General features: G+C 64.2%; 53 protein-coding genes (1 of these 53 running past the window's edge). 32 read left to right on the top strand and 21 right to left on the bottom strand.

What is annotated here, in order from left to right:
- On the bottom strand, nt 1-879 hold the 5' portion of the coding sequence (locus tag ABID59_RS29375) for an ABC transporter substrate-binding protein (RefSeq protein WP_354085667.1). 414 nt of this gene lie to the left of the window's left edge; only the first 879 of its 1293 coding nucleotides appear in the window; its start codon is at nt 877-879; the stop codon falls past the left edge of the window.
- A 308-nt stretch (nt 880-1187) separates the two neighbouring features.
- Between ABID59_RS29375 and ABID59_RS29370 the strand changes: the two genes are divergently transcribed.
- Complete coding sequence (locus ABID59_RS29370; RefSeq protein WP_246229705.1) at nt 1188-2213, top strand: LacI family DNA-binding transcriptional regulator; 1026 nt, start codon at nt 1188-1190, stop codon at nt 2211-2213.
- A gap of 69 nt (nt 2214-2282) precedes the next feature.
- On the opposite strand, the gene ABID59_RS29365 is transcribed toward ABID59_RS29370, so the two are convergent.
- Nucleotides 2283-2780, bottom strand: a complete 498-nt coding sequence (locus ABID59_RS29365) for a cupin domain-containing protein (protein WP_354032511.1) — start codon at nt 2778-2780, stop codon at nt 2283-2285.
- Nucleotides 2781-2931: 151 nt separating this feature from the next.
- On the opposite strand from ABID59_RS29365, the gene ABID59_RS29360 reads away from it, so the two are divergent.
- Nucleotides 2932-3423 carry an adenylate/guanylate cyclase domain-containing protein gene (locus ABID59_RS29360; RefSeq protein WP_354032510.1) on the top strand — a complete coding sequence of 164 codons (492 nt, stop codon included), beginning with the start codon at nt 2932-2934 and terminating at the stop codon, nt 3421-3423.
- Between the two features lie 13 nt (nt 3424-3436).
- The gene (locus ABID59_RS29355) at nt 3437-4657 is read left to right on the top strand and encodes an ABC transporter substrate-binding protein (RefSeq protein WP_354085666.1); all 1221 of its coding nucleotides are present in this window, start codon (nt 3437-3439) and stop codon (nt 4655-4657) included.
- 58 nt (nt 4658-4715) lie between these two features.
- Here ABID59_RS29355 and ABID59_RS29350 read toward each other — a convergent pair whose 3' ends face one another.
- From ABID59_RS29350 to ABID59_RS29340, 3 genes are all read right to left on the bottom strand, one after another.
- Nucleotides 4716-5705, bottom strand: a complete 990-nt coding sequence (locus ABID59_RS29350; RefSeq protein WP_354085665.1) for an AraC family transcriptional regulator — start codon at nt 5703-5705, stop codon at nt 4716-4718.
- A 177-nt stretch (nt 5706-5882) separates the two neighbouring features.
- A complete protein-coding gene (locus tag ABID59_RS29345; protein ID WP_354085701.1) occupies nt 5883-7259 on the bottom strand; it encodes a SagB/ThcOx family dehydrogenase in 1377 nt (458 codons plus the stop codon).
- Nucleotides 7260-7352: 93 nt separating this feature from the next.
- Nucleotides 7353-9593 (bottom strand): TOMM precursor leader peptide-binding protein, encoded by a 2241-nt coding sequence (locus ABID59_RS29340; RefSeq protein ID WP_354085664.1) that lies wholly within the window; start codon nt 9591-9593, stop codon nt 7353-7355.
- A 924-nt stretch (nt 9594-10517) separates the two neighbouring features.
- On the opposite strand from ABID59_RS29340, the gene ABID59_RS29335 reads away from it, so the two are divergent.
- Nucleotides 10518-11387: a VOC family protein gene (locus ABID59_RS29335; RefSeq protein WP_354085663.1), complete on the top strand. Its 870-nt coding sequence runs from the start codon at nt 10518-10520 to the stop codon at nt 11385-11387.
- A 160-nt stretch (nt 11388-11547) separates the two neighbouring features.
- A complete protein-coding gene (locus ABID59_RS29330) occupies nt 11548-11796 on the top strand; it encodes a hypothetical protein (protein WP_354085662.1) in 249 nt (82 codons plus the stop codon).
- Between the two features lie 8 nt (nt 11797-11804).
- Here the strand turns inward: ABID59_RS29330 and ABID59_RS29325 are convergent, their stop codons facing one another.
- Nucleotides 11805-12947 (bottom strand): helix-turn-helix transcriptional regulator, encoded by a 1143-nt coding sequence (locus ABID59_RS29325; RefSeq protein WP_354085661.1) that lies wholly within the window; start codon nt 12945-12947, stop codon nt 11805-11807.
- Nucleotides 12948-13418: 471 nt separating this feature from the next.
- Here ABID59_RS29325 and ABID59_RS29320 point away from each other — a divergent pair, with 471 nt between their 5' ends.
- Genes ABID59_RS29320 through ABID59_RS29310 form a run of 3 tightly spaced genes read left to right on the top strand, consistent with a single transcriptional unit; the run spans nt 13419 to nt 16083 of the window.
- Nucleotides 13419-14078, top strand: a complete 660-nt coding sequence (locus tag ABID59_RS29320) for an FABP family protein (protein WP_354085660.1) — start codon at nt 13419-13421, stop codon at nt 14076-14078.
- 22 nt (nt 14079-14100) lie between these two features.
- Entirely contained in the window at nt 14101-14805 is a 705-nt protein-coding gene (locus tag ABID59_RS29315; RefSeq protein WP_148749929.1) for a RibD family protein, read from the top strand.
- Between the two features lie 9 nt (nt 14806-14814).
- Nucleotides 14815-16083, top strand: a complete 1269-nt coding sequence (locus ABID59_RS29310; protein WP_354085659.1) for a flavin monoamine oxidase family protein — start codon at nt 14815-14817, stop codon at nt 16081-16083.
- 35 nt (nt 16084-16118) lie between these two features.
- On the opposite strand, the gene ABID59_RS29305 is transcribed toward ABID59_RS29310, so the two are convergent.
- The 6 genes from ABID59_RS29305 to ABID59_RS29280 form a co-directional block, all read right to left on the bottom strand.
- Nucleotides 16119-16436 (bottom strand): hypothetical protein, encoded by a 318-nt coding sequence (locus tag ABID59_RS29305; protein WP_354085658.1) that lies wholly within the window; start codon nt 16434-16436, stop codon nt 16119-16121.
- Between the two features lie 110 nt (nt 16437-16546).
- The gene (locus tag ABID59_RS29300; protein ID WP_354085657.1) at nt 16547-17122 is read right to left on the bottom strand and encodes a cysteine hydrolase family protein; all 576 of its coding nucleotides are present in this window, start codon (nt 17120-17122) and stop codon (nt 16547-16549) included.
- A 331-nt stretch (nt 17123-17453) separates the two neighbouring features.
- Nucleotides 17454-18032, bottom strand: a complete 579-nt coding sequence (locus tag ABID59_RS29295) for a hypothetical protein (RefSeq protein ID WP_148749990.1) — start codon at nt 18030-18032, stop codon at nt 17454-17456.
- A 214-nt stretch (nt 18033-18246) separates the two neighbouring features.
- Nucleotides 18247-19560, bottom strand: a complete 1314-nt coding sequence (locus tag ABID59_RS29290) for a tetratricopeptide repeat protein (protein WP_354085656.1) — start codon at nt 19558-19560, stop codon at nt 18247-18249.
- A 15-nt stretch (nt 19561-19575) separates the two neighbouring features.
- A complete protein-coding gene (locus ABID59_RS29285; RefSeq protein ID WP_148749934.1) occupies nt 19576-20598 on the bottom strand; it encodes an aldo/keto reductase in 1023 nt (340 codons plus the stop codon).
- 163 nt (nt 20599-20761) lie between these two features.
- Nucleotides 20762-21187, bottom strand: a complete 426-nt coding sequence (locus tag ABID59_RS29280) for a PaaI family thioesterase (protein ID WP_354032498.1) — start codon at nt 21185-21187, stop codon at nt 20762-20764.
- A 72-nt stretch (nt 21188-21259) separates the two neighbouring features.
- Between ABID59_RS29280 and ABID59_RS29275 the strand changes: the two genes are divergently transcribed.
- Both ABID59_RS29275 and ABID59_RS29270 read left to right on the top strand, forming a co-directional pair.
- The gene (locus tag ABID59_RS29275) at nt 21260-21886 is read left to right on the top strand and encodes an NUDIX hydrolase (protein ID WP_187434698.1); all 627 of its coding nucleotides are present in this window, start codon (nt 21260-21262) and stop codon (nt 21884-21886) included.
- 69 nt (nt 21887-21955) lie between these two features.
- Nucleotides 21956-23176 (top strand): hypothetical protein, encoded by a 1221-nt coding sequence (locus ABID59_RS29270; RefSeq protein WP_354032497.1) that lies wholly within the window; start codon nt 21956-21958, stop codon nt 23174-23176.
- Nucleotides 23177-23307: 131 nt separating this feature from the next.
- Here ABID59_RS29270 and ABID59_RS29265 read toward each other — a convergent pair whose 3' ends face one another.
- Nucleotides 23308-23610, bottom strand: coding sequence for a hypothetical protein (locus ABID59_RS29265; RefSeq protein ID WP_354085700.1), 303 nt, complete (start codon nt 23608-23610; stop codon nt 23308-23310).
- 194 nt (nt 23611-23804) lie between these two features.
- Here ABID59_RS29265 and ABID59_RS29260 point away from each other — a divergent pair, with 194 nt between their 5' ends.
- The 5 genes from ABID59_RS29260 to ABID59_RS29240 all read left to right on the top strand — a co-directional run bounded on the left by ABID59_RS29260 (nt 23805) and on the right by ABID59_RS29240 (nt 28890).
- Nucleotides 23805-24284 carry a hypothetical protein gene (locus tag ABID59_RS29260; RefSeq protein WP_354032496.1) on the top strand — a complete coding sequence of 160 codons (480 nt, stop codon included), beginning with the start codon at nt 23805-23807 and terminating at the stop codon, nt 24282-24284.
- A gap of 186 nt (nt 24285-24470) precedes the next feature.
- Nucleotides 24471-25418 (top strand): TAXI family TRAP transporter solute-binding subunit, encoded by a 948-nt coding sequence (locus ABID59_RS29255; RefSeq protein ID WP_354032495.1) that lies wholly within the window; start codon nt 24471-24473, stop codon nt 25416-25418.
- 162 nt (nt 25419-25580) lie between these two features.
- Entirely contained in the window at nt 25581-27692 is a 2112-nt protein-coding gene (locus ABID59_RS29250; protein ID WP_354085655.1) for a TRAP transporter permease, read from the top strand.
- Nucleotides 27653-28072, top strand: coding sequence for a DUF1850 domain-containing protein (locus ABID59_RS29245; protein ID WP_354085654.1), 420 nt, complete (start codon nt 27653-27655; stop codon nt 28070-28072). The genes ABID59_RS29250 and ABID59_RS29245 overlap by 40 nt, the downstream gene beginning before the upstream one ends.
- Before the next feature lie 11 nt (nt 28073-28083).
- A complete protein-coding gene (locus tag ABID59_RS29240; protein WP_354085653.1) occupies nt 28084-28890 on the top strand; it encodes an SDR family NAD(P)-dependent oxidoreductase in 807 nt (268 codons plus the stop codon).
- Between the two features lie 179 nt (nt 28891-29069).
- On the opposite strand, the gene ABID59_RS29235 is transcribed toward ABID59_RS29240, so the two are convergent.
- Nucleotides 29070-30647, bottom strand: coding sequence for a cation:proton antiporter (locus ABID59_RS29235; protein ID WP_354085652.1), 1578 nt, complete (start codon nt 30645-30647; stop codon nt 29070-29072).
- Nucleotides 30648-30717: 70 nt separating this feature from the next.
- On the opposite strand from ABID59_RS29235, the gene ABID59_RS29230 reads away from it, so the two are divergent.
- From ABID59_RS29230 to ABID59_RS29215, 4 genes are all read left to right on the top strand, one after another.
- Nucleotides 30718-31482, top strand: a complete 765-nt coding sequence (locus ABID59_RS29230) for a tetratricopeptide repeat protein (RefSeq protein ID WP_354085651.1) — start codon at nt 30718-30720, stop codon at nt 31480-31482.
- Nucleotides 31483-31550: 68 nt separating this feature from the next.
- Nucleotides 31551-32924 carry a tetratricopeptide repeat protein gene (locus ABID59_RS29225; RefSeq protein ID WP_354085650.1) on the top strand — a complete coding sequence of 458 codons (1374 nt, stop codon included), beginning with the start codon at nt 31551-31553 and terminating at the stop codon, nt 32922-32924.
- Between the two features lie 155 nt (nt 32925-33079).
- Nucleotides 33080-35002, top strand: coding sequence for a propionyl-CoA synthetase (locus ABID59_RS29220; protein WP_148749944.1), 1923 nt, complete (start codon nt 33080-33082; stop codon nt 35000-35002).
- A 64-nt stretch (nt 35003-35066) separates the two neighbouring features.
- Nucleotides 35067-35336, top strand: coding sequence for a hypothetical protein (locus ABID59_RS29215; protein ID WP_148749945.1), 270 nt, complete (start codon nt 35067-35069; stop codon nt 35334-35336).
- A 118-nt stretch (nt 35337-35454) separates the two neighbouring features.
- Here the strand turns inward: ABID59_RS29215 and ABID59_RS29210 are convergent, their stop codons facing one another.
- Nucleotides 35455-36150, bottom strand: coding sequence for a DUF1013 domain-containing protein (locus ABID59_RS29210; protein ID WP_187434702.1), 696 nt, complete (start codon nt 36148-36150; stop codon nt 35455-35457).
- 264 nt (nt 36151-36414) lie between these two features.
- On the opposite strand from ABID59_RS29210, the gene ispH reads away from it, so the two are divergent.
- Genes ispH through rnhA form a run of 3 tightly spaced genes read left to right on the top strand, consistent with a single transcriptional unit; the run spans nt 36415 to nt 38834 of the window.
- Nucleotides 36415-37383, top strand: a complete 969-nt coding sequence (gene ispH, locus ABID59_RS29205; RefSeq protein WP_148749947.1) for a 4-hydroxy-3-methylbut-2-enyl diphosphate reductase — start codon at nt 36415-36417, stop codon at nt 37381-37383.
- Nucleotides 37384-37389: 6 nt separating this feature from the next.
- The gene (locus ABID59_RS29200; protein ID WP_148749948.1) at nt 37390-38373 is read left to right on the top strand and encodes a homoserine kinase; all 984 of its coding nucleotides are present in this window, start codon (nt 37390-37392) and stop codon (nt 38371-38373) included.
- Nucleotides 38370-38834, top strand: a complete 465-nt coding sequence (gene rnhA, locus ABID59_RS29195; protein ID WP_097662137.1) for a ribonuclease HI — start codon at nt 38370-38372, stop codon at nt 38832-38834. Before ABID59_RS29200 ends, rnhA begins: the two co-directional genes overlap by 4 nt.
- A 174-nt stretch (nt 38835-39008) precedes the next feature.
- On the opposite strand, the gene ABID59_RS29190 is transcribed toward rnhA, so the two are convergent.
- The 5 genes from ABID59_RS29190 to ABID59_RS29170 form a co-directional block, all read right to left on the bottom strand.
- Nucleotides 39009-39494, bottom strand: coding sequence for a peroxiredoxin (locus ABID59_RS29190; RefSeq protein ID WP_148749950.1), 486 nt, complete (start codon nt 39492-39494; stop codon nt 39009-39011).
- A 205-nt stretch (nt 39495-39699) separates the two neighbouring features.
- Nucleotides 39700-41385 carry a long-chain fatty acid--CoA ligase gene (locus ABID59_RS29185; RefSeq protein ID WP_354085649.1) on the bottom strand — a complete coding sequence of 562 codons (1686 nt, stop codon included), beginning with the start codon at nt 41383-41385 and terminating at the stop codon, nt 39700-39702.
- 195 nt (nt 41386-41580) lie between these two features.
- Entirely contained in the window at nt 41581-43077 is a 1497-nt protein-coding gene (locus tag ABID59_RS29180) for a D-alanyl-D-alanine carboxypeptidase family protein (RefSeq protein ID WP_354085648.1), read from the bottom strand.
- Nucleotides 43078-43265: 188 nt separating this feature from the next.
- Entirely contained in the window at nt 43266-45074 is a 1809-nt protein-coding gene (locus ABID59_RS29175; RefSeq protein WP_148749953.1) for a glucan ABC transporter ATP-binding protein/ permease, read from the bottom strand.
- A 90-nt stretch (nt 45075-45164) separates the two neighbouring features.
- Nucleotides 45165-46205 carry an ABC transporter substrate-binding protein gene (locus tag ABID59_RS29170; protein ID WP_354085647.1) on the bottom strand — a complete coding sequence of 347 codons (1041 nt, stop codon included), beginning with the start codon at nt 46203-46205 and terminating at the stop codon, nt 45165-45167.
- 227 nt (nt 46206-46432) lie between these two features.
- Here ABID59_RS29170 and ABID59_RS29165 point away from each other — a divergent pair, with 227 nt between their 5' ends.
- The 7 genes from ABID59_RS29165 to ABID59_RS29135 all read left to right on the top strand — a co-directional run bounded on the left by ABID59_RS29165 (nt 46433) and on the right by ABID59_RS29135 (nt 52001).
- Entirely contained in the window at nt 46433-46810 is a 378-nt protein-coding gene (locus ABID59_RS29165) for a hypothetical protein (RefSeq protein WP_354085646.1), read from the top strand.
- Between the two features lie 102 nt (nt 46811-46912).
- Entirely contained in the window at nt 46913-47317 is a 405-nt protein-coding gene (hisE, locus tag ABID59_RS29160; RefSeq protein WP_354085645.1) for a phosphoribosyl-ATP diphosphatase, read from the top strand.
- A gap of 56 nt (nt 47318-47373) precedes the next feature.
- Entirely contained in the window at nt 47374-47955 is a 582-nt protein-coding gene (locus ABID59_RS29155) for a YqaA family protein (RefSeq protein ID WP_148749956.1), read from the top strand.
- 81 nt (nt 47956-48036) lie between these two features.
- Nucleotides 48037-48558 carry a hypothetical protein gene (locus tag ABID59_RS29150; protein ID WP_354085644.1) on the top strand — a complete coding sequence of 174 codons (522 nt, stop codon included), beginning with the start codon at nt 48037-48039 and terminating at the stop codon, nt 48556-48558.
- A 27-nt stretch (nt 48559-48585) separates the two neighbouring features.
- Nucleotides 48586-49986 carry an aspartate ammonia-lyase gene (locus ABID59_RS29145; protein WP_148749958.1) on the top strand — a complete coding sequence of 467 codons (1401 nt, stop codon included), beginning with the start codon at nt 48586-48588 and terminating at the stop codon, nt 49984-49986.
- A 261-nt stretch (nt 49987-50247) separates the two neighbouring features.
- Nucleotides 50248-51216 carry an NAD(P)H-dependent flavin oxidoreductase gene (locus ABID59_RS29140; protein WP_148749959.1) on the top strand — a complete coding sequence of 323 codons (969 nt, stop codon included), beginning with the start codon at nt 50248-50250 and terminating at the stop codon, nt 51214-51216.
- An 11-nt stretch (nt 51217-51227) separates the two neighbouring features.
- Nucleotides 51228-52001: a thioesterase family protein gene (locus tag ABID59_RS29135; RefSeq protein ID WP_354032479.1), complete on the top strand. Its 774-nt coding sequence runs from the start codon at nt 51228-51230 to the stop codon at nt 51999-52001.
- 342 nt (nt 52002-52343) lie between these two features.
- Here the strand turns inward: ABID59_RS29135 and ABID59_RS29130 are convergent, their stop codons facing one another.
- Nucleotides 52344-53906: an AMP-binding protein gene (locus ABID59_RS29130; RefSeq protein ID WP_354085643.1), complete on the bottom strand. Its 1563-nt coding sequence runs from the start codon at nt 53904-53906 to the stop codon at nt 52344-52346.
- Between the two features lie 124 nt (nt 53907-54030).
- Here ABID59_RS29130 and ABID59_RS29125 point away from each other — a divergent pair, with 124 nt between their 5' ends.
- The 3 genes from ABID59_RS29125 to ABID59_RS29115 all read left to right on the top strand — a co-directional run bounded on the left by ABID59_RS29125 (nt 54031) and on the right by ABID59_RS29115 (nt 56248).
- Entirely contained in the window at nt 54031-54996 is a 966-nt protein-coding gene (locus ABID59_RS29125) for an NAD(P)H-dependent flavin oxidoreductase (RefSeq protein WP_354085642.1), read from the top strand.
- 123 nt (nt 54997-55119) lie between these two features.
- Nucleotides 55120-55368 (top strand): hypothetical protein, encoded by a 249-nt coding sequence (locus tag ABID59_RS29120; protein WP_354032476.1) that lies wholly within the window; start codon nt 55120-55122, stop codon nt 55366-55368.
- Nucleotides 55369-55501: 133 nt separating this feature from the next.
- The gene (locus ABID59_RS29115) at nt 55502-56248 is read left to right on the top strand and encodes a hypothetical protein (RefSeq protein ID WP_354085641.1); all 747 of its coding nucleotides are present in this window, start codon (nt 55502-55504) and stop codon (nt 56246-56248) included.
- Nucleotides 56249-56328 lie beyond the last annotated feature (80 nt).

Genomic DNA, 56328 nt, shown 5'->3' with positions numbered 1-56328 from the left:
CCCGCAGGGATTGGGGACTGCCACCCAGTCGAAGGCATCGCCGACGGTCTTGGCGAACTGACTAATCTGCCACGATCCGGACAGATACATCACGACCTGCGCATTCTTGAATTCGTCGTTGGCGCCGCGATAGGCCGTGCCGGAGACCGAGCCCCACAGCTCCTTCGACATCACGCCGGACTTATGCCAGTCGTAGACCAGCTGCGCCGCGCGCTTGAAGCCTACGTCGACGACATCGGGCTCGCCATTCGCCCCGAACACCTGCGTGCCTTGCGAGACCGCCAGTGCATAGAAACGATGGCCCGAGCGGTCGAGCGCCAGCGGGAACGGCGCCTGGACCTTGTCCGCCACCTGCTTCGCCGCCTTCGCCCAGTCCTCCCAGGTCGACTTCTCGCCCGGCATCGCGACCCCGGCCTGCTCGAACAGGGTCTTGTTGACGAACGGACCGGTGACGGTGAGCTGGGTCATGAAGCCCGGGATTGCCTTGGTATCGCCGGCCGGGCGCATCCATTCGAGGAAAGGGCCGAAGTTCGTTTCCCAGTAGCCGGGGTCCTTGAGAAAGGGGCGCATGTCGAGGGCGAAGCGCGACAGGCCGCCCATGTCGACGACGCGCGCCATGTCCGGGCCCTGGCCGGAGGCCAGCTGCACCGGCAAGGTCTCGTTGATGGCCTTGAAGGGCACCTGATCGAGGACGATTTCGATGTCGTTGTTCTGCTCGTGGAATCGCTTGAGCAGGTCAGCCATCACCTCGCCCTCGTTGCCGTCCGAATACCAGGTCATGCGCAGCGTGGTGGTCTCGGCCGCGACCGGCCCGCCGAATGCAGTGGCGGCCAGCAGGGACAGTGCAAAGGACGCGATGACGGGCGTGGCGGCACGCATGGTCGAATCTCCTCTCCGCTCGCTGACCCGATGCGGGTCCGCGCGAGATCTGGCGCATGGGTCCGTTCTCGGACGGATCCTCAGCGCTGGCGTTTCCTTCAATATCGGCACCTGCTCAGGCGGATGCCTTACTCACGAATTGGGGCGCGTTATCCACAGACTGGGCAGCAGGTGGATAAACCGACATCCCCTTCCGCAAGAGCAAAAACATCTTTGGCAAACGTTTGCCAATCTGTCAATCTTCGTTTTGACGGCCTCCTTGCTTTCGGGGGGACGCCCGGGGGGAACCTCGACAGCGGACACTGCGGATGACTATGAAAAGACAGTCGGATCAGACCCTGGGGAGGCCGATGCGGGAAGACGTCTCACTTGCCACCGTTGCGGCCCGCGCCGGCGTTTCGGTTTCGACCGTATCGCGGATCGTCAACGGCCAGACCCGACGCGCCTCCCCGGCCACGGTGGCGCGGGTCCGCGACGCGATCGAGGCGGTCGGCTACCGGCCAAATCCGGTCGGACGCGCGCTCCAGCGCGGCCAAAGTCAGCTCGTGGCGATGATCGCGGCCAATCTCGACAATCCGGCGATGGCTACCATCGCAAGTTCGACCGAAACCGCGCTGCGCGAAGCCGGCTACGTGATGATCCTCTGCGACACGCACGACCGCGCCGAACTTCAGGACGAGTATCTCTTTGCGATGCGGGCCCAGATGGTGCGCGGCTATGTCCTCGTCGCGGCGGTGCCTAGCCCCGGATTAAGCGAACTTTCCACCTCGGGCGCGCCGACAGTGTTCGTGAATCGTCGAAATCCGAGCGGCAGCGGCCCGTTCGTCGGTATCGACGACGCCGCAGCGGGTGCCGCCGTCGCCGACTATTTCGCCGATCTCGGTCGGCGCGTCCCGGCCGTTGTTTTTCCACGGCTGAGCTCGTCCGCATCGCGGGACCGTGTATCGGGCTTCCTCGCCAGACTACGCGAGCGCGGATGGTCCGACGAGGCGATCGTCCGGGCCGACGGGGAGGGACGATCGCACCTCCAGGTCGGCTACGATGCCGGCGCGCGAATTTTCGACGGCCGCGACAGGCCGGACGCCATTCTCTGTGTGAGCGACCAGATTGCCTACGGCGTGAATCGTCGCGCGCTCGAATGCGGCCTGAAAATCCCTGGCGATTGCGAACTGGTCAGCATCGACGGCACGCCACTCAACAAGTGGGTCGCGCCCTGGCTGAAGTCGATCGAAATTCCCTACGCCGTCTACGGGGCGGAGATCGTCTCGGGCTTGCAATTGATCTGGCGAGGCGAACCCTTTGGCGAACGCCTGCTGCCCTGCAAGTTCGGCTGACACACAACCGTTCGCGGGGGAGATCTGGCTGCATCTGCGAGCGGCGCGGTCGTGCCGCCTTTCGTCCGCTCAATCAGCCGGCGGATGGATAACGACACCGTACTGCTCGGCAATTGCAGCAATGGTCTCGATTGCCGGCTTATGTCCGCTCCGTTTTCCCAGCTCGTCGAAGGCGGCGAACATCCGATCGAGACCGGCGCCTGGCATCGCGAACACCAGGAGGCGCGCCGTATCGGTGCCCACATTGCGATAGCCGTGACGCCGATGGCGCGGGGCAAAGAGAAATGCGCCGGTGCCGAGACGCAACGGATCGGTCGCGCCTTCGACTTCAACCAGCACTTCGCCACTCAGCACATAGAATGCTTCGTCCTCACGGGTATGCGTGTGCGCCGGCGCGCCGCGGCCCGGCGGCACGATCGATTCCCATACCGAGAATTGCTGACCGGTATCGCTCGCCATTGCCTTGTAGCTGTGAGTCACACCGAGCACGTCGAGCGTAGGTCCGGTGCCCGGCGCCCGAAAGAGCGGGCTCAATTGCGAAAAATCGTAGCTTGCATCGCTGTTCATGGCAGTTCCCTCCGCGATCGGGTTGCGATGCGTTGTCGTCAAGTGGCAGTGAACCCGCCTGACGCGGCAACGTTCCTCGCACAAAGGATGTGATGCGCCTGCTGAGGTTGCGCGATGGTGGAACCGGCCTTGCCCCTTGCTGGAGCACCACTTGTCGCAGCTGCAGCACCTACCAAATGAACGGAGGTGGTCGCACCTGCGCGTCGGTATCCATACTGGGCCGGTCATTTCCGGTGTCGTCGGCAACCGAAGGATCACCTTCGATATCTGGGGCGATGCGGTTAACACCGCGTGGTTCATGGGAGCGTTCGGAGTCGCGGGGCGGATCAACGTCTCGGAAACTGTGGCCGGACACGGCCATGGGCTATTCGAACTCGAGTCGCGCGGTCCGATCGAAGCCAAGCACGAACGCGCGCACGAAATGTTCTTTCTCAATGGCTTGAAGAAGGAATATTCGCCGTCCCAACGCTGCTGGTTGCTGAGCGCAGGCTTGCCGAAGATCGGGAAGATTTCCCAACGCGCTGTGGGCATGGCTCCTTGGACTGCGCTTGTCCGCTCTGATCCAATCCGGTCGACACTTTCGCGCGGGCTGCGTGATGAGCTCGGTCCTCAGCCAGCGAAGGAGCAAGTTCCGCTCCAGTGACGAGGTTGCAGCGATGAGCAGGAGCTTGCGCACGAATGCTGCCAGAGCGGCAATCCTCGCTGCCGGACTTTTCGTCACGGCTCCTTTGCTCGCGAGTGATCGTCAGCACGGTCAAGGCGCAAGCGATACCGAGATCAGGATCGGCCAGACGATGCCCTATAGCGGCCCGCTTTCGGCATCCTCCGTGATCGGCAAGGTACAGGCAGCCTATTTCCGCATGATCAACCATCATGGCGGCGTCAATGGACGCAAGATCAATTTGATTTCCTACGACGATGCGGCGACGCCGTCCAAGACCGTCGAGCAGGTCCGCAGGCTCATAGAGAACGACGAAGTGTTGTTCACATTCCAGACGCTTGGCAATGCCTCGAACATCGCGGTCCAGAAATATCTCAACGACCGCAAGATCCCCCAGCTTTTCGTGGCCGGGCGGTCGACGCGTTTCGAGGATCCGGTCAACTTCCCCTGGACGACGGGATTTGCTCCCAATCTGCGCACGGAGATTCGCATCTACGCGCGCTTCATCCTGGATAACTATCCGAATGCCCGAATCGGCCTGCTCTATCAGAACGATGAGAGCGGCAGGGATTATCTGACCGGGTTGAAGGAAGCGCTCGGCACAAGAGCAGCCGAACTCATCGTCAGTGACGTTTCATACGATGTGTCGGACCCGACCGTCGACTCGCAGGTCGTGCGCCTCAAGGCGGCCGGTGTCGACGTCCTCGTCAACATGGCTGCATCGAAATTCGCCGCCCAGGTCATCAGAAAGATGGCAGAGCTCGATTGGAAGCCCGTTCACCTCCTTGGCGTCGGCTCGTCCTCGATCGACGCGGTCCTGAGCCCCGCGGGCATCGAGAACGCAAAGGGCATCATCTCGGCGAGCTCGTTCAAGGAGGCCGATGATCCGAGCTGGCGTGATGACGAAGGCATGAAGCGATGGAGCGTCTTCATGGACGGCTATTATCCGGGAGGCGACCGGAAAAGCATCTTCACGGTCTACGGCTATAGTGCCGCCGAGCTGCTGGTGCAGGTCTTGAAGCAATGCGGCGACAATCTCTCGCGCGAGAATGTCATGGCGCAAGCGACGAGCCTGAAAAACGTGAAGCTTGATCTGCTGCTCCCGGGGCTCTCCGTCAACACCGCCCCGACCGACTATCGTGTGGTCAAGGAGTTCCGAATGATGCGTTTCACGGGCGATCGATGGGAGGCGTTCGGACCGATCGTCACTGATTGATCCGCGCGGCTGCGAGCGATCGCGGTTCGCGCGATGTCCCGGCGATTGCCGCAGTACTTCATGCGTCGCTTTCGCGACGAGCCCGCTCTCTTGCGTCTGATGGGGTCATGCAGAAGCGGCGGCGGAAGGTGCGCGTGAAATAGGAGAGGTCGCCGAAGCCAACCTTGAAAGCGACGTCGCTGATGGCGCGATTGGAAAAACGGGGATCGCTCAGCATCCGGTTGGCTTGGACTAACCGTTGTTCAAGGACATATTCCGTGAACGTGGTGCCTTCGCTCTCGAACAGCTTCTGAATGTAGCGCGGCGTGACGCTATGGTGCAAAGCGACATAGGTGATCGACAGCTCGCGCCGGCCGAGATTTTCGACAATGTTCGACATGATTGCTCGCAGCCTTGCCGAGCGTATCCCACGTCCTTCAACGAGAATTGCCGCGTCCTGTGTGGCGCCGAGTGCGGATGCGAGCAGGTCGTGGATATGCGTGACAGCCAGGCGCTGTAACTCGGGGTCGCAAAGCTTGTCAGCTTCGTTGACAATGCCGAGATAGCTCGTGAGCAGCCGCAGCGCTTCGCTGTGCTTCGAAATCGGACGGACGATCATTGAACCCGCCTCGACGACCATCGGCGATATGGCGTCGCGCGGCACCGAGAGGGTCAGAAAGCGACCTCCCGAATGCAAGGTGCAAATGCTTGGTTCGGTCGCCGACATCAGCAACGCTTCCCCTACTCCTATGGTGGCTTCGCGGCCTCGTTGCGAGATGATGCCCACGCCGTTCGTGACCACGGCAAAGATGAGATTGTCGGCGGATTTGGTTGCGAGCTCGCGCGTCATGCGGTAGTGCGAGTCCGACCTGTGGCCGGCAGCCACTCCCAATCCCGGAAGCGAGCGCAACGTCACGCCAGCGCGAAACGGAGTGTCGTTAATCGGCTCGATGTCGAATTTTGCGATCGTGCGGCCATAGATCTCGCGCCACATCGCCAGACGCCGATGAACCGGAAAGGCGTCGGTCGAAATGTGCAAGGGCGCGAACGGGACTGGCGCGTCGGTCATGGCCCTGTTTGTTACATAAGATCGAGCGGGGAGCGAGCCTTCCGAAAGGGCCGTCGGGTATTGAGGCGTCACCACCCAGTGTTGCAGGATAGCACCACGCCGCTGGGGAATGACTGCGAGTACGCAGGGGTCCAGACGTCATTCGCTCCAGACCAAGCCGAGCCTCCGCCGGGGCTGCTAGCTTGGGATTGCCGCCTTCCTCCCACGCCCGAGCGCAAACTGCCCGACCGGCCCCTCGACATAAAATTCCAGCCCCGTCATTTTTGCGAACAGATCGATATTGCCGGTGCCGATGGCGCAGCCGCCGAGGCCCATGTCGGTGGCGGCCAGATAGAACGTCTGGATCAGGCAGCCGACGTCTTTCAGGATCAGCGAATAGGCGATCGAAGAGTATTTCCGGGAGATCCGGCCGAAGCGCGCGGCGATCGTGATCAGGATCTGCGGCGGACCGGATGCTCCCATGGCAAATTCGGCGGCCATCGAAAGCGCCTGGAGTTGATTGGCGGAGGCGTCGATTGCGACCAGTGCGTGGCCGCCGGCGTCATAGTGATAAAGCCCGGGCGCAAGCCCCTCGCAGTTCGAGACCGTCAGGTACAGCTCCAGCTCATAGGCGCTGCCTGCGCCCGGATACGGTCTCGAGCTGTAGGTGACCTCCGGGCCGCCGTCGACATCGGCGCCGCTCTTCCATTCCGACAGCACGCGGGCGGTGGCGTCGAGAAACCGCGCGAGCTCGGCGAGCGTGACGGGATGCTGATCGTCGAAATCCCGTGTCGAGTGGCGCGCGCGTAGCAGTTTTGCGAAGGGCGACGCGGGCTCCGGCGTGGCGAATTTGCCGAGGGAGATTTTCTTGCCGCGCCAGGGCGGGCGCACGGCAGGCAGCGGCGGAATAGCCCCCGCATGCGCGTACGTGCCGCCAACCGGATTGGCGTGCCGGCCCTCCGTGCTCCGCGCGTGAAACACGAGGTCGTGGAAATCCCAGAGAGCGAGGTTGCTGTCGTCTTCGTTCGCTCGAAGGCCGTCTCTGTCTTTCGCATCGCGCTTGATCAGCATCTCGCTGTCGAGCAGCAGTCCGAGCAGATCGAGGTTCAGCAAGGCCGTCTGCTTGCGAAGCTTGCTGATCATTTGCGGTTGCGACAGGGCAGCCAGCGTGGCGGCGATGGCGGGATCGCAAATCCGGAACAGCGCGCCGGCGCGCGGCGATTCCAGCACCATCTCGTTGCCGCGCCGGCGCAGGTAGGCGAAGCGCGACAACACGATCGTGTCGGCGCTCGATAGCTTGGCGCGTTGCGGCCAGTATCCGGCGGTCTGGGGCTCGATGACCACCAAATCTTGCGCGTCACGGGGAGAGAACAGGCGATAGTCGAGCAGCCCATGCTGCGCCAACCGCCGCACCAGAGCATGAAGCTGCCGCGCGAGGGTGCTCTTGCCGGCAAGGGAGGTGAGCGGCAGGCCGGTGGCCAGATGCCCCGCGCGCGCGATTGCCGCGGCGCTGAATTGTCCGAGGCTGACCGAATAATCGCCCGAGACCGCGGCAATGCTTCCGTCGGCCTGCATGTGAAGCGAGAAGCGGCCGTTCAGCCGGGCGGCGATGATGGGCGCGATTGTCCTGCTCGGCTTTTTCAGGGGAACGCGCAACGAGACCAGCCTTCAGGTGTGTGGCAGAAACGGAGTGAGCTCGCTTTCCAGCCGCGGGCGGTCCAGCAGCCCAAGCTTCACCGGGACGTCGTAAAGCCGGCCGGGCCCGAAGCGGCGATAGAAATGCCGCAAGCCCGGAACGAGCACCCTGACGACGGGGACCTCGACATCGGGCCGCGTCTGGTCGAGCACGAGAAAATCATATCCTGCGCGGCCCGCGATCTCCACGCAGGCATTGACCTGGTCGCGCGTGTTGTCGTGAACTGTGATCCCAGGCGCCGGCGGGAGCAGCGGATTGTCGCTGGGGGTCAGGAACGGATAATCGTCCAGCCGCAGCGGCGTGACACCGTCAAGCGACGGCTTCTCGCCGCTTCCGCCGCTCATCATCCCGATCGACATGAACTGGGTCAGCTCGGTGAGCGAACGCAGCAGGGCGATGCGGCGATCGAAATGCGAGCCGGACCCGAACTCGATGTTCTCGTGTCCGTTCTGCATCCAGTGCATGATCGCAACATAGGAGGGAATGCCGAGATCGCTGGTGATGTCGAGCACCCAGAGCCGGCGGCCCGCATCGGCAAACTGGCTCTGGAGATCCCGCACATAGGAATCCTCGAATTGCGAGAGATCGAGTTCGGCACGCTGCACGCGGTTGTACCACCAGATCGCGTACGCATCGCGTTCGACCAGTTCGAGGAAACCTTGAACGATGGCCTCCTCGCGGGTGTTGCCGGCAGCGCATCCGTTCGAATCGGTGTGGAAGCCGCCATAGAAGAAATACAAAAGACCGGTCGGAAGATATTTGAAACGCTTGTCGCGCAACGACCAGACCGGCGACCACTCGGTTTTGGTCGCGGGATCGAACGGCTCGGGAACCGGATGCGAATCGTCCGGCAGCGGGACATGCCGGTTTTGAAATTGCATATCGCTGAAGAACTGGACGTCGTTGGGAAGGAGCGCGTCACCGGGAGCGAAATCGGCAAAGCGGCGCGTCGTCCTGATCTCGTCGCCCTGGAAGATGCCGGAATAGCGCTCGATCGCCTCCATCAGTGCACTGGCCTCGCCCTGCTCGGCCGTGGAGCCCTTGCCGAAGCTGCCGCCGCTCAGGCCGGACCTGAGCTGGTCGACGTTCCAGGCCGGCGCGGAGAAATTGTGGTGCGCAAAAAAATTGGTGTTCATCGGCAGGTCGACCTCGATCCGCTCGAGCCGCGACACCACGCCGGTCAGTGGGCTGACGTGCTTGCGGAACCGCGCCACGGTCGCTCGCGACGTCACGGTGCGGTATCCGCCGCTGGTCATGACCAGCTTTCTGCCCTCGGCAAGCTCGATCGGCGCTGCTGTTCGTCGCGGATTCCTGAGCTTCCTGCTGCCGCAGGTCGCGCATTGCGGGCGCTTCGCGACGTAGTGCTTGGCGATGGCCGCCCCGGTCAAATCGAAGCTTGCGATGTGATTGGTGAGATCGGTGCGAAATCCGGAGGCGATCGCCTTCGCGATTTCAATAGCAGCGAAATGGATCGCGGTCTCGCCCACGGTGTCGCTGACCAGCGGCGATATAGCCACCGCTTGCGCCGCGCCGCGGTCCAGAAATCCCTTGATCTCGCGATTGCGGATCATGCGATCATGCAGGCAGGTCCAGCAGGCGCTCTCGCCCGGCTTGAACACGGGCCCCACCAGCGGAAACGCGCCGGACGGCTGGACCAGCAGCCAGGGCGTCCCGTCGGCGACGCGCTGGCCGTTCAGTTCGGCGAGCTGCCGTTCGAGGTAGTCGTTCACAAGCGTGATGATGAGCCTGGGCGATCGCCTGGTGATGTGAACCCCGAGCTTGCCCAACGCTGCGCTCAGTTCGCTCGCGCCTTTGACGTCGATTGATTCGACCCGCACAGGCCAATTGCGCAGGTTCTCTTCGGCGACCTCCGGAGGCAGGCCGAGGCTTGCCCAATATCCGGCGACGGCGCCTGCGTGCGATGCTCCGTTGACGACGTAGCGGCGCTCCAGCAGCCGCCTGATTGCTTCCTCGATCCCGGTGACGGGAAAACTCTTCGAGAGCTGGCGGATGATCTCCGGCGCCGTCTTGCCGTTCTTTCCGATTGCGCTTGCCACGGCGCAATAGAGATCGCCGTGCAGGAAGAACTTGCGGTTCTCGGAATAGAGACAGACCGCATTGGGAGGAAGCAGATAGGCGGTGAAGTTTGGTGCGAATCGCAAAATGTCCTTGCGGGTCTGCTTCGCAGCGTTGCTCTTTCGCTTGACTGTCATCGGGTCAGCACGCGGATCCTGTTCCCGTCATGTCCGATTGCCGGCGCACAACGGAGCTTGAAGCGGCCCGACTTGTGCGCCGAATTCGACCGGCCTGCTTCGAACAAGTTGGAACACACTCGCTCGCCATCGGCAAGCTGAGGAGCCGGGCGAAACGAATCCTGTGGCGACAACAGCAAATTGGCCGGGGTCGTTAGCGAACCCGGCCAATGAAATCGCGACCTGTCGATGTCCGGTCAAGAAGCGCCAGCGCCTAGCACCAGCGGCAGCGGCCCCATGATGCGCAGCATCCTGTGCATGCCACCGGCGCAACAACGGCGCAGCCAATGCCAACGCCACAACCGACGCCGCAGCGACAGGCTCTGCAGCCTGCGCAGCCTCGGCAGCCACCGCAACCTCTGCAACCACCGCATCCTCTGCAGCCGCCGCATCCGCGCGCAAGCAGCACGCCGCTGAGAGTCTTCTCGTCACTAGCGAGATGGAAGGTGGCGAGATTGACGTCGGCGAGCTCTTCCTCGCTGAGCGCAGAGAACTGGCCAGGCGAAAAATTCACTCGTTGTTGAGGCTCGTCCGCCGGCACTGCGGACGCCATCGCGCTTCCCGCCATCGAAAAGGTCAGTCCGGCAAATCCGAGCGCCGGTACTGCAGCTTTGGTCATTCGCTTCTTTTTCGAAGCTTGCTTCGCTCGCTGCACGGCTGCATCCTCCATGGTCGGAAGAACGATCCTCTACAATCATCCTACGCCGAGCAATCAAAGCGGGCAAGATTCGCGTGAACACGAAATGTAATGGCGCTGGTTCAGATTGCATTCATCTTCATGAATGGCATTGCCACAAATTCCTGTCCAAATTCCTGTCGATGATACTGGGCTGCGGCGCATGATGCAGTGCGCAACCGTCTGTCCGCGCGAACGGGGACACTAGCTTGGTCGATCAACTCGGACGCTTTGTTTGGCATGAGCTTCTGACGACGGATATGCCGTCGGCGGCTGCTTTTTACGCCGGGGTGGTCGGCTGGGCTGTGAAAGATGTGTCGAGCCCGGAACTGGCTTACACGCTGCTGGCTGCAGGCGACGCTCCGGTCGTCGGGCTGATGGATCTCCCCGAAGAAGGGGTGCGAATGGGAGCAACACCGAGATGGCTCGGCTACGTCGCCGTCGATGACATGGATGCGCGGGTCGCGCAGATCCGCCGGCTTGGAGGCGCGATCCTCGTCGCGCCGACCGACAGCAACATCGGCCGCATTGCGGTGGTCGCCGATCCGCAAGGAGCGACGTTTGCGCTGGTCACCGGGCTGACATATGGCCAATCGCAGCAGAGTGGGTTGGACCAGCCCGGGCGCGTGGGCTGGCACGAGTTGCTGGCTGAAGACCGAAGCAAGGTCTTTCCGTTTTACGGCAAGCTTCTCGGCTGGCAACAGGCCTCCACTGAGGCCGACCCGGCAAGCGTGTACGAATTGTTTTCGGCGGCCGGGCAGACGATCGGCGGCATGCTCACCAAGCTTCCGAGCGTACCGCAGGCGTGTTGGCTTCATTACTTCAATGTCGACGACGTCGGGGTGGCGGCCCGGCGGGTCGATGCCGGCGGGGGCCGGGTTCTTCAGGAGCCGATCGAGTTGCCCGATGGTTGCTGGATCGTGCGATGTGTCGATCCCCAGGGCGCCCTGTTTGCGCTGCAGGGGGCGTGGGATCAGAAGGGCATCGCCCGATCCTCCGCCCCGGAGGTCACCTGGTCCGCCAAATGGGGTGACATTGCTTCACAGGGCCGGATGGTGCTTCACAAGACGAAGCGCTAGGACGAGACGCTTCGCGGGTCATCGACCTGGTTGTTTCAGGCGCACTTGGCGGGACCGGAGCCCTGCTTTTCGGATCGCGCCCGCTTCCTGGCACTCCGCTTGCTCAGCCAGGGCCAAAGCCAGGCCTCAACTGGGGGGCCGTTTCAGGTTGAGGCAAGCGATGCAGGAAGTGTCCCGTTCTGGTGCAGCTGGAGAGCTCCGGCTTGATGCGTTGATCGCCGATTTGTGGTGGCGTGTCCGGCTGCTCAACACCGACATTCTCGAGGAAGAGGCCCGGGTCGGGGTGTTCGACGCGCAGCAGCCGACCTATCCGCAGCGCGCGGCGAACCTACGCGCGCGCCGCGACAATCTGGTCTCGACGATCGGCATGCTCGAGCAGCGCGCCAAATCGACGTCCGAAGCGGCTTGAGAGCCGCCTCATACCGGAAATATCAGTGATCTCGCGAGCCTGACCAGGTCGACCTGGCGGCGGCAGCCTGTCTTTTCGAACACATGAAGCAAATGGCTCTTCACGGTGGCGACGGACACGCCGAGCAGTCCTGAGATCGCGTCGCGGGTATGGCCCTCGCAGATGAGCTCGAAGATGCGAATCTCGGCTGGCGTCAAATCGTAGAGCTGGTTGAGAGCGACGTGAGACATCTGCGGCGGTCCGGAGGCTGACGCCACGAACAGGGCGGCGGCAGCGCGCTGGATCAGGCCGGCGCGCATGTGACCGCGTCGCAGCGGCAGAACGTGGATGACGAGCGGGTCGCCGCTTCCGCGAAGGATCGGGATGCCAATGCCCTTCTGGCCAAGTGCCGCCTCGTCCTTCGCGGCCTGCACGATGGCCGATTGCAATGAAGTGGTCGTCGTCGCCGACTGAACCGCGATGCGGCCATGTCGCGTCAAGATCGGATCGCCGGCCGCGAGCATCGCGGTAGCGGCGGCGTTGGTGTGAACGATCTGCGACTCCTCGTCCACCAGGACGACACCGACCGTCAGGGTCTCCACGGTCTCGGAGAATGCCGCGGCTTCGACCGTCTTCATGTCGAACAGATTGCTGATGGTCACGGCGCGGCGGATGTGAGGTGCGAGCAAGCGTAATCCGTTGAGCTGCGCATCGCCGATGGCGCCGGCGGACTCGTGCTGGCTGAAGATCGCGTTGCCGACCATCGTCCCGTCGCGCACGAGGCCGACGGCGACGGCGTCGAACAGGCCCTTGGGCAAGGCCCATTCACGATAGTAGCGATTGCTGGAAATGATGTCCTGCCGGACGGCCTGGGATTGAACGATGGGTTCTCCGAGCGGGTATTGCTGAATGCGCTCGGCGCCGCCCCAGAGCTCGATGATGTCGGGCCCATAGCCGATCGCATTTTGAGACATCTGGGTCAGGTCGGACCCGGAGACGGCATTGACGACGGCCTTCATGTTGGTGAGGCTGGCCACTGAAAGCGCGCCGGTGGCGAATCCGAACTCGGTGCATACCTCGTCCAGAACTCCGGCCCACCGTTCAGGTGCGATCACACAGTCATAGACAGCACCGATGAGATCCGAGAATTTCTCGACTGAAACCCGCTGCATTCCAAACTACTCACTTGAATATCACCGGCGTCAAAATCACCGACGTCGCTTGAAAATCGCTCCCGAGCCGATCGATCCGCCAATGGCGAATGTCTCAGCTGTTGGCTCATGGTCTTACCACCGCGATTCCGCGGCGCAAAAGGGGTACTCCGAGCACAAACTCTTGTGACGCCTTTTGGCCGGATGCCGTGGCTTTCGTGAATGCCGGGAGATCTGCGCTCGACGGCGGAGATCCTATCCTCGGTCTGTGGGATGTCCTGAGTAAAACTTCGGCAGATGTCGCGCTGCGTATGCAGACTAAATCGAGTTGCAGCAGTGGATGATGCAAAAGTCCTTCCTGAAGATGCCATTGAATGATGGCGGGCAAATGACTCAAGGGCTCGCAACGCGCCGGTCCCCTTCCGGTTCCATTCCGCTCGATTCACGCCGCCCTTGTGCTATTGCTGTCCTGCGCAACGGTGCGAGGTTTTCATGCTCCCCATTCCCGCCGATATTTTCACCGAGCCCGAGGACGTCTCGTCCGACAGCCTTGCCAATCTCGGGCCGCTCCGCCGGCTCGCCGGCACCTGGCAGGCGGACAAGGGCATCGATATCAATCCGAAGGCGGAGGGGCCGGAGCGGCGGACCTTCATCGAGCATATCCGGATGGACCCGATCGATCCGCAGGCCAACGGGCCACAGCTGTTCTACGGGCTGCGCTATCACATTCACATCAACACGCCCGAGGAAGACATCACCTTCCACGACCAGGTCGGCTACTGGCTCTGGGAGCCCGCGACCGGGTTGATCATGCAGACGCTTGCGATCCCGCGCGGGCAGGTGCTGCTGGCCTCCGGCCAGGCCAAGCCGGATGATAAAAAGATCTCCGTCACAGCGAAGCGCGGCGACACCGCTTACGGGATCTGCTCGACCGACTTCCTGGAACAAGCCTTCCGCACCGATAGTTACCGCTGCGACATCAGCTTCAACGACGATGGTAGCTGGAGCTACGAGATCCAGACCGAGTTGTTCGTCCGCGGGGCGCCGTTCAACCATCATGATAGTAATACGCTTCTGCTGGTCGCGCCGCCAAAACTCAATCCGCTCGCGGTGATCGTGAACAATCGCGCCAAGGATGGTAAGCCGGCCTGACGAGCGGGCACGGAGAATTTGCATGAAGCCTTACGTCATTTGCCTGATGCACGCGAGCCTCGACGGCCGCACCCATCCCAGCCGCTGGCGCCCGAAGGGCGCCGGCACCGACTGGTTCGAGAAGATCCATGACGAGCTCGGCGGCGATGCCTGGGTGATCGGCCGCGTCACCGGCTCCGAGTTCGCCAAGGGCAAGCCCTATCCCGGGACGGCGCGCGAAATACTCCCGCGCGAAAACTGGTTGGCGCGGCGCGATGCGGAAACCTATGGCGTGGTGCTCGACGCGCACGGCAAGATCGGCTGGGGCCGCTCTGACATCGGCGGCGATCCGATCGTCGTGGTGCTGACCGAGAGCGTACCGGATTCGCATCTCGCCGGCCTGCGTGGCGAGGGCGTGTCTTATATCTTCGCCGGAAAGTCCGAGATCGACCTCGCATTGGCCATCGAGATTCTCAATCGCGAGCTGGGCGTCAAGCGCCTGCTGGTGGAGGGCGGCGGCGTCGCCAATGGCGCGTTCCTCCGCGCCGGCCTGATCGACGAATTCAACCTGATCCTCAGCCCCGCGATCGATGGTGCCAGGGGTGCACCCTTCGTGTTCGATTCGACGGACGCCGACAGCGACAAGCGCGCGCCGCTCGCCGCGATGACGCTGGAGAGCACGCGGCAGCTCGGCGGCGGCGTGCTGCTGCTGCGCTACCTGATCCAGAACGACGCCGCGCGCCAATAAGCAACGGCAATGTCGAACAAGTCAGAGCATATCGTCATCGTCGGCGCGGGCGCGGCCGGCTTGATGGCCGCGCGCGAGCTTGCGCGGGTGGGGAAACGCGTCACAATTCTGGAGGCGCGCGACCGTTGCGGCGGACGCATCCATCCGCTGCCGGCGTCGGCGTTCGGCTATCCCGCCGATGGCGGCGCCGAGTTCGTCCATGGCGAAGCGCCGGTCACGCGCGGTCTGCTGAGCGAGGCGGGGCTGTCGCTGCAGGCCATCGAAGGCACGCAATGGAGCTTTGACGGCACAAAACTCTCGCGTGAAGGCCGGGACAATCCGCATGAGGCCGAGCTTCATGCCGCGCTGAGGGACCTGAAGGACGACCTCACCGTCGCCGAGTTCCTGCACCGACATTTTGCAGGCGATCAATATGCGCGGATGCGGCACACGATCGAACGGATGGTCGAAGGCTACGACGCCGCCGAACCCGAGCGCGCCTCGACGCTGGCCTTGCGTGCGGAGTGGATGGACGGCGGGCACCATTCGCAGGGGCGCGTCGTCGGCGGCTACGGCGCGTTGATTGCGTTTCTGGCGGCCGAATGCTGCAGGCATGGCGTTGTGATCCACCTCAATTGCGCGGTGGTGGCGATCGAAGAGGGCACCACCGTTGCGGTCCGTTGCGCGGGCGGCGAGGCGTTCACCTGTGACAAGGTGATCCTCACCGTACCGCTACCGCTGTTGCGCGAGATCGCGCTGCCGCAAGCCGCGCGCGAAAAGGCGGCCGCGGCGGCCGACATCGGCTTCGGCAATGTCATCAAGATCCTGCTGCGCTTCACACGGCCATGGTGGCGCGACAGGGCGGCGGATCTCGCCGATCTCACCTTTCTGCTGTCGGACGAGACGATCCCGGTGTGGTGGACGCAGAATCCATCCGAACTTCCCGTGCTGACTGGCTGGTTCGGCGGGCCGCGCACCGCCGCGCTGGCCGGACTCAATCGACGGGGCTTGATCGACGCCGGTATCGACTCGCTCGCCGCGATCTTTGGACTTTCACGCAATGATCTCGTAGGCGACCTCGTGGCGGCGGAAGCCGCCAACTGGGCGCGCGATCCCTTTGCGCGCGGCGCCTATTCCTGGGCGACGCCGCAGACGCGGACGGCGCAGGAGAGTCTCGCGCGCGCCGACGGGGTGGTGTTGTTCTCCGGCGAGGCGCTCTATCGTGGCCGCGATATGGGCACGGTGGAGGCGGCACTTGCGAGCGGCTTGGAGACGGCTGGCCTCATCCTGCAGCGTTGAGAAAGAAGGCCCGCATCTCTGCGGGCCTCCTGGTCTCACCAGCGATTGGCGCCGAAGCCAAACGTCACGCTGGGGCCGCCACCACCATAATAGCCGTAGGGTCCGCCGCCGTAATAACCTTGGTGTCGCGGATAGTAGCCGTAGCTGCGATAGTGCGGCCGATAGTAGCCGTGATGATTAGGGTGCCAGCGATGATGGCGATGGCCGTAATGGCCGTGCCTGTGCTGCGCGCTGATGTCGGTCGATTGGCTGACTTGCGCGTACGGCTTGGCCTTGCCGCCGCTTGCCGCGTTGGCTGCGGACGCGGTGAGCGCAGCCGCACCGATGGCCATCGCGACAAAAAGATACTTCATGTCATCACTCCAGTTGAGATGTCGAGTGACAACAGATGGGCGTTTGTTGCGTTCCGGCGAGTGCGGGCGTCGAAACGACGCAGACGATCAACGCGCAATCGCGCTGAGATTTATTGTCGCACCGCTGCGAGCGAGCTGATCACGTCGTTCGTGGTCACGATGCGGGCAAATTCACCGTTCAGGTTCGACAGCGTCATCGCGTGGATGGATTCGGCCGAGTGCGTGTCGCCGTCGGGGCCAACGCGATCGAATGTCCAGGTCGCGTCGCGCACGAGGGCCGCTTCGAAGCCGAGATTGCCGGCCATGCGCGTCGTCGTTTCGACGCAATGATTGGTGGTGGCGCCGCAGATCACGAGCGTGGCGATGTCGCTCGCGCGCAGGCGCTTCTCGAGGTCGGTGCCGATGAAGGCGCTGTTGACGCGCTTGACGATCACAGGCTCGCCGGCTTGCTCGCGCGCCTCGTCCTTGACGGCGTAGCCGGTGCGTGAGGGCAAAAACGTCGAGTTCGGCTTGGTGCCTCGGTGGCGGATGTGGAAGATCGGCGCGCCGCTGGCCCTGAACGCCGCGAGCAGATCAACAATGCGCGCCACCGCATCCGGATTGTTGCGCCGCTTGCCCGCTGCCTCCCATTCGTCGAATGCGCGCTGGACGTCGACGACGATGAGGGCGGGGAGGAGATGAGGCATGGCGTGCGGATTCCGGAGCTTGTTTGCCGGGTCAAATATGTCGGGCGATCGGGAAAGAGCACAATGCCAATCTTCCCTCGTTTCGCGACGCTTCTCGTGCCCCGGACGCAGCGCAGCGTCTCTTCGACGGTGCGCTGCAGAGCCGGGGCCCATGTTTCCACGAGGACTCTTTGCAGCCTGGGTCCCGGCTCTGCGGAGCAGCGCTACGCGCTGCACCGCGTCCGGGACACGAGAGTGGATTGCGCGGGCAGCGCCCCCTCATGGATGCGGATCGGGAAAGCCATGCCGCTCGGACAGGGCAGCGAGAATAGCGTCTTTCTCGGCGATGCCGCTACTTGAACGGATCCTGGATCGACGGCGAGGACTGCCTGATGCGGCGCACGCTCACTGGCTTGCCGTCGGAGACGAACAGCAGCTCATATTTGCGGCCCTCGTTGTCGGTGGCAGAGCAGGTGACGTCGTTGACCTTCTTCGCAGCGAAATTGCCGGTCTGGCGGCAGGTGCCGGTGGAGGTCTGCTCCGCCGGCACCGGCAGGCCGTCGACCTTCGGCCGGGTCTTGGAGTTGAGCAGCATGCGGTCGATCGGCAGCTCATAGGAATTGTCGTCGGCCCGCTTCCCGTTCTCGCCGGAGAACGACACGACGTGGTTCTCGTCGGAGGGATCGTCGACGGCGACCGCGAAATTGACCCGGCCCTTGTCGTCATGGGCGAATGCCACGGTCTTGCAGGCAAAGGCGCGCCCGGCAACCCTGAGCGTTTTGCAATGGCCCGACATCAGCGCCAGCATGTCGATGAAATTATTCAGCCGGATCGGCGGATTGTTCACCGGGATCGTGCTGGAAGATCCGGCAAAACAAGGGCTTGCGAGGGAGAGGAGGAGTGCAGCCAGAACCGGCCGGCTGAGGCGCATCGTCAGGATCATGTGCCAGGGGGCCACGGACGGGCGAAAGTTCCGCCCAATCACCATCGAATCGCAAATTGGTTGCGATCCCGTTTGCACCGCCAAGCGTTCGATAAAGCCCGTCTGGAATACCACCGCGCCACCCATCGGCGATTCGCCCCAATCGCTCCAACCCGTCCCGGCAGGCACTTGCCGCCAGGCCGGTGTTTTTTTCGTGGCAGAACTAGGCCGTCGCCGCCTGCCAGCGCCTATCGCGCAAGGACGGCCGGCGATGCAGGCGGGCGCCGAGCAGGCTGCGGGCACGCGGCAGCTCGCCGCTGCGCATCAGGGCGACAAGGAAAGTGTCCTCGATCAGCTCGCGCTGGGCATGGCTGCCGCCGATGCGCACGACCTCAGTGAGGACAGGCGCGAGCTCGCGCACGCAAACCGCGTAATTCTCGTCCGCGAACGCCGCGAGCGCGCGGCAGATCGCCGGCACCACGGGGCCGGCGGGCAGCTTGCCATCGGCAAGGCGTTGCTCGATCACGCCAAGGCGCGCGGAAAGCGCCTCACGATTTTGCGTCGCGGCCGCGAACAGCGCCATATGAACGTCGGCGAAGGGCAGGCTCGATTTCGGGAAGAGTTTTTGAGCCGTGGCGTCGGCCTCGACCCAGAGCGCCCTTGGCACGGCGTGGCCGTAGGCCGACAGGCGCCAGAGCAGCGAGGCGCCGTCGGTGATGACGTTGAGCGGCGGCGCCTGCGTGGCGGAGGGCTGCAGCACGTCGTCATAGATTTTGAGCGCGCGGGCCGCATCGCCGTGCTCCAGCGCGCCGAGCGCCTGATGCCAGAGGATATGGCCGTGCAGGATGCCGGCGCGGTCGTAAGTCGGAAGCCATTCGTCGACGAGACGGTCGGCCGCCTCGATCGAGCCGTCCTCGAACATCGCATGCAACACGGCATGTGCGGCGTGGGCGTTCGCGCGGCGCAAATTGAAGCCGCGCTCGGTGACGGCGCGGCCGCGGGCGACGTCGCCATTCTCGGTCATCGCCCAGCCGGACATGGTGAGAAACCACCAGTCCTCGCCATAGTGATGCGCGACGCGTTCGCAGAGCTCATGCCGCGCGCGATCGTGATCGGCCATGCCGGAGAAGGCGAACAGGCCGAACGCGCCAAGCGGCAGCGACAGCACCACGGCATCGCGCGGCCAGCTCTCGACATGCTTGAACATCGCGGCGATCGCGTCGGGCCCGCGTCCCTCGATAGCGAGCGCCAGCGTCTCGACATGCGAGCGCTCGCGCTCCGTGCCGCGTCTGGCCACAAGCTCGCGCGCCAGCGATGCCTTCTGCCGTGCAAGATCGCCCTGCTGGTAGAACGCATGCACGCGGGCGCGGGCGATGTGGGCCAGCGCAAAATCCGGATCGGCGGCGATCGCGCGCTCCAGCGTCTCCGTCGTGCCAGTCCAGCCGGCGAGCATAAGATCGATGCCTTCACGATAGGCGCTTGCTGCCTCGTGCGAGGTGGTGGAGAGCGGCAGTCCGCAGCGGTCTTCAAGCGCCATCGTTGTCTCCGGAGTTCAAGCCGTCCGCGCGCGGCGTCCCTCGATCGGATAGGCGGGGTCGTTGTAGCCCGGCGTCGATGGATGGCCCGGCACGACCAGGCGGTCGATCAGCGCTTCATCCTCCGCAGTGAAGCTGTAGTCGAGCGCGCTTATGTATCCGTCCCACTGCTCCTCGGTGCGCGGGCCTGCGACGATCGACGAGACGAAGGCGGAGTTGAGCACCCAGGCCACCGCGAACTGGCCGGCGGTGATGCCGTTCTTCTCGGCGTGGCCCTTTATCTCCTGCGCGAGCTGGAGCGATTCCGGCCGCCATTCGGTCTGCATCATGCGGGTGTCGTTGCGGCCCGCGCGCGTTTCCTTGTCGGGGGCTGCGTCCGGCTTATACTTGCCGGTGAGCACGCCGCGCGCCAGCGGGCTATAGGGCACGATGCCGAGGCCGTAATAGGCGCAGGCCGGAAAGTGCTCGACCTCGGGCATGCGGTTCATCGCGTTGTAATAGGGTTGGCTCGCCACCGGACGGTCGATGCCGAGCCGGTCGCAGATGTTGCAAATCTCGGCGACGCGCCAGGCGCGGTAGTTGGAGACGCCGAAGTAGCGGATTTTGCCGGCGCGGATCAAATCGCCCATCGCGCGCACCGTCTCCTCCAGCGGCGTCGCGTGGTCTTCCTTGTGCAGATAGTAGATGTCGATGTGGTCGGTGCCGAGCCGCTTCAGGCTCTCGTCGGCGGCCTGCAACACCCAGCGCCGCGACAGCCCGACGCGATTGGGATCGTTGCCCGTCCCAGTGTTCATGGGATTCGCGAGCTTCGTCGCAAGCACCCAGGCGTGACGGTTGTTGCCGATCGCGCGGCCCACGACCTCCTCGGAGCCGCCCTTCGAATAGGCGTCCGCGGTGTCGATGAAGTTGATGCCGGCTTCATGGGCCTTGGCAATGATCCGCGTTGATGCCGCTTCATCCGTTGGCCCGCCGAACATCATGGTGCCCAGGCAGATCGGCGACACTTTCAGGCCGGAGCGGCCGAGCTGGCGGTATTGCATGGGGCTGTCCTTGCTGCTTTTTGTGGCGTCAGCATATCCGCCTCACTCCGTCATTGCGAGCGCAGCGAAGCAATCCAGAGATGCGTCGGCGGAGAGATTTCTGGATTGCGTCGCTGCGCTCGCAATGACGCGGAGAGGGCGGTGGCGGCCTGACGGCGCAGGACTACACCGGCCCCTTCAAAATCTTGAACACACCGTTCGCCATCACGATGCAGCGGTCGTCGACGCTCACCTCGGTGCTCATGAAGATCAGGCTGCGCGTCGCGCGCACCACGCGGGGGCGGGAGATCAGGATGTCGCCGATCTTGCCCGCTTCCACGAAATGCGTGTCGAGCTGCACCGTCGCCATGTACTCCTTGCCGGAGACGTAGCGGGCGGTCATGCCGCATGTGCGGTCCGCGAAGGTCATCATCACGCCGCCCTGGACCATGCCGCGGCGGTTGTGGTGCTTGTCTTCGGTGGCGATTGCGAATTCGTATTGGCCGTCGACCTTGCGTTCCCACAACGGGCCGACCAGGTGCATGAAGCCCGTGGTCTCCAGGATGGTCCAGCCGTCCGATTTGAGTTTTGCGGCGGTCCTGCTGGTCATCGCTCCGTCCATCCTTGCAACGCTTGATCTCTCCTCGTTTCATCGAGCGCGGTCCTGGTGTAGTCAAGCATCATGAGAGCTTTCGGCGATGCCACCAGACGGAATATCGCAGACGCCTGCGCGGCATTCGCGCGGCTGCCCGATGCGGCCGAGCCCTCGGCGCTGAAGCGCGCCGCTGTGGTGCTGGCGCTGACCGCATCCAATGACGGCGACGACACCGCGTTTCTGCTGACCAGGCGCGCATCGAGCTTGCGTGCGCATCGCGGCCAGTGGGCGTTGCCGGGCGGACGCTGCGATGCCGGCGAGACGCCGGTCGAGGCGGCGCTGCGCGAGCTCGACGAGGAGCTCGCGCTCAAGCTTCCGGTCGACGCCGTGCTCGGTCTGCTCGACGACTATCCGACGCGCTCCGGCTATCTGATCACGCCGGTCGTGGTCTGGGCTGCCGAGAGCAATGCGATCACGCCGAACCCGGACGAGGTCGCCTCCGTCCATCGCATCTCGCTCGACACGATCGAGCGCGATGATGCCTTCGATTTCACGGATATCGCCGAAAGCAGCCGTCGCGTGATCCGCTTCCATCACCAGATGAGCCTGATCCATGCGCCGACAGCGGCGCTGATCTACCAGTTCCGCGAGGTACTCGCGGGGCGGCAGACCCGCGTCGGCGACCTGGAACAGCCGGTGTTCGCCTGGAAGTGACGCAAGCAACAAAAAGAGGTAAACGGCGCGTTAACGTGACGGTTACCGGATGCCTGCTAAAAGGGCAGCATGCATCATTCGATTCGAAAACAACTGGCGCTGGTTCCACTGGCGTTTGTCCTGCTCGTCTCCGCCGCGCGTGGCGGCGAGTCCGATGCGCTGCCGCCCGCCGTCAGCAATGCCAACGCCCAGCTTCTGTCGCAGTTTTTTGCGCAAAGCGGGGGCGGCGCGTCGCCGGCGGTGCTCGAATATCGCCGCAAGCTGGCCGAGTATCAGCAGATCCGCGGCGCCTTCGATGCCGAGGCCGGCGCCTATTGGGGCCAGGTCACGGAAAAGCGCCGCGGCCGCAATGCCAAGCGGCGCGGCGGGCAGCAGATCACGCTCGACGATTACGTGCTGGACCAGCCGCCGGTCTATACCGGGCCGAAGCGGCCGGTGAACCCCGAGCCCGAGGAAACGCCGGAGCGCCCCACGCGCAAGCCGCTTCCAGTGGCCTCCGATCTCTTGCGCGCCGCACAGGATCTCTATCAATTCACGCCGCAGCGTCCGACCAACGAGGTCGAGTTCAAGCGCGCCTATGCGCGCTACGCGCTCTCCTCCGGGCTCACGCGCGAGCAGGCAGTGCGGGTCTATTCGTTCGAGACCGGCGGCACCGGCAATTTTGACGTGCAGGCGGGCATCGAGCACGGCGGCAAGCGCGCGATCTCGACCGCGATGGGCTACAACCAGCTGCTCACCACCAACAGCGTCGAGCTGCTGGCCGAGCAGGGCCATGAGTTCATCCGTGCGCTCTCCGACAAGGTGGCGCGCAGCTCAGGGCCGGCGCGCCAGTCGCTCGAGCACAAGCTCGGCGTTCTGAAGAAGATGGTGGCGCATGCGAAATCGGTGCCTGACACCTGGTCGGAGCATGAGAAGATCGGCGACACCGCGCAGGGTTGGGCCATGCATGCGATGGTGCTGGACATCGACATCGGGCCGATGCTGCAGACCCACAAGCTCTTGACCTCGGTGCTGTTCGCACGCGCCAAGGGCTACACCCGTCCGCTCACTGCCGCCGAGCTCGAGATGATGAACCTCACCGGCGACGGTACCGGCCTCGACATGGTGACCATGCCGCAGGCGATGCGCGAGCAGGTGCCGACATCAAACTTCTTCCAGCGCGGCGGCTACGAGCGCAATCCGGTCGCGATCCGCCACAACACGGTGGCGAAGCTGCTCGCGGTGACGGATGCGCGGATGGACAGCAACAGCAACAATTCCGGCGCGCGGGAGCTGACGGCGGCGTTTTGATTCAATTGCTGTCATGCCCCGGCTTGACCGGGGCATCCAGTACGCCGCCGCTTCTCCGTATCCCATCGCTGTCTCTGGAATACTGGATCGCCCGGTCAAGCCGGGCGATGACATCGGATATGTGGCCCGCCCTACCGATCCGACCCGAACTTGAACCTGCCGTCGCCCTCGAGATACTGCCCGCTGCGCATGTAGAGCTGGCCGTTCTGGCCGATGAAGAACAGCGTGCCTTTGGGCACCTTCCTGGCGCCCTTCAGCAGCTCGCCGGCATTGCTGGTGCCCATCTTGTAGGAAAACGTCTTGCCTTCCTTGTCATAGGCATATCCGGTGTCCGGCTTGAGCTCCCACGGCGTCGTCGCGTTCTGTGCGCATGCGGGGGCGGCGAGCGCGCCCAGCGCGGCTGCAATTGCAAATGTCTTGATTGAAAATGCCATCATCCATCCTCCCCGTCGTTGAGGTGCCCTGCTTGAACAAATCACGAACGACGTTTCCGCGTCAATCCGCGATGACGCCGCAGCGCATCACGTCTTGCCCAGCAGTTTGTGATTTTCCCTTCGTCCCCTCGCGACTATGTTCCGCTTTCAGTCTAGAACGCAACACGACAAAGATATTGGTGGGGATGATTCGAATGCGCCATGTCATTAAATTTTGCTGGATTGCCGGGGTGTCGCTGACGGCGCTCGCGCCGGCCGCCTGGGCCGATGATTACCAGCTCAGCCACAACCAGCGGATTTCGTGCAGCCGCGGCCTTGCGCCGGGCAAGCTCAACACCGCGACCTGCAAGTCCTACACCTATCTCTTCAATACCAAGACCTCGGAATATTTCCGCTGTCAGGTCTCGCTGGCGCTGACCCGCGACAACAAGGAAGTCATCAACGTCCAGACCGATGGCGGCTGCACCAAGAAGCCGCGCATCTTCGAGACCGACGGGCACTATGATTTCGACGCGACCGAGACCGAGCCGCCGAACACCAACTCGTTCTTCGGCCCCGGCGGCTACTCGATCTGGGCCGCCGACATGGCCGCGCAGAAGATCCGCGGCTGCATCACCATCTCCTCCGGCCTCGGCTCCGACATCTCCAAGTGCCTGGACATGACCTTTCAGTAACGGCTCTCGAATGACGGCGAGCCGCGGTCCAATGACCCGGCTGCGCCATGTCGCCGCACCTGCCGAGTTCCCTGAAAAATCAAGGCGAATCGGCCGTTTACCGCAGTCCTGTTTTGCCTTTTGGATGGGTTGACCCGCTCCCCTCATCCGGCCAATTTCGCCGCCGGTTTGGGGAGTGAAACAACCATGAAACGGACGATTTTCGGCGTGGCCGCGGCTCTTGCTCTGGCGGCGTCGGCACCTTGCGCGCATGCGCAATCCTTCATCAACGTGCTGACCGGCGGCACCTCCGGCGTCTACTATCCGCTCGGCGTCGCGATCGGGAAGATCTACGGCGACAAGATTCCGAACGTGAAGACGCAGGTGCAGGCCACCAAGGCGTCGGTCGAGAACCTGATCCTGCTGCAGCAGGGTCGCGGCGAGCTGGCGTTCACGCTGGGCGACTCGCTGAAGGCCGCCTGGGAAGGCGACGAGGAAGCCGGCTTCAAGACCAAGCTGGACAAGCTGCGCACCATCGGCGCGATTTATCCGAACTACATCCAGATCGTCGCGACCGCCGAGAGCGGCATCAAGACGCTCGCCGACCTCAAGGGCAAGAGCCTGTCGGTCGGCGCGCCCAAATCGGGCACCGAGCTGAACTCGCGCGCCATCCTTTCGGCCGCCGGCATGACCTACAAGGATCTCGGCAAGGTCGAATACCTGCCGTTCGCCGAATCCGTCGACCTCATGAAGAACCGCCAGCTCGGTGCGACGCTGCAATCGGCCGGCCTCGGCGTCGCCTCGCTGAAGGATCTCTCGAGCTCGAGCGCGATCAGTGTGGTGGCCGTGCCGAAGGAGACCGTCGACAAGATCGGCCCGCCCTTCATCTCGACGATCATTCCCGCCAACACCTATACCGGGCAGGACAAGGACGTCCCGACCGCGGCCGTGGTGAACTATCTCGTCACCAGTTCAGCCGTGTCCGACGACCTTGCCTATCAAATGACAAAGCTGGTCTACGAGTCGCTGCCCGAGCTTGCCAACGCGCACGCGGCCGGCAAGGAGATCAAGCTCGAGACGGCCGCCACCGGCAGCCCGATCCCGCTGCATCCCGGCGCGATCCGCTATTACAAGGAAAAAGGGCTGATCAAGTAAGGCGCGCCTTCTCCGTCGACGTCTTGCCCGGGCTTGTCCCGGGCATCCACGTTCTAGGATGAGCTTTAAGCCGTGGATGGCCGGGACGAGCCCGGCCATGACGGTCCGGGTGGATCGTGTTGCTGCTATAGATTGAATGGGCTTGGACTGGGGCGATTTGTAATGCTGGAAAAGGCGGAGAGCTCCGCGGAGCCGATCAAGGTCGAGTTCGACAATTTCGAGCACGGTTTTCCGGAAGGCTTTGGCCCGGGCTGGTGGGGCACGCTCGCCTACTGGATCGGCATCGCGTTCGCGACCTTCCAGCTCTATGTTGCCGCCTTCAACTATCTGCCGAGCCAGGTGGTGCGCGGCGTCCATGTCGGCTTCCTTGTCCTGCTCACGTTCGGCCTGATCGCCAACTTCACCGCGAAGAGCAGTCTTGGCCGCGCGCTCGGCTGGGTGATCGGCGGTGCCGGTTTCTTTTGCGGGCTCTATCAGTGGATCTTCTATGCCGACCTGATCGCGCGCGACGGCGATCCGACCAGGCTTGACCTCGCCGTCGGCACGCTGCTCGCGGTGCTGATCTTCGAGGGCACCCGGCGCCTGATGGGCGCGGCGCTGCCGCTGATGTGCGGCGCGTGTCTCGTCTACTGGTTCTTCGGGCAATATCTGCCGTCGCCGCTGAACCATCGCGGCTATGATTTCGACCAGATCATCACGCATCTCGCCTACGGCACCGAAGGCTTTTACGGCGTGCCGATCTATGTGTCGGCGACCTACATCTTCCTGTTCATCCTGTTCGGCTCGTTCCTGGAGCGCGCCGGCATGATCCAGCTGTTCACCGACGTCTCGCTCGGCCTGTTCGGCCGCACCCGCGGCGGCCCTGCGAAAGTCGCGGTGTTTGCCTCGGGGATGATGGGCACGATCTCGGGCTCGGGCGTCGCCAACGTCGTCACCGTCGGCCAGTTCACGATTCCGCTGATGATCAGGTTCGGCTATCGCCGCGCATTTGCGGCGGGCGTCGAGGCCACGGCCTCGATGGGCGGGCAGATCATGCCGCCGGTGATGGGCGCGGTCGCCTTCATCATGGCGGAGACGCTCGGCGTCCAGTATTCGGAGATCGTCAAGGCCGCCGCCATCCCTGCGGTGCTCTACTTCGCCTCGGCCTTCTGGATGGTGCATCTCGAAGCCGGCAAGCACGGCCTCGTCGGCATGAAGCGCTCGGAAACTCCCAGTGCCTGGAACGCACTGGTCAAGGGCTGGTACCTCGTGCTGCCGCTCGCGGCCCTGGTCTACATGCTGTTCGAGGGCTTCACGCCGCTCTATGCAGGCAGCATGGGCCTCGCGCTGACGGTCGGGTTGATCCTCGGGACCAGCATCGCGGCCGGTGCCTCCTCCATGCTGATCCGCACCATCTTCTGGATCGGTCTTGCGCTCGTCGTCGCCGCGCTGTCGCACGACGGGTTGAAGATCGTGCGGGTCGGCTGCGTCGTCGTCGCGCTGATCGTGATCACGGCTTTCATCCGTGGCGGGATGGCGGCACTGCGCTCCTGCCGTGACTCGCTTGCGGAGAGCGCAAAATCCGCCATCACCGTCGGCATGGCCTGCGCCATCGTCGGCGTCATCATCGGCATGATGTCCCAGACCGGCGTCGGTACCATCTTCGGCGGCTGGGTGATCGGGCTCGGCGAGAAGAGCCTGTTCCTGGCGCTGATCATGACCATGCTGCTGTCGATCCTGCTCGGCACCGGCATCCCGACGATCCCGACCTACATCATCACGGCTGCGCTCGCAGCGCCCGCGCTGGCGAAACTCGGCGTGCCGCTGATCGCGAGCCACATGTTCGCGTTCTATTACGGCATCATGGCCGATCTCTCGCCGCCGGTGGCGCTGGCCGCACTGGCGGCAGCGCCGATCGCGAAGGAGAACCCGGACAAGATCGGTTGGGAAGCGATGCGCATCGCGCTCGCCGGCTACGTCATCCCCTTCATCTTCGTCTATTCGCCGGCCTTGATGCTGCAGGCCGGCGATCCCATGGCCGCGAAGCTCGGCTTCTACGGCGCGGTCGCGCTCGCGAGCTTCAAGGCGCTGGTGGCGATCGCGCTGTTTGGTATGGTCGCAATCGGCTTCCTGTTCACGCGACTGACGCTACTCGAGCGTCTGGTGGCGCTCGGCGCCGCGCTGTGCCTGCTCGGCGATTTTCCGTTCAGCGACACCGCGGGCTTCGTTCTCTCGGCGGCGCTGGTGCTGTGGCAATGGCGGCAGCGTCCGCCGGCCGTGGTCGAGGCGGTGTGAGCCTCTGCCTCGCAACAGCCGGCGGCGTGAAGGCGCTGGCGCTGTCCGCGTTCACGCTTGCATGGACGCATTCGATCGCGAAGGTCGAGTGGCAAGAAGACTGGCGCGTCACGCCTGCAGGCCTCGAACTGATGCAGGCCCGCGTCAAGGGCACCGGCCCCGGCATGGAGCCGCCGCCGGAAGCGCGGCTCGTCGACGGCTGGTTTCAGTGGAGGCCTGCGCGCGCGCCGATGCCGGAGGTCGTGCTCGGCAATTCGGGCGCTGCCGGCGAATGGCGGCTATGCCATGACGGGACGTGCCGGACGCTTTCCGAGATTGTCGGCCATCCCGTCGGTGCTAACGTCACCAGGATGAGCATCTGCGACGAACAGCAGAGATAAGGAGACACGCGATGGACCGGCTCAAGGGCAAGGTTGCGATGGTGGTGGGGGCCGGCTCGATCGGGCCCGGCTGGGGCAACGGCAAGGCGACGGCGGTGACCTTTGCGCGCGAGGGCGCGCAGGTGTTTTGCGTCGACCGCAACGGCGCGGCCGCCGAGGAGACCGCCAAGATCATCACCGGCGAGGGCGGCAAGGCGACCGCGTTCACCGCGGACGTGTCGCGGCCTGCCGAGATCGAGGCGATGGTCGCGGCGTGCCTCAAGGCCTATGGCCGCATCGACGTGCTCGACAACAATGTCGGCATCGCCGAGATGGGCAGCGTGGTCGAGGTGACCGAGGAGAGCTGGGACCGCGTCTTCAGCATCAACCTCAAGAGCGCCTATTTCGCCATGAAGCACGTCATTCCCGTCATGGTGACGCAGGGCGGCGGCTCGATCATCAACATCTCCTCGATCGCCTCGATCCGCCACATGGGCATCTCCTACGTCACCTACGGCGCCTCCAAGGCCGCGATGAACCAGATGACGCGCACCACCGCGATCGAGTTCGCGCGGCACCATGTGCGGGTGAATGCGATCCTGCCCGGCCTGATGAAGACGCCGATGGTGGAGCATTCCGCCGGCCTCGCCAACAGCTACGCCAAGGGCGATGTGGAAGCAATGTGGCGCGCCCGCGATGCGCAAGTGCCGATGGGCCACATGGGCGACGCCTTCGATGTCGCCAACGCCGCGCTGTTCCTGGCGTCGGACGAGTCGAAATATGTGACGGGGATCGAGCTCGTGGTCGACGGCGGGATCACCTGCAAGGCGGGGGCGTAAGCATCGCCTCAAACTCCCTGTCGTCCCGGGGCGCGCACAGCGCGAGCCCGGGATCCATAACCACAGGGAGTGGTTTGACGCGCAGCAGGCAACTCCGAGTCTTCACAAAGCGATTGCTGCGGCGTATGGGTCCCGGATCTGCGCTACGCTTGTCCGGGACGACAGTGGTGTTTGCGGATCTATCCCCCCGCACTCAACTCCGCCCGATCCAGCTCCTCCTCGAGCCGGTGAAACGCGTCGTCGCCGATCACCTCGGTGGCGCGCAGGCTGAAGATCGATTTGCGCGCGGCCTCGATGGCGCGGCGGCGTAAGGGATCGGCGGGCAATTCGCCGTTGGCGATGCCGCCGTGCGGATCGTCGTCGGCCTGCATCAGGATGGCGCGGTATTCGAGCCGCAGGATTTCGGCCTCCTCCGACGGATCGTCCTCGATTGCATCGAGCGCGGCGCGATAGGCGATCGCGCGGGCGCGCGCGACCTCGATGCCAACGGGATCGTCATCCTTGAGGCCGAAAGCGAGGATCAGCGGCCGCAGCGTCAGGCCCTGGATCACCAGCGAGCCCAGCACGACCGCGAAGGCGATGAAGACGATGAAGTCGCGATAAGGAAAATTCTCCGGCAGCGCGAAGGCGGTCGCGAGCGTGACCAGGCCGCGCATGCCGCACCAGGAGATGATGAGGCCGCCCTTGGGCGAAGCGACCTGCTTCGGATCCTTGGGGTGATAGATGCCATGAGCGATCAGCACGCGCAGGGTCGTGCGATAGAATGTAATCCAGAGCAGCCGGACCAGAATGACCGTGAGCAGGATCCACGCCGCAGCCACGCAATATTCCCAGCGCACGTCCGCGTTCAGCTTGGTCCAGATCGGCCGCATCTGCATGCCGATCAGCATGAAGGCGAGCACGTTGAGCACGAACACCGTGGTCTCCCACACCGCGTAGGACGGCACGCGCAGCCGCGCCGGCATGCGCGCCGGCGCCGTCTGCGCGATCGTGATGGCGTAGACGACGATGGTGAGGATGCCGGAGAGGCCGAGATGCTCGGCGGCGATCCAGATCATGAAGGTGGTGGCGAACTGCACGATGATCGCGCTCGGCACTTCCCTGACGCGCTCCATGATGGGCGGGATGATGCGCCCCGCAAGAAGGCCGGCCAGCACGCTGCCGACCAGCGCCAGCGCCATGGTCGGCGCGACCTCGCTCCACGTCAGATGCTCGGTGACGACCGCGCCGACAGCGATGCGGTAGATCAGCAGCGCGCTGGCATCGTTGAGCAGGCTCTCGCCCTCCAGCACCTTCATCATGCGGTAGGGCAGCTTGACCTGGCTCAGGATCGCGACCGCCGCTGCCGCATCCGGCGGCGCCACGATCGCGCCAAGCGCCACCGCGGCGGCCCAGGGCATGTCAGGAAAGAGCCGGTGCGCGACAATGGCGACGCCGACCGTGGTCAGGCCGACCGCGGCCACAACCAGGGTCGAGACCGGAACCCAGTTGTTGCGGAGATCGCGCAAGGAAGTATCGAAGGCGGCGTCCAGCAGCACCGGTGCGACAAAAAGCGCCAGCGCCAGGTCCGGCTGCAGCGCCCAGGTCGGGCTGTTCGGCTCGAAAGCGATCAGCGCGCCGCCGACGGCGAGAAAGGTCGGGTAGGGGACCTTGATCCGCCGCGCCAGCGCCGATAATGCAACGGCGCCGAGCAGGAGCGCGATGATCCATTCGAATGTCGACACGACGATCCCCGAAACCGATGTGAGCGGCGCCACAAGCTAGCACCAATCCGGCCGTATGATGGATAGTACGGCCTCATGGCAAGACTTTCCGACTGCAGCGAGCATGCGCTTTCAAAAGCTTCTTCAATTGTCCGGAGCCGTGGCGCTCTCAACGCTTTCGCTCGGTGCCGCTTGGGCCGCGACCGGGGGCGAGCCGGCCGCCACCGCGCAGATCGACGTCGCGGCATGCCTGTCCGCAACCGCGGCCAATGACATGGACAAAGCGGGCCCGGCCTGCGCCGCCGTCATCGACAACGAGAAGACGGCAAAACCCGATCTGATCAAGGCCCTGATCGCGCGCGGCGCGCTGCTGGCGCGGCATGACCAGATCGACCGGGCCATCGCCGACGATAGCCGCGCGTTGTTGCTCGATCCCACGCTCCCCGACGTCTTCAATGCGCGCGGTGAGCTCTGGCTGAAGAAGGGCGACAAGCCCAAGGCGGTGCAGGATTTTGGTGCGGCGCTCCGGATCGATCCCAACCACGAAAAAGCCAAGGCCAATCACCAGGCGATCGCGCGTGAGCTCGAGCGGATCGGCGCGCAGATGGCGGTCGCCGGCAAGCCCAGCTTCAATTGCGCAGGCGCGCGCCGCCCGGTCGAGAAGGCAATCTGCGCAAACCGCGAGCTCGCCGACCTCGACCGCGAGGTCTATGCAGCCAATGCGCGCGTGCTGCGCGAGGCGCACGACACGGGCGAGGCAAGGAAATTCCAGCGCGAGCAGGATGATTTCATCGCGCGTCGCAATGCCGGATTTGGCCGGCCGGGGTATGATTTGAAGAAGGCCATGCAGGATCGGCTGCAGCGGCTGAACGGGGTGGACGGATACTAGCCGGCATTTGAACCCTATCCCCGGCCGCCGCGACAATGGTGAACACCTGATGTTACGGAGCCTTCCTCATGTGCGGCACGCGTTCTCCCGCGCAAACATCCAAAATCCCGCTGCGCGCGCTTCTGCTAGGCGCTGCGATGAGCCTGGTTCTCGTTGGCCCAGCCTCAGCCGGCGTCGATTGCGTGGCCGGCAGCAAGGCCGCCCCAGCCGAGCTGATCCCGGCATGCAGCGCCATCATCGACCAGGCCGCAAATCCAAATCCCGAGCGCGTCGCGGCGCTGCTGGTTCGGGCCGATGCCAATGCGCGGACCTCCGGCGGTCTGACGCAGGCGCTGCGGGATATCGACCGCGCCATCGCGCTCGACGGCAAGAACGCCCGCGCCTGGCGCCTGCGCGGCGACCTGTTGCGCGAGGCGGGTGGCGATCTCAACCGCGCCACGTCCGATCTCAGCAAGGCGATCGAGCTCGATCCGCAGGATGCCGAAGCCTATGAGCTGCGCGGCGTGGCCTATACCAATCAGCGCCGGCTCGACCGGGCGCTTGCCGATTACGACCAGGCAATCAAGCTGAAGCCGGATTATGCGCAGGCCTGGTCCGACCGCGGCGCAACCTATTATCTCAACGGCGACAACGACAGGGCGGTGAGCGATCTTAGCGAGGCCTTGCTGCTCGATCCGAACCGGGCGCGCAGCTACACCAATCGCGGTGCGGCCTACAAGAAGCTCGGCCAGCTCGACAGGTCGATCGCCGACGACAGCGAGGCGATCAGGCTCGATCCGAAGGTGCCGGAACATTACGACAATCGCGGGCTCTCCTATGCCGCGATGAAGGACTACGACAAGGCGATCGCCGATTACGACCAGGCGCTGCGGCTGGCACCGCGGCCGAATTTCTTCACCAACCGTGGTGATTCCTACCAGTTCAAGGGCGAGTTCGGCGCGGCGCTCAGCGACTACAACGACGCTCTGAAGCTCGATCCGAATTTCGCCAAGACCTACAACAACCGCGCCGTGCTCTATACCAAGATGGGCGACCGCAAGAAGGCGCTGGCCGATTACGAGACGGCGCTGCGGCTCGACCCCGGCAACACCAACGCCGCGGACGGCCGCCGCACCATGATGGCGGAGATCGAGAAGTTCGGCGCCGGGTCACCGCAGCCGTTGGCTGCGAATTCCGGCAACGGCCCGTCATTCGATTGCGCGGATGCGAAACGCGAGGTGGAGAAGGTGATCTGCGCCGATCCGCAGCTTGGCATGCTCGACCGCCAGCTCGCCGAGGCATATGAGCGCGTGCTGAAGTCGATGAGCCGGCGCTCGGCCGCTGATCTGCGCAAATCCCAGCATGATTTCCTCGCCACCCGCGACGCCAGCTTCCGCCCCGGCTACGATTTGAAGAAGGTCATGCTGGACCGGTTGCAGCGGCTGAATGCGATGGAGGGCTAGGAAGGGGGCGACGTCCATCCTTTTCAGCTTGAACCGCGGCCCGTTCCCGGGAAAATACCCCTCAAGCAAGGCCGGCACTTGATCCCTGTCATGGCGGGACTGACATCCCGCGGTCAGGTCGAGGCGAGGCCAATAAAGGGAACGGGAGCGCGGGAATGAATGTCCGAGGAAACGCCGGCGGAAACAGCCTTTATCACGAGGTCCATGCGCGCTCGCTGGCCGATCCCGAGGGCTTTTGGGCCGAGGCGGCGAAGGAAATCGACTGGATCGAGCCGCCGAAGACAATCTTCGACCCCGCGCAAGGCGTCTACGGCCGCTGGTTCAGCGGCGGCGTCGTCAACACCTGCTACAACGCGCTCGACCGCCACGTCGAACGCGGCCGCGCCGAGCAGGTCGCGCTGATCCACGATTCGCCGCTGACCAATTCGGTCACCAGATTCACCTATGCCGAGCTGCTGGCCGAGGTGCAGGCACTCGCCGCCATCATGCAGGATTTTGGCGTCGCCAAGGGTGACCGCGTCATCCTCTATATGCCGATGGTGCCAGAGGCCGTGGTCGCGATGCTCGCCTGCGCGCGCATCGGTGCGGTGCATTCAGTGGTGTTCGGCGGCTTTGCCGCAAAAGAGCTTGCGACCCGCATCGACGATGCGCAGCCAAAACTCATTCTCTCCGCAAGCTGCGGCGTCGAGCCGGGCCGCATCGTGCAGTACAAGCCGCTGCTCGACGAGGCGATCAAGCTCGCGTCTGCGAAGCCCAAGGCCTGCATCGTGCTGCAGCGTCCGCAGCTGATCTGCGATCTCACGCCAAAGCGCGACTATGACTGGGCGAGCCTGCGCCGCAAGGCGATGAACGACGGCAAGAAGGCGCCTTGCGTGCCCGTTGCCGCCACCGATCCGCTCTACATTCTCTATACGTCAGGCACGACCGGTATCCCCAAGGGCGTCGTGCGCGACAATGGCGGGCATCTGGTCGCAGTGAAATGGTCGATGTTCAACCTCTATGGCGTCAAGCCGGGCGAGGTCTGGTGGTGCGGCTCCGACATCGGCTGGGTGGTCGGCCACAGCTACATCATCTACGGCCCGCTGCTGCACGGCGCGACCTCGATCATGTATGAGGGCAAGCCCGTCGGCACGCCCGACGCCGGTGCGTTCTGGCGCGTGATCAGCCAGCACAACGCGGTTGCCTTCTTCACCGCGCCGACTGCGTTCCGCGCGATCCGGAAGGAGGATCCGGAAGGCAAGTTCATCCGGCAATACGATCTGTCGAAATTCCGCACGCTGTTCCTCGCGGGCGAGCGTGCCGATCCGCCGACAGTGGAATGGGCGGAGCAGCAGCTGAAGGTGCCTGTCATCGACCATTGGTGGCAGACCGAGACCGGCTGGTGCATTGCCGGCAATCCGGTGGGGCTGGGCCAGCTGCCGGTGAAGCACGGCTCGCCGACGGTGCCGATGCCGGGCTATCAGGTCGATGTCGTCGACGACGCAGCAAAACCCGTCGGTCCCAACACCATGGGCTCGATCGTCATCAAGCTGCCGATGCCGCCGGGTTGCCTGCCGACACTGTGGAATCAGGATGCGCGCTTCAAGGAAGCCTACCTCAGCGAATTCCCCGGCTACTACAAGACCTCGGATGCCGGCTACAAGGATGAGGACGGCTATGTCTTCGTCATGGGCCGCACCGACGACATCATCAATGTCGCCGGCCACAGGCTCTCCACCGGCGGCATGGAGGAGATTCTGGCTTCGCATCCGGATGTCGCGGAATGCGCCGTGCTCGGCGTCAAGGACGCGATCAAGGGCGAGGTGCCTTGCGGCTTCCTGGTGCTGAAAGCCGGCGTGAAGCGCCCGCCCGCCGAGATCGAGAACGAGATCGTAGCACTTGTGCGCGACCGGCTCGGCCCCGTCGCCGCCTTCAAGCTCGCCATCACTGTCGCCCGCCTGCCCAAGACACGCTCGGGCAAGATCTTGCGCGGCACCATCAAGAAGATCGCCGACGGCGAGGTGTGGGCCATGCCCGCCACGATTGAGGACCCCAAGGTGCTTGACGAGATCGGGGAGGCGCTGAAGGGGCGGGTGTGAGCGTGCTGTGACTTATATTCTCCGTATTCCGCGCTAAACAGGGCCGGCCAACAGGGGACCTCGTATGCCACTCGCCACCGCACCGCGCCTGCTTGCAGCCGTCCTGCTCGCCATCGCTCTCTCCGCCTGCTCGGCGCGTTACCAGACGCCGACGGCGATGGGCGGTGATGACGATGATGCGGTGTGCCAGAGCCGCGGTTATGCCGTGGGCTCGCCGGAATATGTGGCCTGCCGCAAGGACCGCGACGTGCAGCGCAGTGCCGCCACCTCACGCGCAGATCGTCGCCAGCGTGATCTCGGCGAATACATGCTGAACCATCCCGATCGACCGTAAGGCGGAATTCAGCCGAGCGTGCGCTCCATCCGATCTACGAACGAAGCCACAAAACAAAAACGCGGCGGGTGGCCCCGCCGCGTTTGAATAGCATTCGATCGCGAAGGAAGAGAGAGGACTACTCCTCCTCTTGCTCCTGCTTCTTGCCGCCGAGGGTCTTCAACTTGGCGAAGACGGCATCGACGTTGAGGTCGTCGCCCGACTTCTCCGACGGCTCGAACTCGTCCTTCTTGGTGGTCTCGGAGGCCGGCAGCAGGGTGGCGCCGCCATAGGCTGCGTCGATCGGCTTTTCCTTGGCCGCACGCGCCACTTCGAAATCGAGCTCGATCTGCGAGCAGAGGCCGAGGGTGACCGGGTCGATCGGGGTCAGCTGCGAGGTGTTCCAGTGGGTGCGGTCGCGGACGCTGGCGATCGTGCTCTTGGTGGTGCCGACCAGGCGCATGATCTGGGCGTCCTTGAGCTCCGGATGGCTGCGCAACAGCCAGAGGATGGCGCTGGGGCGCTCGTGGCGGCGCGACACCGGGGTGTAGCGCGGGCCCTTGCGCTTGGGCTGGGGCGGCAGCACGACCTTGCTCTCCTGGAGACGGAGCCGGTAGTCTTGGTTCTTCTCGCCCTTCTCGATCTCCTCGCGGGTCAGCTGGCCGTTGGAAATCGGGTCCATGCCCTTGATGCCTTGCGCGGCGTCACCGTCGGCGATCGCGCGCACCTCGAGAGGGTGCATCTTGGTGAAATCGGCGACCTGGTCGAAGGTCAGCGCGGTGTTGTCGAGCAGCCAGACGGCGGTCGCCTTGGGCATCAGAGGTGCGTTGCTCATGGCAAATCTCCTTTGTGCTTCGCCCACCCCTCTGGAGGCGAAACCGGTGGTCATCAGCGATGACAGGGAATTCGCGCTATATAAGCCCGGAGGGGGTAGCCACGCAATGGTTCTGCTATAGATAGTGCCTTGACAGCGCCCGAAAGGGGGCCCAATTCCCTCTCAAGTCGCTATAAGTCCAAGCAGACCGTTTCAGGCCCTTTTCCATCCATCGACCGTTCCCCGCCAGAAGGCGAGTGGGTGATTCGGTCCCGAGATCGCTCAATGTCAGCCAAACCAGACCTCAAGTTAGTGCTTTGTTCTCCCCGCGGCTTCTGCGCTGGGGTGGTTCGGGCGATCGACACCGTGGAACGGGCGCTCGATAAATACGGCGCCCCCGTCTATGTTCGCCATGAGATTGTACATAACAAATACGTCGTCGACGGGTTGAAGAAGAAGGGCGCCATCTTCGTCGAGGAGCTCGCCGAGATCCCGGAAAACACCACCGCGCCGGTGGTGTTCTCGGCCCATGGCGTGCCGAAGTCGGTTCCGGCCGACGCCACGTCGCGCAATTTGTTCTCGCTGGATGCGACCTGTCCGCTGGTGACCAAGGTGCACCGTGAGGCCGCGATCCACTTCAAGCGCGGCCGCGAGATCTTCCTGATCGGCCATTCGCATCATCCCGAAGTGGTCGGCACGCTCGGCCAGCTGCCGGTCGGCGCCGTCACCCTGATCGAGACCGCCGAGGACGCCAAGACCATCGCTCCGAAGGACCCCAACAACCTCGCCTTCGTGACCCAGACCACACTGTCGATCGACGACACCGCGGAGATCGTGGCGCTGCTCAAGGAGCGGTTCCCGAACATCAACGGGCCGCACAAGGAAGACATCTGCTACGCCACCACCAACCGCCAGCTCGCGGTGAAGAAGGTGGCACCGGTGGTCGACGCCCTGATCGTGGTCGGCGCGCCGAACTCGTCGAACTCGCAGCGCCTGCGCGAGGTCGCCGAGCGCGAGGGCTGCAAGGTTGCGGTGCTGGCGCAGCGCGCTGCCGACCTCGACTGGACGCGGTTCGAAAACATCACCAGCCTCGGCATCACCGCGGGCGCGTCGGCGCCGGAAGTGATCGTCGAGGAGATCATGGACGCGTTCGCCGAGCGCTACACGCTGCACGTGGAAACGGTCTCGGCCGCCGAAGAGAACGAGTTCTTCCCGCTGCCGCGCCAGGTGCGCCCCGAAGCCGCCGCCGAGTAAACCTGCATGGCGGTCTACACCGACGTTGCCGCCGACGAGCTTGCGGATTTCCTGAGGCAATACGATCTCGGCGAGTTGCTCTCCTACAAGGGCATCGCCGAGGGCGTCGAAAATTCCAACTTCCTCCTGCACACCACCCAAGGCTCGTTCATCCTCACGCTTTACGAGAAGCGCGTGGCGAAGAAAGATCTGCCGTACTTCCTCGCGCTGATGACGCATCTCGCCGAGCACGGCGTCAGCTGCCCGCTACCGGTGAAGGCGAAGGACGGCGAAGCGTTGCGCGAGCTGTCGGGACGCCCCGCGGCGATCATCACCTTTCTCGAAGGCGTCTGGCCGCGCAAGCCGAACGCGACGCATTGCGCCGGCGTCGGCGAGGGCCTCGCCCGGATGCATCTGGCCGGCGCCAATTTTGCGATCAAGCGTGCCAATGCGCTGTCGGTCGCGGGCTGGCGGCCGCTGTTCGATGCGGCAGCACACCGTGCCGACGAGGTGCAGCCGGGCCTGCGCGCATTTCTCGCGGCCGAGCTCGACCATCTCTCGGGTGGCCTCTGGCCGAGCAATCTGCCCGAGGGCGTGATCCACGCCGATCTCTTCAACGACAACGTCTTCTTCCTCGGCGACAAGCTCTCGGGGATCATCGACTTCACCTTCGCCTGCAACGACATGCTGGCCTATGACGTCGCGATCTGCCTGAACGCCTGGTGCTTCGAGCCGGACCATTCCTTCAACGTCACCAAGGCGCGCGCCTTCCTGAACGCCTATGGCCGTGTGCGAAAGCTCTCCGAGGCGGAAGAGGCTGCGTTGCCGCTGCTGGCGCGCGGTGCGGCGATCCGCTTCCTCCTCACGCGGCTGGTCGACTGGCTCAACGTGCCGCCGGGCGCGCTGGTCAAGCCGAAAGATCCGCTCGAGTATTTTCGCAAGCTGCGCTTCCACCAGAGCGTCTCCAGCGCGCGCGACTATGGGCTGCTGCCGTCAGGACTGGTCGCGTGAGCGAGCTTCCCAATGTCACGATCTATACCGACGGCGCCTGTTCGGGAAATCCCGGGCCCGGCGGCTGGGGCGCGATCCTGAAGTTCGGCGACAAGGAAAAAGAGCTGAACGGCGGCGAACGCCACACCACCAACAACCAGATGGAATTGATGGCGGCGATCTCAGCGCTCGAAGCGCTGAAGAAGCCGTGCACCGTCGATCTCTACACCGACAGCCAGTATGTCCGGCAGGGCATCACCGGCTGGATCCACGGCTGGAAGCGCAACGGCTGGCGCACCGCCGACAAGAAGCCGGTCAAGAATGTCGAGCTATGGCAGCGCTTGGATGCCGCGCTGAAGGCGCATGAGGTACGCTGGCACTGGGTGAAAGGCCACGCCGGGCATCCCGAGAACGAGCGGGCCGATCAACTGGCGCGCGACGGGATCGTCAAGGCGCGGTTGCAGCAGCGGGTCGCAGAGTAGGGCATCGACGTCGTCGTCGACGCGACCTCATTCTCAACTGTCATCGCCCGGCTCGACCGGGCGATCCAGCACGCCGCCGCGGCTGTAATGAATCTCGACGTCTCTGGAATACTGGATGCTCCGCTTTCGCGGGGCATGACAGTGTCATTTGTGGCTGAGAGCGGCGCCTCAAGCTCAGAGCTGTCCCAGCAGCGTATCGCCGCCGGATACCTCGACCTTGCCGGGCATCGCCTCCAGGTTCAGCTTCTTGACCACGCCGTCCTCGACCAGCATCGAATAGCGCTTGGAGCGGATGCCGAGGCCGTTGCCGGAGGCGTCCAGCTCCATGCCGATCGCCTTGGCGAAGTCGGCGTTGCCGTCGGCGAGGAAGATCGCTTCGTCGCGCTGGTCGGTGTCGCGCTTCCAGGCGTTCATGACGAAGGCATCGTTGACGGAGACGATCGCGATGGTGTCGACGCCCTTGTCCTTGATGGCATAGGCGTTGAGGAAGATGCTCGGCAGATGCATCTTGTGGCAGGTGCCGGTGTAGGCGCCGGGCACCGCGAACAGCGCCACCTTTTTGCCCTTGAAGATATCGTCGGTGGTCTTCACCTGCGGCCCTTCCGCCGTCATCACGCGGAATTTCGCCTCGGGCAGCTTGTCGCCAATCTGAATGGTCATCGTGAATTCTCCGTGGAAAGGGGCGGGGCTGTTCTAGAGCATTTTACCGGCGGAGGGAAACGGCTTCACAGCGGTGTGATGGGCGGTGGCTGCCAATTTTCTCGTCATTGCGAGCGGAGCGAAGCAATCCAGTATGTCGCCGCGGTGACACTCTGGATTGCTTCGTCGCGAAGAGCTCCTCGAATGACGGCGGAGAGAGGCGGCACTACGCCGCCTGAGCCTTCTTCTCGTCGCGCAGTTCGCGGCGCAGGATCTTGCCGACATTGGTCTTGGGCAGGTCGGCGCGGAATTCGATCTGCTTGGGCACCTTGTAGCCGGTAAGCTGCTCGCGGCAGAACTTGATGACGTCCTCCGCCGTGAGGTTCGGGTCCTTCTTCACCACGAACGCCTTCACCGCTTCGCCGGACCCGCTGTCGGGAACGCCGATCACGGCGCATTCCAGCACGCCCGGATGGCTCGCGATCACTTCCTCGATCTCGTTCGGATAGACGTTAAATCCGGAGACCAGGATCATGTCCTTCTTGCGGTCCACGATCTTGGTGTAGCCCTTCTCGTCCATGATGCCGATGTCGCCGGTGCGGAAATAGCCGTCCGCGGTCATCACCTTCGCGGTCTCCTCCGGCCTGTTCCAGTAGCCCGACATCACCTGCGGGCCCTTGGCGCAGATCTCGCCGGGCTGGCCGAGCGGGAGTTCATTGCCGTCGTCGTCGCGGATCGAGATCCAGGTCGAGGGCACGGGAATCCCGATCGATCCCGAGAATTCGGTTGTGGTCGCGGGATTGCAAGTCAGCGTCGGCGCAGTCTCCGACAGGCCGTAGCCTTCGGCGATGAAGCAGCCGGTCACGGCTTTCCACTGCTCCGCCACCGGGCGCTGTACCGCCATGCCGCCGCCGTTGGAAATCTTCAGCTTGGAGAAGTCGAGCTTCTTGAAGTCGGGATGGTGCATCAAGCCGTTGTAGAGCGTGTTCACCGCCGGGAAGCTGTTGACCTGGTATTTCGCGAGCTCCTTGACGAAGCCGGCGATGTCGCGCGGGTTGGGGATCAGGAGATTGCAGCCGCCGGCGCGCACCGCGAGTAGGTAGCAGGCCGTCAGTGCGAAGATGTGATAGAGCGGCAGCGCACAGACGATCATGAGCTGATCGACATGCGGCGGCGTGGTCATCGCCGGCTGCAGCCAAGCATCGTTCTGCAGCACGTTGGCGACGATATTGCGATGGAGCAGCGTGGCGCCCTTGGAGACACCGGTGGTGCCGCCGGTATATTGCAGGAAGGCGACGTCGCCGGGCGACAGCTTTGGCTTGTTGAGGGTTGCACCCCGGCCGGCCGAGAGCGCATCGTTGAACGAGACAGCGCCCGGCAGCGACCAGGCCGGCACCATCTTCTTGACGCGGCGGACGACGAGATTGACGATCACGCCCTTGAAGCCGAGCAGGTCGCCCATGCTGGCGACGATGACGTGCTTGACCTGCGTCTTCGCGATCACCTGCTCGACGGTGTGCGCAAAGTTCTCCAGCACGATGATCGCTTCGGCGCCGGAATCCTTGAGCTGATGCTCGAGCTCGCGCGGGGTGTAGAGCGGATTGACGTTGACCACGGCAAAGCCGGCGCGCAGCACCGCGGCGGTGGCGACCGGATATTGCAGCACGTTCGGCATCATGATGGCGACGCGCGCGCCGCGCTGCAGGCCGCGTCCCTGCAGGTAAGCAGCGAGCGCCAGCGACATCTGGTCGAGGTCGCGATAGCTGATCGCCTTGTCCATGCAGATGAACGCCTTGCGGTCGGCGAACTTGGCAAAACTCTCCTCAAGGAGGTCGACCAGCGACGCGTATTGAGTCGGCTCGATATCAGCGGGCACGCCGGGCGGATATTGCTTGAGCCAGATGCGCTCCATGGAAACTCCCCTCTCTTGCACCAGAGCCCGTTGTGTCTCGGGCTTGCCTCATTGCCGGCAGTATCGAGCCTGCCGGAACGGCTGGCAAGGCGGTCGAGGCTTAGGGCAAAGGCTGGAGAGTGGCTACTGGAATCGTCGCAGATCGCTGCCGCAGTGCGAAGTGCGGGCGTAGCCAGGCGGGCCTTGAGCCTTAACCTAGCTGTTGTTGGGCGCGGGCTTCGGCTTGGTGGCGGCTTTGGGCTTGGCCGGCTTGGCAGTCTGATCGCCACTCGCCGCCGGCTTCTCCGCAGGCTTATCAGAAGGCTTGGCCGCCGCATCAGACTTGGCCGCGGCACGCTTGCTCGCCGCCGGCTTTGCCGCGCTCTTGGTGTCACTCTTCGCGGCCGCGTCGGGCTTGGTGGCGGCCGGTTTCGCCGCGGCAGTCTTGGTGTCAGTCTTGCCGTCAGTCTTGCCGTCAGTCTTGGCGTCGCTGCCGGCATCGGGCTTCTTGGCGGCGCGCGACTTCTTGCCACGCGCCTTCGGCGGGGTCTGCTGATCGGTGTCGGCTGCGACCGCCGCGACCAGGGCCGCGCCGGTGCGGGTCGGGCCGGTATAGACCACCATGGGCTCTGCGGCTGCAGGCGCCGAGGCCATCAGCTCGGACGCCCTCATCAGCGGCGGCTGGAGCCCTGCGGTGAAGAACGTCACCTGGGCTTCGCCGCCGGTGGCAGACCCGGTCGTGCCGCCGCCGTTGGTCGCGATCAGCGCATCGTCGTCGTCACTGGCCGGCCGCTTGCGGTGACCGCCGCACATCTCCTCGCGCAAATTCGGCGGCGAGGCGTCGACGGGCACGAGGTTCTCGACGGTGCCGAGCGAGGGCCGCAGCCACGACAGATTATCCTGGCTGAAGCCGCGCTCGAGCAGCTGCGCCGCCTTCACCGCACGCGCGGTGCCGGAATTGGCGCCGAGCACCACCGCGATCAGGCGGCGGCCGTTGCGCGTGGCGGAGGCCACGAGGTTGTAGCCGGAGGCGCAGATGAAGCCGGTCTTGAAACCGTCGGCGCCGGGATAGCGGCCGATCAGCTTGTTGAAATTGCCAGTGACGCGCTTGCCGAAGCGGATCGCCGGGATATGCACGAAATATTCGTATTCCGGCAGGTCGCGCAGGAACGAGCGCGCGAGAATCCCGAGGTCGCGTGCCGAGGTGACGTGTCCATCTGCAGGCAGGCCGTTCGGATTGACGTAGTTCGTCTGCGTCATGCCGAGCTTCTTCGCGGTGTCGTTCATCATCACGGAGAAGCCGTCGATCGAACCGCCGAGGCCTTCGGCGAGCACCACGGCCATGTCGTTCGCCGACTTGACCATCATCATCTTCAGTGCGTTGTCGACGGTGAGCTGTGTCCCCGGACGGAGGCCCATCTTCGAGGGCGATTGCGAGGCGGCCGTCGGCGACACCGTCAGCAGCGTGTCGAGCGTGATCTTGCCGTCCTTCACCGCCTTCAGCGTCACATAGGCAGTCATGATCTTGGTGACGGAGGCCGGATACCAGGGAATGGTCGCGTTGTCCGCTTGCAGCACCTTGCCGGTGTCGGCTTCGATCAGAAGCAGCGCTTCAGCATTTGCGACGCGCGGTACGAGCAGCGCACCGACTGCGAGCGCTGCGGCGAACAGGTTGAACAGAGACTTGCGAAGCAGCGGGCGAAAGGCGTGCACTATCCGATTCCGGTCCTTGGAGATCCGCCAGTTCGGACGGTTCTCGTGATCTGATGTTCGGTTCTGAAATCCAGCGCCGCCGCTTGCGGCAGCGCAAACCTATACCGGCTCGTGCGTCGAGAACAGGGGTTTCGGCTGCGTATTCCGCGATGAAATAGGCTGAATTTCGACGGTGCTACGGGGACTTGTTAAGGAGATTTGGCGGCAGAGGCCGCGGCCTCGGCGGCACCCGCGCTGGGCCGCGCATTTGCCTGAGCACTTTCCTGCACCATGAACTGGGCCTTGGCGAGTTCGGCAAAATGGCCGCCTTTGGCCACGAGTTCATCGAAAGTTCCGCTTTCGATCACCCGTCCGTCCTCGAACACCAGGATCCGCGTGGCATTGCGGATGGTGGAGAGGCGGTGGGCGATCACGAAGGTGGTGCGGCCCTTCATCACTTCATCGAGAGCGGCATTCAGCTTGGCCTCGGTGATGGCGTCGAGCGCGCTGGTCGCCTCGTCCAGGATCAGGATCGGCGGGTCCTTCAGCAGCGCGCGTGCGACCGACAGCCGTTGCCGCTCGCCGCCGGACAGCATGCGGCCGCGCTCGCCGGCATTGGTCTCGAAACCGCCGCTACGCTCGATGAACTCGAGCGCCTGTGCGCGCTCGGCCGCCTTGCGCATCTCGGCGTCGGTTGCGTCCGGCTTGCCGACGCGCAAATTCTCCGCGATCGAGCGGTTGAACAGCAGCGCTTCCTGGAACACGACGCCGATATTCCGCCGCAGCGAGGTCAGCGTCACACCGCGCACGTCCATGCCGTCGATCTTGATGAAGCCGGACTGGGGATCGAAGGCGCGATGCAAAAGCGCGATCGCGGTCGACTTGCCGGCGCCGGTCGGGCCGACCAGCGCAATGGTCTGGCCGGGCAGCGCGGTGAAGGAGAGATCCTCGACCGCTGGCCGCTTGCCGTCATAAGAGAACGTGACGTCATTGAACTCGACCAGGCCGGAGAGCCGCCCCGCATCGATCGCGTCGGAGCGGTCGTGCACCGCGGGCACGGCGTCGAGAACGTTGAAGAACTCGCGCAGGCGCGGCGCTTCCATGAATACGCTGTTGATGAAGCTCACGACCTGCTCGAGCTTCTGGATCAAGAGCGTGGCGAAGCTCACGAACATCACGATCTCGCCGACCGAGGTCAGGCCCTGGTCGTGCAGAGCGATGCCGAGCGTGAAGATCGCGAGCACGGTGATGGTGGTGGAGGCGCGTGTGATCACAGTGACGAGCGCCCACCATGACAGCACCGGCATTTGGGCCGCGAGCAACTGATCGGCGACGGAGCGCAGGCCCTGCACCTCGGACTCGACGCGGACGAAGCTCTGCACCAGCGCGACGTTGCCGAGCGCGTCGGAGGCGCGCGCCGAGAGCTCGCTATATTGCTCCTCGACCGCCATCTGCATGCCAAAGGTCCTGCGCACGACGAAGGTCGTCAGTGCGGTGAAGACGATGCAGAGTACGAACAGCAGGATCGCGAGTCGCCAATTCAGATAGAGCGACAGCGGCAGCAGCACTACGACCGAGAGGATCGCGGCAAAATGCTCGCGGAAGAAGCCGAGCCACAGCCGCCACAGCGCATCTGTGCCGTTCAGCATGACCTTCATCAGCCGGCCCGAATGGGTGCCGGAGTGGAAGGTCAGGGGCAGTTGCAGAATGTGCTCGAAATAGCTGGTCAACACCGCCTGGCGCTGGCGGTGGGAGAGCCGGTCGGCCTGCAACGCCACGAGCGCGCTGCAGCCGATGGTGAACAGCCCGAACGCGACCCAGGCGATCAGGAACGGCCAGGCCGAGCTTGAGCCGGCTACCGTCTTGCCGGAGAGCACGTCGACGATGCGGCCAAACAGCACCGGTTCGGCGAATTGCGAGGCGGCAAGCAGGAGATTAGCGACTGCCAACAACCAGCCCAGCCGCGCTTCTTTTCCGAGCAGCTCGAGAACACGGGTGTAGAGGCTGAAAATGGACATGCGAGGTCGGACTCTGGCGGATCAAACGGGACGAGCGGATATTCTAAGCAGGGATCGCCCGCGAGATACAGCAGAAGCTGCCGGTTTTGCTCAATTGATGAGCCGGCTTTCAACCGGCGGCAGGAACCGGCCATCGAAGATGTCGCCCGCCGCCGGACGCTTGTGGAATCTGAAATCCTCGGCGATCTGGTCGATCGAGCGCTCCAGGCGCGCCGGATCGACGCCGCCGAGGCCGTTGCGTCGGACCTCGTCGGTCAGGATGTTGTCGGCGAGCACGGTGCGCAGGCGCGCGAGCTCGAGGTCGCGGTCGCTGTCGTCGATGCGGCCGGCGGCCTCGTCCGCCGCGCGCGCCGGCTCCTTCGCGGTTGTGGTGATGCCCGCAATCAGCGCGCGGACAAAACCCTTCAGCGCGTCCGGCTTCGCCGTGGCGAAGGCGGGACTGGCGACGACGGCAAAGCCGTAGGCCTCGCAGCCATAATCGGCGTAACGCAGCACGGCGAGATCATCGGCCGGCACGCCGCGGTCGCGCAAATTCACCGCGGAGAGATAGGAGAACCCGGCGACGGCGTCGACCTGTCCCGCCGAGAGCACCGGCTCGCGCACCGCCGCACTCATCTTGAAGAATTTGACATGCGAGACGTCGATGCCGTTCTGCCGTGCCAGCGCCGGCCACAGCCGGATCGACAGATCGCTGTCGGCGACGCCGACGGCCTTGCCGTCGAGATCGGAGAGCAAATGGATGCCGCGGCTCTTGCGGGCGACGATTGCGTAGGGCGCGCGGTTGAACAGCACGAACACCGCCTTAACCGGCGGCGCATCGGCCTTGTCGCGAAAACGAATGAGCTCGTTGATGTCGACGAGCGCGAGCTCGCTATTGCCGGTAGCAACGCGCGCAAGTGCTTCCGGCGATCCGGCCGCGCTGTTGAAGGAGACGTTGAGGTGCTCGGCGCCGAACTTGCCGTCCTTTGCGGCCATGAAGAACGGCGCCATGCTCGCATCGACCGGACGGTCGAAGGTGACGTGGATCGCCACAGGCGGCGCCACGGTCTCGGCCGCGTCCACATGGCGCGCGGCAAGCACGATCGCGAGGACCAGCAGGCCGTGAGTGACGATCGTCTTGAATCCAACCATCGGTCGCGCCGGTTCCGCATTGTTGTGGTTTCGTGACGCTCGCAGCGCCGGCCGGCGACGAGTGTGTTCGCATCAACATGAACGGCGGATGAGCCGTGGTTGCGTCACGATCACGCAACCCCGTTCATCTTCTGTTGGGGTTGGGGAACCCAACATGGAATGCGGATGTTTGAAAGACATGAGCCTGTCTCGAGGCACCAATGCAGGTCCCAAGGAGGGTCCACGCCATGTTTGACCGATTTTCGAAGTTTACCGGCCGCAAGGCCGTTCTCGCCACCGCGGCGGTGCTGGCGCTGACCACCGTCGCCCCCAGCGCATCGTTCGCGGGCGGCCGCCACTGGCATGGGGGCGGCGGCGCGGCCTTTGCCGGTGCAGCCATTGCCGGCGCCATCGGCACCGGGCTTGCGATCGCAGCAACCCGCGATGCGTATGCCTATGATGCCCCGGCCTATTACGGCGGCGGCCCGGTCTATTACGATAACGGCCCGGCCTATTACGGCGGCCCGGGTTATTACAGGAACGATCGCGAATACCTGGGCACCAATGGCAGTGGCAGTCGCGACCCCTTTGCCACCTGCAGCCGAGGCGGCGCGGGTTGTTGGTAAGTCGTTGACCACGAAAGGCCGGTGCGCTTGTCGCTCCGGCCTTTTGCCATTTATTGTCAGGCGTTAACGCGTCGACCATTTGTTTAGAGTAGTTTTACGTACATGAGTGATTCGCTTGAGCGGCTATATCTGGCTGTCCTCGCGGCCAGGGACCTTGATCCGGCAACATCGCGCACTGCCCGGCTGTTTCAGCGTGGGCCTTCCAAAATGGCGAAGAAGCTGGCCGAAGAGGCGATCGAGGTCGTGATCGATGCGGTCAACGGCGACGCCGAGGCCGTGGTCCGGGAAAGCGCCGATCTGCTCTACAATCTCACCGTGCTATGGGCTTCCGCCGGCGTGCGCCCCGAAGACGTCTGGCGTGAAATGTCGCGGCGTGAGGACATGTTGGGCATTGCCGAAAAGTTGCCGAAATCGCCGCTGAAGCTGCCCAAAGTCGCGTCACCGCGTATTTCGGCCCGGCGGCCAATTGTCGCGCTCGAGGGCCGCGCGGCGCGCAAACGGCACTAAAGCGTCACAAAACTCCACGATGGACAAATCCGTCCCATGGTGCTTCATCGCGGCGCATGCTGAAACGTATCTACGATTGGTGCATCGACGCCGCCCACAAGCCTTACGCGCTCTGGATCATGGGAGCCGTGGCTTTCGCCGAAAGCTCGTTCTTTCCAGTTCCCCCGGACGTGATGCTGATCCCGATGTCGCTGGCGCGTCCGCAGCGCGCCTGGCTCTACGCCGCGATCTGCACGGCCACCTCGGTGGTCGGCGGTCTGCTCGGCTACGCCATTGGTGCGCTGCTGTTCGACTCGGTCGGCCATTGGCTGATCCAGGTCTACGGCCTCGGCGGCAAGGTCGATGCTTTCCGCGCCTCCTATGCGGAATGGGGCGCGGTGATCATCCTGCTCAAGGGCCTGACGCCGATCCCCTACAAGCTCGTCACCATCACCTCGGGTTTTGCCGGCTACAATCTCGTTCTTTTCATCCTGTGCTCGATTGTCGCGCGCGGCGGGCGCTTCTTCATCGTAGCGATCCTCCTCAATCGCTATGGCGACTGGATCCGCGAGCGGATCGAGCGGCATCTCGCCCTGTGGGTGGCGCTCGGCGCTGCCGTGCTGGTGCTCGGCTTCGTGGTCGCGATCAAGCTGATCTAGGACTTAGATTCCAGGATCTGGATTCCGGGAGTTGGATCCCCAACGCTTTCACGCCGCGCCGGCTTCGGCTACGGTTGCCCCATGATGGTCCGATCCGGAAATCCGGCAGTGCGGCTCGGGACGCTGATCTCGGCGGTGCTGCTGCTCCTGCCCGGTGCTGGCGGGACCGGGTGGGCGCAATCGGCGCCGCCGACGCTCGGTCTGCAGGAGCAGGGGCCGCAGGCCGCGCCGCCGCCATCGACGCCTGCAGCTTCGGAAAACCCCGGACTGATCAACGAAATGGGCAAGCTGTTCGACAAGCTGCCCTCGATCCTGCCGCCGATCAAAAGCCCGAGCGAGACCATGAACGATCTGTCGCGTCTGGCGCGGCCGTCCACCATGGTGTCGGGGCGTGCGGCCTGTCCGGTCTCGCCCAGCGGCGGGCCCGACTGCAAGCTCGCTGCCGATCAGCTCTGCCAGGGCAAGGGCTACAAGGAAGGCAAGAGCTTGAACACCGATTCCGCCGAGAAGTGCTCGGCCAAGGTTCTCATTCCGGGCAGGCAACGCAAACCGGATGATTGCCGCACCGATACCGTCGTCACCAGCGCGCTGTGCCAGAACTGAGGACGTCGCGCGACCAAAGGAGCGCCCATGAGCCGCACTGAGCAGGACTTCCTCGGACAGCGTGAGATCGCCGACGACATCTACTACGGCGTCCAGACCATCCGGGGTAAGGAAAACTTCCACATCACCGGCATTCCGATGAACCAGGAGCCTTACTTCGTGAAGGCGCTGGGTTACGTGAAGAAGGCCGCCGCGATGGCCAATCGCGATCTCGGCGCGATCGACACGAAGGTGGCGGACGCGATCATCGTCGGCTGCGACCGCGTCATCGCCGGCGACATGATGGACCAGTTCGTCACCGACTTCATCCAGGGCGGCGCCGGTACTTCGACCAACATGAACGCCAACGAGGTGATCGCCAACCTCGCGCTGGAATCGCTCGGCTTCAACAAGGGCGATTACCAGCACGTCAGCCCGAACGACCACGTCAATTACGGCCAGTCGACCAACGACACCTATCCGACCGCATTCCGGCTGGCGCTGATCCTGCGGCTCGAGAGCTACATGATGGCGCTGCGCCAGCTCCGGGAGGCCTTCTTCGCCAAGGGCCGCGAGTTCGAACGCGTGCTGAAGATGGGGCGCACGCATCTCCAGGACGCGGTGCCGATGTCGCTCGGCGCCGAATTTCGCGGCTGGGGCACCACGATCGGCGAGGAGGTCGACCGCATCTCCGAGGCGCGCGCGCTGCTGCGCGAGATCAATCTCGGCGCCACCGCGATCGGCACCTCCGTGACGGCAGCGGTCGGCTACCCAAAACTCGCGGTCCGGCATCTCAGCGCGCTGACCGGCGTCGACTTCATTCTCGCCGGCGATCTCGTGGAGGCGACCTCGGACACCGGCGCCTATGTGCAGCTCTCCGGCGTGCTCAAGCGCACCGCGAGCAAGCTGACGAAAATCTGCAACGACATCCGCCTGCTCGCCTCCGGCCCGCGCGCCGGCTTCAACGAGATCAACCTGCCGCAATTGCAGCCGGGCTCCTCGATCATGCCGGGCAAGGTCAATCCTGTCATCCCCGAGGTCGTGAACCAGACCAGCTTCCTCGTCATCGGGCTCGACACCACGGTGACGCTCGCTGCGAGTGCCGGCCAGCTCCAGCTCAACGTGATGGAGCCGGTGATCTCGTTTGCGCTGTTCTTCTCGATCCGCACCATGGAGCGCGCGGTCAACAGCCTGCGCGAGAATTGCGTGGTCGGCATCACCGCCAACGAGGAACACACCCGCAACATGGTGCTGAACTCGCTCGGCATCGTCACCGTGCTGAAGCCGCTGCTCGGCTACAAGCAATGCGCCGAGATCGCGCGCGAGGGCTACAAGAGCGGCAAGTCGCTGCACCAGATCGTGGTGACCGAACGCAAGCTGCTGACGCAGGAAAAATGGGACGAGATGTTCTCGTTCGAGCGGCTGATCAATCCGGATTTGCTTGGGTGATGGTGCTCTCTCCTCCCGTCATTCCGGGGCGCGCGTAGCGCGAGCCCGGAATCCATTTCGCTATTCGCGCCGGCGCCCAATGGATTCCGGGTTCGACGCTACGCGTCGCCCCGGAATGACGGACAAAAGAATTCCGCGCGTTGGAATTGCGGTAACGGCATCCGCCACGGCGTCAAAACGCAATACTTGACAGTGGAAAGATTGCCTTGTTGGTATGGCTCCCAACCTTCAATGCGTCTGCCAACAAAGGATCGTTTCGCAATGTCCATGCCTGCTCTGTTCAAGGGACGCCTGTCGATCCCCGTGATCGGTTCGCCGCTCTTCATCATCTCGGTGCCCGACCTCGTGATCGCGCAGTGCAAGGCGGGCGTGGTCGGCTCGTTCCCGTCGCTGAACGCGCGGCCGCCGGAATTGCTCGACGAGTGGCTGGCGCGGATCACCGAAGAGCTCGCGGCCTACGACCGCGCGCATCCCGACAAGCCGTCGGCGCCGTTCGCGGTCAACCAGATCGTGCACAAGTCGAACAACCGGCTCGACCACGACATGCAGCTCTGCGCCAAGTACAAGGTGCCGATGATCATCTCCTCGCTTGGCGCACGCGAGGAGCTCAATCAAGCCGTTCACGGCTGGGGCGGCATCGTCTTCCACGACGTGATCAATCAGAAATTCGCCCACAAGGCGATCGAGAAGGGTGCCGACGGCCTGATCCTGGTCGCGGCCGGCGCCGGTGGCCATGCCGGCACCATCTCGCCGCTCGCTTTCGTAGCCGAAACGCGGAAATGGTTCGACGGCCCGATCGCGCTGTCGGGCGCCATCGGCAACGGCAAGGCGATCCGCGCCGCGCGCGTTCTCGGCGCCGACTTCGCCTATATCGGCTCGGCCTTCATCGCGACCAAGGAGGCCAACGCGGTCGAGACCTACAAGGAGATGATCGCGGGTGCGAGCGCCGACGACATCGTCTATTCCAACCTCTTCACCGGCGTGCACGGCAATTATCTGAAGCCCTCGATCCTCGCCGCCGGCATGGATCCGGAAAACCTGCCGACCTCCGATCCCTCCAAGATGAACTTTGGCACCGACGCCTCCGGCGAGCGCGCCAAGCCGAAGGCCTGGAAGGAGATCTGGGGCTCGGGCCAGGGCATCGGCAGCGTCGATGGCATCGTGCCCGCCGCCGAGATGATCGCGCGTTTCAAGAAGGAATACGACGAGGCGATCGATCCGCCGTTGTGATAGCTCTCGCAATGACCGCCATCTACCGCGTCGACGGCAACAGCGTCGTCACCAGCCCCAATGCCGCAGGGCCGTGGGACCGGCGCATGCAGCACGGCTCGGCGCCATCGGCGCTGGTGACGTGGGCCGCGGAGCGTATTCCGACACAGGTCGCGATGAACATCGCACGCGTTACCATCGACCTGATGCGCCCGGTGCCGGTGGCGCCGCTCACGATCGAGACCGCGGTGCTGCGCGAGGGTCGCAAGATCCAGCTCTGCGAGGTCAAGCTGCTCGCCGACGGCGTACAGGTCGTCGGCGCCACCGTGCTCAAGATCAAGCAACAGGCGCAGCCGCTGCCCGATGACGTCAGGGAGTTGCCGGTCACGCTGCCGTCGCCCGAGGACTCGCTGGTCGAGGACGGTCATGGCGCGACCAGCCCGTTCGCGGGCATGGTCTCGATGCGCGCCGCACGCGGCCGCTTCGGCCAGGCCGGTGCCGGTGCGATCTGGTTTCGCCTCGACCATCCGCTGGTCGAAGGCGAGGCGGTCTCGCAGGCGATGCGGGCCGTGGTCGCCGCCGATTTCTCCAACGGCACCGCCTCGACGCTCGACTTCCGCACCTGGACCTACATCAACGCCGACCTCTCGGTGAGCCTGGCGCGCCAGCCGGTCGGCGACTGGATCTTGCTCGACGGCGAATCCTGGATCGGCCCGGATGGCGCCGGGCTTGCGATGTCGCGGCTGGCCGATCGCCAGGGCTATTTCGGCCGCGCGGTGCAGAGCCTGGTGATCGAGAAGCGGTGAGTGTGATGGCAGGCGACGTGATCGCTGCTTGTGCCACTTGAACGGCAGGCTTCCGCCGCCGCGGAAGGGATGCTTGGTCGTGTTCGACCAGGGCATCCTGCCTGTTCACACGCCGTAGAAGATCTTGATCTCCCACAGCACCACGATGATGGCCGTGATCAACGTGACCGCGGCGACTGCACTTTCCAGGGAAGCGACTCGCATGTCTTACTCCGCTTCCCAGCCCCATCAGCGGTCTAGTTGATTCCCTGATTCGCCGGCAATCGCGCGGCCCGCGCAGACGCGCACTCTGTTGCGCATTGTGGTGCCGGGGCCACATGACCCCGTAGAATTCCGGGGTATTTACCCGACCATCCGGTCCCGTCCGCTCCAGAAGCCTGCGCGCAGCACCTTCTTGTCGACCTTGCCGACGCCGGTCATCGGCAGCTGCTTGACGAACTGGATCTGTTTCGGCGCATGCGCGGAACCCTTACGCCTCCGCACCAGATCGATCAGCTCGTCCGGATCGGGCTTTGTGCCATCGCGCGGCACGACGATGGCCGTGACCGCCTCGCCCCATTTCTCGTCGGGGATGCCGACGACGGCGACCATCGCAACATCGGCATGCTGCGACAGCACGTCCTCGATCTCGCGCGGAAAGATGTTGAAGCCGCCGCTGACGATCATGTCCTTCTTGCGATCGAGGATGAATAGGTAGCCGCGCTCGTCCTGGCGCGCGATGTCGCCGGTGTGGACCCAACCGTTCTTCAGTGTCTGCGCGGTGATATCAGGCCGCTTCCAGTATTCCGTCATCACATGCGGCGCGCGCACGCAGATTTCGCCGGCGTCACCGGTCTTCACCTCTTGGTCGCTGTCGTCGAGAATCCTGACCTCGCAGGCCGCAATCGGGAAGCCGCAGGACAGAAACAGCTCCGGCGTCTTGGAATCGTGATCCCTCTTGCGCAGCACCGAGACCGGATAGCATTCGGTCTGGCCGTAGAGCTGCGAGAACACCGGGCCGATGCGCTCGATGCCTTCGATCAGCCGGCTCGGCGACATCGCCGACGCCCCGTAGAGCACAAGCTCAAGCGATGAGAGATCGGTCTTGCCGAGCGCGGGATGGTCGAGCAGCACGTAGATCATGGTCGGCACGAACAGCGTGAAATTGATGCGCTCGCGTGCGATCGTCGCCAGCACCGCCTCGGGATCGAACCCCTTCAGCATGTGCACGGTGCCGCCGCGCATCAGTGTCGGCAGCACCTTGGTGCCCGCGACATGGCTGATCGGGGCCACCGTGAGATAGCGCGCGGCGTCCGGGATCTCGAAATCGGCGAGGATCGCGCCGGCAGCGCCCGCGTTCTCGCGATGATGGCGCAGCGCGCCCTTGGACTTGCCGGTGGTGCCGCCGGTGTAGTTCAGCGTGGAGAGATCGTCGAGACTTGCGAGGCACCGCGCGCTGGCATGTCCCGCGCCCTCGATCGCCTGCAAGAGATCGACACCGTAGTCGGCCGGCCCCATGGTGAAGACCGCCTTGAGCCGCGTTGCTTTTGCAACGAGCTCTCCACCGCGATCGCGGAAGGCGGCCACGTCGACCACCAGCACTTCGGCCTCGGAATCTTCGAGCTGGAACAGTTGGTCCGTCTCCGATCCCAGCGGATGCAGCCAGGTGATGCAGCATCGCGACAATTGCGCGGCGATACCGGCGCACCAGGTGTCGGCGCGGTTCGCGGTGAGGAAGGCGACGCGCGAGCCGGGCTGCAAGCCGAGCCGCATGAATACGCTCTGGAATCGTCCGATCAGGTCGAGCGTGCCTTGATAACTCAGCGATCCGCCGGGCCAGGCGAAAGCAATGCGGCCGGGGTAGCGCGCCAGGGCCCGTAGCGTCTGCGCACAAGTCGGGGACGATGCGTGGAGCGGATCGTACATATGTTTCCTCGTTGCTTTGTCATCGGCTTCTCACGTGCCAATGTTGCCGATGACGCTAGCACAGAGAATGCGGGATGGAACGGCAAAGCCCGCGCGCGGAGCCGAGAGTGATCAGGAGGCCTGGTTGACATCCGATCGACTGCAACGTTTTCGCGATCGTCTCGGCCTGCCTTTGATCGCAGCGCCGATGTTTCTGGTCTCCGGTGTCGAGCTGATGGTCGCGGCCTGCCGCAACGGGGTGATCGGCAGCTTTCCAACCGCGAACTGCCGCAGCACGGAACAGCTCGATGAATGGTTCACCGAAATCGCAACGCGGTTGCGTCAGCACGAGGATCAAACCGGCCGCAAGGCCGCGCCGCTCTGTCCGAATTTGATCGTGCATCGCTCGAACGCGCGGCTGGAGCAGGATCTCGCCGTGCTGCTCAAGCACAAGCCTGAGATCGTCATCACCTCGGTCGGCTCGCCGGCGCCGGTGTTGAAGCCGCTGCATGGTGCCGGCACATTGGTGCTGGCGGATGTGGCCTCCATCCGCCACGCCGAACGCGCGGCGGCAGCAGGCGCCGACGGCCTGGTGCTGCTCACCGCGGGCGCGGGCGGACAGACCGGCTGGCTCAACCCGTTCGCGTTCGTCCGCGCGGTGCGCGCATTTTACGACGGCATCATCGTGCTCGCCGGCGGCATCAGCGATGGCCGCGCGCTGCATGCGGCCGAAGTGCTCGGCTGCGATCTCGGCTATATGGGCACAAAGTTCATCGCTACGCGCGAGAGCATGGCGGACGAACGCCACAAGCAGATGCTGGTCGAGAGCAGCGCCGACGACATTCTGCTCACCACCGCGTTTACCGGCTTGCAAACCAGCATGCTGAAGCCGTCGATCGTCGCTGCGGGCCTCGATCCCGACGACCTCCCGGCACGCGGCGCCATCGACATCGGCAAGGACATCGATGTCGCCGCGCGCGAGAGCCGGCCCGAGCGCTGGCGCGACATCTGGAGCGGCGGGCATTCGACATCGGGCGTCACGGACGTGATGGCAGTTGCCGATCTCGTGACCCGGACGGTCGCGGAGTACCGCGACGCAACGGGGCGATAGCGTTCCGCGCCGCCCAGCACGGTTAATCCCGCATGGCTCCACAAGCCGGCGCTTAACGGCAGATTAACCATCGCCCGCCAAGAATCCCCTCACGGCCGCCAATCGGAACGGGAGGGACAGGCGATGGATTTCGATTTTCTCAACAGCAAGAGAGCCGTAACGCTGGACGAGATCCGCGTCCGCGTCGCTCATGCGCTGGCCCGCCACCCGTTCTGCCGCAATGTCCGCTTCGACATCCTCAGCGTCCCCCGCACCCGCCGGGGCGGCAATTGGACGGTGACGCTGCAATCGGTCGAGCCGCGGGCCGTCTGGGAGGCTTCCGAGATCGTCGCCGACATCCAGGACGCCTACGATCTGGCCGCAGCTGCCTGATTTCATTTGGCTCTTCGGCCTTGTCGTTGCAGGCAGGGTGATTGTCGCCGCAAAGGCACACTCGAGCCTTAATTCGTGCCCTTTTCCCGGGCACCGTTGACAACATCGTGAAGCGGTCCTTCCGGAGAGACGTTTGTCCAGAGCCATCACCATCATTGTGCTGACCTGTTTCCTCGTCCTCGGTGCCGCCACCACTGCCATTCTCGGCCGTGACAGCGTGCCCAGCGTCAGCGCCGAGATGATGACGCAGGCCCCGGCCAAGCCGGTCGCCGCCAACCGCGCCGCCAAGGCCGACCGGCTGGTTCCGACGCTGGCGCTGGCCTCGGCCGCGATCGATCCGGTGCAGGTTCCCGCTGACAGACTGTCTCAGGCCCCCGCGCTGATCGAACCGCTGCGCCAGGCTTTTGCTGCCGCCACCCCGTCCGATTTCCCGACGGCCAAGACAGGTTCATCGACAAGTGCATCGACAAATTCATCGCCGAACGTGAATGAGGCGCCCGCTGCGGCGGAAACTACCGCCGCCATCGAGGCTGCACCGAAGCCGAAGGCCGTCGCGAAGCCGCAGCCGCAAAAGACCTATTCGCTGCTCTCCGAGGTGCAGATATCCGGCATCAGGGATCGCTTGAAGCTGTCGTCGTCGCAGGAATATTACTGGCCCTCGGTCGAGTCTGCGCTGCGCAACGTCGCCCGCAAGATCTCGGCCAACAAGCTCTCCAATCCCAACGGGCCGAACGTGCAGATCGATCCGAACTGCGACGAGGTTCAGCAGTTGAAGTCGGCCGCGATGCCGCTGCTGTTCCAGCTGCGTGACGACCAGAAGGAAGAAGTGCGCAAGCTCGCCCGCATCATCGGACTCGAGAACGTCGCGCAGCAAATCTGAGGTTTGGGTTCCTTAGAGGAACCGCACTCTCGTCAGGAACATCCGGTAATCAACAGGCGTTGCCCGCTCCAAACAGGGAG

It is taken from the genome of Bradyrhizobium sp. S3.3.6, assembly GCF_040546905.1.
Lineage (GTDB): Bacteria > Pseudomonadota > Alphaproteobacteria > Rhizobiales > Xanthobacteraceae > Bradyrhizobium > Bradyrhizobium cytisi.
Note: the sequence above shows the minus strand (reverse complement) of the source record. Positions and strands in the feature narration are given on the sequence as shown.

Coding starts and splice junctions, on each gene's coding strand:
- ABID59_RS29370 (WP_246229705.1), top strand. CDS start 1,188: ATGACTATGAAAAGACAGTCGGATCAGACCCTGGGGAGGCCGATGCGG.
- ABID59_RS29365 (WP_354032511.1), bottom strand. CDS start 2,780: ATGAACAGCGATGCAAGCTACGATTTTTCGCAATTGAGCCCGCTCTTT.
- ABID59_RS29355 (WP_354085666.1), top strand. CDS start 3,437: ATGAGCAGGAGCTTGCGCACGAATGCTGCCAGAGCGGCAATCCTCGCT.
- ABID59_RS29350 (WP_354085665.1), bottom strand. CDS start 5,705: ATGACCGACGCGCCAGTCCCGTTCGCGCCCTTGCACATTTCGACCGAC.
- ABID59_RS29345 (WP_354085701.1), bottom strand. CDS start 7,259: ATGCAGGCCGACGGAAGCATTGCCGCGGTCTCGGGCGATTATTCGGTC.
- ABID59_RS29340 (WP_354085664.1), bottom strand. CDS start 9,593: ATGACAGTCAAGCGAAAGAGCAACGCTGCGAAGCAGACCCGCAAGGAC.
- ABID59_RS29330 (WP_354085662.1), top strand. CDS start 11,548: ATGCAGGAAGTGTCCCGTTCTGGTGCAGCTGGAGAGCTCCGGCTTGAT.
- ABID59_RS29325 (WP_354085661.1), bottom strand. CDS start 12,947: ATGCAGCGGGTTTCAGTCGAGAAATTCTCGGATCTCATCGGTGCTGTC.
- ABID59_RS29320 (WP_354085660.1), top strand. CDS start 13,419: ATGCTCCCCATTCCCGCCGATATTTTCACCGAGCCCGAGGACGTCTCG.
- ABID59_RS29315 (WP_148749929.1), top strand. CDS start 14,101: ATGAAGCCTTACGTCATTTGCCTGATGCACGCGAGCCTCGACGGCCGC.
- ABID59_RS29310 (WP_354085659.1), top strand. CDS start 14,815: ATGTCGAACAAGTCAGAGCATATCGTCATCGTCGGCGCGGGCGCGGCC.
- ABID59_RS29305 (WP_354085658.1), bottom strand. CDS start 16,436: ATGAAGTATCTTTTTGTCGCGATGGCCATCGGTGCGGCTGCGCTCACC.
- ABID59_RS29300 (WP_354085657.1), bottom strand. CDS start 17,122: ATGCCTCATCTCCTCCCCGCCCTCATCGTCGTCGACGTCCAGCGCGCA.
- ABID59_RS29295 (WP_148749990.1), bottom strand. CDS start 18,032: ATGCGCCTCAGCCGGCCGGTTCTGGCTGCACTCCTCCTCTCCCTCGCA.
- ABID59_RS29290 (WP_354085656.1), bottom strand. CDS start 19,560: ATGGCGCTTGAAGACCGCTGCGGACTGCCGCTCTCCACCACCTCGCAC.
- ABID59_RS29285 (WP_148749934.1), bottom strand. CDS start 20,598: ATGCAATACCGCCAGCTCGGCCGCTCCGGCCTGAAAGTGTCGCCGATC.
- ABID59_RS29280 (WP_354032498.1), bottom strand. CDS start 21,187: ATGACCAGCAGGACCGCCGCAAAACTCAAATCGGACGGCTGGACCATC.
- ABID59_RS29275 (WP_187434698.1), top strand. CDS start 21,260: ATGAGAGCTTTCGGCGATGCCACCAGACGGAATATCGCAGACGCCTGC.
- ABID59_RS29270 (WP_354032497.1), top strand. CDS start 21,956: ATGCATCATTCGATTCGAAAACAACTGGCGCTGGTTCCACTGGCGTTT.
- ABID59_RS29265 (WP_354085700.1), bottom strand. CDS start 23,610: ATGGCATTTTCAATCAAGACATTTGCAATTGCAGCCGCGCTGGGCGCG.
- ABID59_RS29260 (WP_354032496.1), top strand. CDS start 23,805: ATGCGCCATGTCATTAAATTTTGCTGGATTGCCGGGGTGTCGCTGACG.
- ABID59_RS29255 (WP_354032495.1), top strand. CDS start 24,471: ATGAAACGGACGATTTTCGGCGTGGCCGCGGCTCTTGCTCTGGCGGCG.
- ABID59_RS29250 (WP_354085655.1), top strand. CDS start 25,581: ATGCTGGAAAAGGCGGAGAGCTCCGCGGAGCCGATCAAGGTCGAGTTC.
- ABID59_RS29245 (WP_354085654.1), top strand. CDS start 27,653: ATGGCGGCAGCGTCCGCCGGCCGTGGTCGAGGCGGTGTGAGCCTCTGC.
- ABID59_RS29240 (WP_354085653.1), top strand. CDS start 28,084: ATGGACCGGCTCAAGGGCAAGGTTGCGATGGTGGTGGGGGCCGGCTCG.
- ABID59_RS29230 (WP_354085651.1), top strand. CDS start 30,718: ATGCGCTTTCAAAAGCTTCTTCAATTGTCCGGAGCCGTGGCGCTCTCA.
- ABID59_RS29225 (WP_354085650.1), top strand. CDS start 31,551: ATGTGCGGCACGCGTTCTCCCGCGCAAACATCCAAAATCCCGCTGCGC.
- ABID59_RS29220 (WP_148749944.1), top strand. CDS start 33,080: ATGAATGTCCGAGGAAACGCCGGCGGAAACAGCCTTTATCACGAGGTC.
- ABID59_RS29215 (WP_148749945.1), top strand. CDS start 35,067: ATGCCACTCGCCACCGCACCGCGCCTGCTTGCAGCCGTCCTGCTCGCC.
- ABID59_RS29210 (WP_187434702.1), bottom strand. CDS start 36,150: ATGAGCAACGCACCTCTGATGCCCAAGGCGACCGCCGTCTGGCTGCTC.
- ispH (WP_148749947.1), top strand. CDS start 36,415: ATGTCAGCCAAACCAGACCTCAAGTTAGTGCTTTGTTCTCCCCGCGGC.
- ABID59_RS29200 (WP_148749948.1), top strand. CDS start 37,390: ATGGCGGTCTACACCGACGTTGCCGCCGACGAGCTTGCGGATTTCCTG.
- ABID59_RS29190 (WP_148749950.1), bottom strand. CDS start 39,494: ATGACCATTCAGATTGGCGACAAGCTGCCCGAGGCGAAATTCCGCGTG.
- ABID59_RS29185 (WP_354085649.1), bottom strand. CDS start 41,385: ATGGAGCGCATCTGGCTCAAGCAATATCCGCCCGGCGTGCCCGCTGAT.
- ABID59_RS29175 (WP_148749953.1), bottom strand. CDS start 45,074: ATGTCCATTTTCAGCCTCTACACCCGTGTTCTCGAGCTGCTCGGAAAA.
- ABID59_RS29170 (WP_354085647.1), bottom strand. CDS start 46,205: ATGGTTGGATTCAAGACGATCGTCACTCACGGCCTGCTGGTCCTCGCG.
- ABID59_RS29165 (WP_354085646.1), top strand. CDS start 46,433: ATGTTTGACCGATTTTCGAAGTTTACCGGCCGCAAGGCCGTTCTCGCC.
- hisE (WP_354085645.1), top strand. CDS start 46,913: ATGAGTGATTCGCTTGAGCGGCTATATCTGGCTGTCCTCGCGGCCAGG.
- ABID59_RS29155 (WP_148749956.1), top strand. CDS start 47,374: ATGCTGAAACGTATCTACGATTGGTGCATCGACGCCGCCCACAAGCCT.
- ABID59_RS29150 (WP_354085644.1), top strand. CDS start 48,037: ATGATGGTCCGATCCGGAAATCCGGCAGTGCGGCTCGGGACGCTGATC.
- ABID59_RS29145 (WP_148749958.1), top strand. CDS start 48,586: ATGAGCCGCACTGAGCAGGACTTCCTCGGACAGCGTGAGATCGCCGAC.
- ABID59_RS29140 (WP_148749959.1), top strand. CDS start 50,248: ATGTCCATGCCTGCTCTGTTCAAGGGACGCCTGTCGATCCCCGTGATC.
- ABID59_RS29135 (WP_354032479.1), top strand. CDS start 51,228: ATGACCGCCATCTACCGCGTCGACGGCAACAGCGTCGTCACCAGCCCC.
- ABID59_RS29130 (WP_354085643.1), bottom strand. CDS start 53,906: ATGTACGATCCGCTCCACGCATCGTCCCCGACTTGTGCGCAGACGCTA.
- ABID59_RS29120 (WP_354032476.1), top strand. CDS start 55,120: ATGGATTTCGATTTTCTCAACAGCAAGAGAGCCGTAACGCTGGACGAG.